Below are 57,671 nucleotides of genomic sequence, written 5' to 3' on the forward strand. Positions count from 1 at the left end.
TTTTTTGCCCGCTGAAGTTCCAGTGTGGGAGCGAGCCTGCTCGCGATGGCGGTGGGTCAGCAGCTTTGAGATTGACTGACACTCCGCTATCGCGAGCAAGCTTTGCTCCCACGGAGGAATCTGGGCCGAACACAATTTTTTTGCCCGCTGAAGTTCCAGTGTGGGAGCGAGCCTGCTCGCGATGGCGGTGGGTCAGCAGCTTTGAGATTGACTGGCACTGCGCCATCGCGAGCAGGCTCGCTCCCACCGGGGGTTGGTGGTGCCCAGTCGTTAAGTGGAAATAAAAAACCCCGCAGCTTTCGGTGCGGGGTTCTGGGTGTAAAGCTCAGCGCTTAGTGATGCTCACGCGTCGCACGGAAGTTCACATCCGGCCAGCGCTCTTCCATCAGCGCCAGGTTGACACGGGTCGGGGCCAGGTAGGTCAGGTGACCGCCGCCATCCAAGGCGAGGTTTTCCACGGCCTTGTTGGAAAACTCTTCGAATTTCTTCTTGTCGCCACATTCGACCCAACGAGCGGAGTACACGGTGATCGGCTCGTAGGAGCACTCGACCTTGTATTCCTCCTTCAAACGGCTGGCGACGACGTCGAACTGCAGCACACCGACAGCGCCGAGGATGATGTCGTTGCTGCGGGTCGGGAAGAACACCTGGGTGGCGCCTTCCTCGGCCAGTTGCTGGAGGCCCTGGCGCAGTTGCTTGGATTTGAGCGGGTCTTTCAGGCGCACGCGGCGGAACAGCTCCGGGGCGAAGTGCGGGATGCCGGTGAAACCCAGGGCTTCGCCCTCAGTGAAGGTGTCGCCGATCTGGATGGTGCCGTGGTTGTGCAGGCCGATGATGTCACCGGCAAAGGCTTCTTCCAGTTGCTCGCGTTCCGAGGAGAAGAACGTCAGGGCATCGCCGATGCGTACGTCCTTGCCGGTGCGCACGTGGCGCATCTTCATGCCTTTTTCGTATTTGCCCGAGCAGATGCGCATGAAGGCGATGCGGTCGCGGTGCTTGGGGTCCATGTTCGCCTGGATCTTGAACACGAAGCCGGTGAACTTCTCTTCCACCGGCTCCACGGTGCGCTCGTTGGCGACGCGGGCCAGCGGGCGCGGTGCCCAATCGACCACGGCGTCGAGCACATGGTCGACACCGAAGTTGCCCAACGCGGTACCGAAGAACACCGGGGTCAGTTGGCCGTCGAGGAATTCCTGCTGGTCGAACTCATGGCAGGCGCCTTGCACCAGCTCCAGCTGCTCGACAAAACGGTCGTACTCGTCGCCCAGGTGGGCGCGGGCCTCGTCGGAGTCGAGCTTCTCGATGATTTTGGTTTCGGTGCGTTCATGACCATGCCCGGCGGTGTAGACGATGATGTAATCGTCGGCCAGGTGGTACACGCCCTTGAAGTCGCGATAGCAGCCGATCGGCCAGGTAATCGGCGCGGCCTTGATCTTCAGGACCGCTTCGATCTCGTCGAGCAGTTCGATCGGGTCGCGGATGTCACGGTCGAGTTTGTTGATGAAGCTGACGATCGGCGTGTCCCGCAGACGGCAGACATCCATCAGGGCGATGGTCCGTGGCTCGACGCCTTTACCGCCGTCGAGGACCATCAGCGCCGAGTCCACCGCCGTGAGGGTGCGGTAGGTGTCTTCGGAGAAGTCTTCGTGGCCCGGGGTGTCGAGCAGGTTGATCATGTGATCGCGATACGGGAACTGCATGACCGACGTGGTAATGGAAATACCCCGCTGTTTTTCCATTTCCATCCAGTCGGAGGTGGCATGGCGGTCGGACTTGCGAGATTTCACCGTGCCGGCCACCGCAATCGCCTTGCCCATCAGCAAGAGCTTTTCGGTGATGGTGGTCTTACCGGCATCGGGGTGGGAAATAATGGCGAAAGTGCGGCGTTTCGCGACTTCGGCGGCCTGTTTGGTCATGGGAAATCGCCTGGCAGGTGATTCAAAAAAGGGCGGCGATTATAGCCCAGAACCCCCTCTATGGACCACCTGCGCAAGAGCAGCCTAACGACTCGCCCCCCCTCGACGGCACACGTCCAACGCAAGAATCAGACATCTTCATCACCGCTGCCCAGCCCCAGAGGTTCAGGATGAGATAGCCTGATCAGCGGGAATAAACTCAAATCTCGCGTCATTTGCGGCCGTTTGGGGAAGCGTAATCTTGATCATGGGGATCCAAATGCCGGTCTGCGTTTTAAAGTCCCGTTGATCATATTGAGCGCCAACCTTACCCGTATCATTGATGTAAAAAACGGCCTCAATCGGAAGGGTCTGACCAATATTCTGAGCCCACTTTCTCACGCGAAATTCATTCTGCGTACCAAATGCGGAGACTGGAAGTTGCCCCTGGGCCTTCACGCCCTCGGTGAACGCGACGGCGCCTCGTTCATCCAGCTCGTCACGAACATCGAAGCCACACAATGCACCGTACATACCTGCGTTAGCGTTGAAATGGGCAATATAGTGCGCGGCTGTGGTAATACCTTGGGATTGGCAAGGTCGGCTGTTGGGGCGATTGGGATATTGACCACAACCTTCGTCAGGTCGATGGTCAGTGGCGCCGTCGACTGGAAAGAAGCACAGCACCGCCAATGCGATCTTTCCTGTCGGTTTAAAAAAATCGGGATAAAGAATAAAGCCGTTATTGTAGCCAAATACTAATTTGCTGAACTTCGCGTCTTTACGCAGCCAGGAAAAAGAGACGCCCGTCGATGCTGGGTTGGGATTCCAAAAATGAAACTGCGTGGAGTGTTGGGTTGCCCGTAGCGTCACCCCTGTGCATAAAAACGACGGCGCCGAGGGGTTGTTGCGACACATGGTCAAGACGTTGTTATAGGCTTCCGTGAGATAGGCCGCTATTTCTGGACCGGTACCTGCGCCTTGGACGCCAACAGCCTGTCCTGACGGCTCATCAATAGTGCTCCTATCCAATTCATGTGTTGCACAGCCAGCCGTCAACAATAAAAACAGCACAATGCAAAATTGTCTTTTCATTTCAGACTCCCATACATGAACAGACAAGGCTCTAAGTAAGCTATGTCTTTTTCAGGCTTTTTCCGTTAACAGTTTTATCTACGCTACAAGAGCGCTCCCCTTCGAACACCTGTCAACTTTCACAGTGCTCAATACTTATTTGAAATAAAAAACCGAGTGTTCCTTCTTAATCCACCAGAGAAGAAGTGATCAGCGAGAGCAATCAGAACAAGGCCCAGGGTTTTGTACGACGCCGCGACTTGCACCGTCAGAACGGCGCCTGCTCGCAGTACCTGAGCGAATGAATCGATGCCGAGTACCTAAGCTCCGGCAAGTCCCGTGGGGTAAGACCAGTATTGTTTCGCCAGCCGAGACAGCGTTGGCCTGACGTTTATAGCTGGACCCGGAGCACTTGGGAAAACAACCACTGCGGGCTGAGTTTGGTAAACACCGAATAATTGATCAGCACCGTTTTTCCCTTGTGTTTCGAGACCCAGGTCGGGTCAAGAACGAAAGAATTGGGCTTACCGGCCGTAACCAGCTGATGGGCCGTATCAAGGAAGGTTTCCCCTATGACACGTACGCGCAGGGTCGAGCCCGACGGAGCTGGAGAGTTGACTGTGACTGTCCCCGAGGCATAACTGGGTGCCGGAAGCACCAGCGCCTGGGGATCGATGGTCAGAAACCGCACCCCAGACTCCAGGGTTTCACCGGCACCGCTTTTCTTGATGGTGTAGCTCACCGGTACGGTGAGCCCGATGCTATCGACGACCTCAGTGCGGGGAATCAGCACCTGTTTGTTCGCGGGAAGCTCGCCGTATGCGACCGGCGGACTGCTGTATGGCACCCGGCCTCCCCACCGAACGCTCAAGATATCGGAGGCGGCAATTGCTTCGGTGGGCAATTGCACGATGAGGTATTCATCCCTATAGATATCCTGAGTGTTCAGACGGTCGCCAGAGACTGTGCTGTAAGCCTTGGGAATGGTGGGTGCAGCAAAAGCGGGCATCGGGATAACCGGGGAGATCGCCTGGTCCGCACTCACATATTGGAAACTGAAATGACCTTGTGGGCTGGGGGGCAATGTGACACGAACGATGGGGACAACAAGACCGTTGGTGCGCTCATGATATTTTTTTTGGTCGATTCGGGAGGCTTCCAGATCGTTTGAGCCGGTGATCCAGAAAAACGCCTGGATGGGCAGCGCAGCCGGATTTTTTTCTGGCCAGGCTTCGATGCGAAGCTCGTTGTGATTCTTGAAATTAAAATCGGCGCCCCCTGCCTCAAGCTCAACAAGTTTTCTGACTTGCAATCCCGCATTGAAGTTAGCCACGGCTTGCTCATTCAACGCATCGTTGAGCATCCACGCGCAACTGGCAGGATTTCCGTAACTGACCCTTCGAAAATGGGTCAGCCAGGCCCTGGCAGTGAAAATATTCTGTTCATTACAGGGTTTACTCAGGGGATAGACGAACTGAGTAATGCTGTCACGGCAACCGCGGGCGCCCGGTTTGCTGCGATAGATCGTCGCGCCATCGTAGGGAAAATAACAGATGATCGAGGGCCTTATTTTTCCCTGCGGAGCCCGGAGGGTGGGATAAAAAATATAGCCATGCCGCGCTTCGTTGTTGCCCCATGGCGCACCACCGAACTTGGCGTCGGCCCTCAGGTAGGAAAATGAAACCGCGCCGCTGGTCCTGGAAAATTCGCTATGGTCCCAAGGATCGAAGTTTCCTGCGTTGGTCGTGCGTGCCACGACACCCGTGCATAAAAAAGCAGGTGCCGTGGCAGCGCCACAGTTGACCGCGGTGTCGTAGTAGTTGCGAGTCAAGGCGGCTGCGGTTGCTTCTCCTGATTGCACGCTCGTGGCCACGAGCGCTTCGCTAAAGGACAGCGGCGAAACACAAAGACTGCCCAGTAGAATCAGCAGCTTTGCTGATTTTTTAAGCGTGAGAGTTGCCATGTTCGTCGCCTTGAGTATCCCGGTCGGGTCAACAGGCTGATCTGACCCTTTCAATGAGGATTACACCGGTTATCACCCGGCAATTTAATAATCACATCATGGGCCACATAGGGACGAGCGGGCTCAAGGCTCCACGTAGGTTTATTCTCGGCGATATCGGGGGAATCAAGATGGCAGGCCAACTGACGGCGCATGCTGCTGCCCATGTTATCGAAATTCCAGTCCTTGCGATTCGGATCAAGGGCAGCAGCCTTGATCGCCAGCTCGGCCAGCACGACATTGGTTTTCCCTACGCCGGCTTTTCTTCCGCAGGCCGTGGGCGTGACCTTAAGCGATGAAATTTTTCCCAATACGGGTTCTACATAATTGTTATCCCACTCGATCTTTTCTATGTAGTTATCGCAGGAACGACTATCCACCGGGGGTTGAACATGCTGATCGGCGGGATAGTAAGCAAATTTCGCGTCCTCAGCGATCGAGTTCGGAAATTGTATTTTTATGATCGGCTTCCACGTATTGTCTTGCTCTACCCATCGGCGCTGATCATCTCGAGCAAGCTCACGGGACGTAAAAGTCTTTGTAGTTCTGTCAATGTAATCAATACCACTCTCATAAATAAAAGCAGCGATAGGGAGCTCCAGGTACGTGGCTTTTGCTGAGTCGCTGTCACTGGCGACAGGCGCATCAAACTTCACCCGTGCCTGACTGCCCCAGTCCCTTTTCCAGTGTTTATTAGGTGGCCAGGTTTCAATTCGCAGCTCCGACTGGGTATGGATCGCATCGTCCTTTTCCTCAGGATCATTGGCCAAAATTTTTCGTGCTTCGACAAACGTATTGAATGCATCAGCCTTGTTGTAGGTACCGAAGTAGTCTCTCGTGGTATCAAAGCCGCATTGAAACTTGTGCGCTTTCGTGGCTTCAGGGTCTCGGGTTTGACGGTCATAGTGCTCCATCCACGCCTTGGCATTGCTGATGCCCAGCTTCTGGCAATAGTCCTCGACAACGCCGAGGGAGTTCCCGTTCTCCTGATAATCGCCGCAGCCGCTGTTGTTTCGATAATTCGTCCAGGAATCAATAGGAAAGGCACACAATACTTTGATTTTGAATTGCGTCTTTTCATTCACAAAATCATTGGGCACCAAGGCAAAACCATTGAACCTGAGCATACCCAGCCCATTGTACTCAACATCTTTTCTTAAATATGAAACCGATGTACCTCCGGCCGCTATACCGGTGCCCCCCGCTTCCAGGCTCTGCGATAACGGACTGGGATCCCACGGCAAATAACTCTGTTTACTGGCGATCCCTCTAAGTATCAATCCAGAGCAATCAGACGCCAACCTGCCACTTCCACAATCCCGTGCGGTCAATCGATACCAGTACTCCATCAATTTGGCCGTATCGGTGCCAGGGCTTGCCTGCAACAGGCTGGAGCCCGATACAAAACCGAGAAACAAAGAAATGTTTAATATCCGTATGACCCGACGCCTGCGCATGACTCTCTCCTAGAGCTTTTCATCGCTCAGCTCAATCAGTTATGCAATCCCGCCTAATAACCTGCGTTCCCGGCATAAACCCAACACCGGTTTTATTCAGCGGCGAGTACAACTGGAGTCTTGAGTATTCGATGATCGCTTCGTCGCGCCCACTGTCGACACTTACAGTTTTTTAGATCTGTTTAAACGATTTCCTCATAACCGGCCGCCAATCAGTCAACAAATGATCTGCCATGAAACGCCCTTCCAAGCTGCCATGTGCAAATGGCCAGCCTGGAGGCCTGTGTCGCATTGCCGAGGAACATCTGACTGTCACACAGGTCGGTTACATCAGGAGCTGTCGCGGGCCGCACGACGAATGAGTGCAAAAACGCGACATTTTTTGTTGATCTCAGGCCCCTCACGCCCTAAAGTTCGCGCCGAACGTCCATGCTGGAAACGATCCATCCGGCTCAAGTACTGACGACGAGACAGCAAGGCCAAGGGAATCAAGCATCCCGTGGCCTTTTTGCTTTCGGCGACATGCCTTGGGAAGTAGGCGAACCAAAGTGGGGATACGGAGGACGTTCACGAGGGCTGCTTGCCCTTACACCCATTGATCCTGATGTTTGCCAGTAGGAGTCCCAAGTATGTCGATCCAGGTCGAAGATTATTTCGCGCGCGAGACCTTTCAGAAAATGAAGGCGTTCGCCGACAAGCAGGAAACCCCGTTCGTGGTGATCGACACCGCGATGATCTCCCAGGCCTACGATGACCTGCGCGCAGGTTTCGAATTCGCCAAGGTCTATTACGCCGTCAAGGCCAACCCGGCAGTGGAAATCATCGACCTGCTCAAGGATAAAGGCTCGAACTTCGACATCGCTTCGATCTATGAGCTGGATAAAGTCATGAGCCGTGGCGTAGGCCCGGATCAGATCAGCTACGGCAACACCATCAAGAAATCCCGGGACATCCGCTACTTCTACGAGAAGGGCGTGCGCCTGTATGCCACCGACTCCGAAGCCGACCTGCGCAACATCGCCAAGGCCGCGCCGGGCTCGAAAGTCTACGTGCGCATTCTTACCGAAGGCTCGACCACCGCTGACTGGCCGCTGTCGCGCAAGTTCGGCTGCCAGACCGACATGGCCATGGACCTGCTGATCCTGGCCCGCGACCTGGGCCTGGTGCCGTACGGCATTTCCTTCCACGTCGGTTCGCAACAGCGTGACATCAGCGTCTGGGACGCGGCCATCGCCAAGGTCAAGGTCATCTTCGAGCGCTTGAAAGAAGAAGACGGCATCGTGTTGAAGCTGATCAACATGGGCGGTGGCTTCCCGGCCAACTACATCACCCGCACCAACAGCCTGGAAACCTACGCAGAGGAAATCATCCGTTTCCTCAAGGAAGACTTCGGCGACGAACTGCCGGAGATCATCCTGGAGCCGGGCCGTTCGCTGATCGCCAACGCCGGCATCCTGGTCAGCGAAGTGGTGCTGGTGGCCCGTAAATCCCGTACCGCCGTCGAGCGCTGGGTGTACACGGACGTGGGCAAGTTCTCCGGCCTGATCGAAACCATGGACGAAGCCATCAAGTTCCCGATCTGGACCGAGAAGAAAGGCGAGATGGAAGAAGTGGTCATCGCCGGCCCTACTTGCGACAGCGCCGACATCATGTACGAAAACTACAAGTACGGTTTACCGCTGAACCTGGCCATCGGTGACCGTCTGTACTGGCTGTCGACCGGTGCCTACACCACCAGCTACAGCGCGGTGGAATTCAATGGCTTCCCGCCGCTGAAGTCGTTCTACGTGTAATTCGCTGGTCGCTGGACCCGAAAGCCCGTGACTGTGTCACGGGCTTTTTTGCAATAGCGCGCAACGCGCCCATCAGCGCAATGCTATTGACTTCAGGCTTGTCTGAATCATGTGGCTTTTATGTGTGTTTATGAATGGTTCTCGATAACATGCGCGCCATGATGAACAGCAATGACTGAAAGGCGAGTGACGTGTTTAAGAAAACCCTGTTCCAGTTGCACTGGTTTTTCGGCATCAGCGCCGGGCTGGTCCTGGCGTTTATGGGCATTACCGGTGCCGCGGTGTCGTTTCAGGACGAAATCCTGCGGGCGTTGAACCCCCAGGTGTTGATGGTCCCGAAACAACCGGAAGGCGTCCTGCCGCCTGCCGAGCTGGTGCAACAGATCGAGGCCGCTTCCGGTAAAACCGTCGCCATGCTTTGGGTCGAGACCGACAGCGGCCACGCCGCACGGGCAATTTTCGCCGCCCCGCCTGGGGAAAAGCGCGGGCCCATGCGCTATTTCAACCCGTACAACGCACAATTCATGGGCGATGTGGTGGGCCAGGATCTCTTCGCTCTGATACTCAGGCTGCATCGCGTCCTGGCCTTGGAGGATGTGGGTCGACAGATTACCGGTGCCTGCACGCTGATCCTGGTGTTTTTCTGCCTGTCCGGGCTGTACCTGCGCTGGCCACGCCAATGGAAAAGCTGGCGTGCCTGGCTGACCCTCGACTGGGCGAAAAAAGGCCGCAGCTTCAACTGGGACCTGCACTCGGTGGCGGGCACCTGGTGCCTGGCGTTCTATCTGCTGGCGGCCCTGACCGGCCTGACCTGGTCCTACGATTGGTACAACAAAGGCGTGACCCACCTGCTCTCCGATTCCCCCGAAGAAGAACGGGTGCGCAACCGCGGCCCAGCGCCGAGCGGCCCGCCGCCGGTGGCCGATTATCGGGCCATGTGGAGCAGCATCTACAGCGCCGCGGGCCCTGGCCTGATCGCCTACAACGTGCGCATGCCGCCGGTGGCCGGGCAACCGGCAACGGTGTTCTACCTGCTGAAAAACTCGCCTCATGACCGGGCGCTGAACCAGCTCATCCTCGACCCGGCCACCGGTGTCATCAGTGGTCACAGCCGCTACAGCGACAAGAGCCTCAAGGCGCAGTTGCTGACCAGCGTCTACGCCTTGCATATCGGCAGCTATTTCGGCCTGATCGGGCGGATCCTGGTGACGGTCGCCGCGCTGACCATGCCGCTGTTCTTCATCACCGGCTGGTTGCTGTACCTGGACCGTCGCCGCAAGAAGCGCCAAATCAAGAATGCCCGCCAGGAGCTGGGTGCCAACCGCAGCGATGCGCCCGCCTGGCTGATCGGGTTCGCCAGCCAGAGCGGTTTCGCCGAGCAACTGGCCTGGCAGACCGCCGGCCAGCTCCAGGCTGCCGGTTTGCCGGTGAAGGTCCAGCCGCTGGCCGGTGTCAGCGAGCAGGAGCTGAGCAATTGCAGCCACGCCTTGTTCGTCGTCAGCACCTTTGGCGACGGCGAAGGACCGGACAGCGCCCGGGGTTTCGAGCGCAACGTGTTGGGTCGGGCCATGAGCCTGGAGCGCCTGCAGTATTCGGTGCTGGGCCTGGGCGATCGGCAATACGAAAACTTCTGCGGCTTCGCCCGACGCCTGCACACCTGGCTGTCGGAGCACGGCGGCAAGACCCTGTTCGCTCCGGTGGAAGTCGACAGTTGCGACCCTTACGCCTTGCGTCACTGGCAACAGCAATTGGCCGAACTGACCGGCCAGGCTCCGCTGGACACTTGGCAGGCGCCCAGTTTCGAGAACTGGACCCTGCACCAGCGCACCTTGCTCAACCCCGAGAGCAGCGGCTCAGGCGTGTATCTGTTGGGCCTCACCGCGCCCGGCCCGAGCAGTTGGCTGGCCGGTGACCTGGTGGAAATCCTGCCGCGCAATGACCTGTCGGCCATCGACCATTTCCTGGAGGGCCTGGGCATCGCCGGCGTTGCTCGCGTGCAGGTCGATGGCTTGCCCCAGCGCCTCGATCAGGCCCTGGCCAACCGCCAACTGCCGGAAAATCGCGCCCATCTGGTGGGCATGCATGCCCAGGCCCTGGTGGATGCCCTGGCGCCACTGGCACTGCGCGAATATTCCATCGCTTCGATTCCCGCCGATGGCCTGCTGGAACTGATTGTGCGCCAGGAACGTCACGCCGACGGCAACCTGGGTATCGGCTCCGGTTGGCTCACCGAACATGCGCCGCTGGGCAGCGCCATCAGCCTGCGGGTACGCCGTAACAGCGGCTTCCATCTGCCGCCTCAAGGCGTGCCCATGATATTGCTGGGTAACGGCACCGGTCTGGCCGGCCTGCGCAGCCTGCTCAAGGCGCGGGTGGCCGAGGGCATGCAGCGCAACTGGCTGCTGTTCGGCGAGCGCCAGCGCGAGCATGATTTCCACTGCCGTGATGAATTACAGGAATGGGTGACCTCCGGCGATCTGGAACGCCTGGACCTGGCGTTTTCCCGGGATCAGGAACAGAAAATCTACGTCCAGGACCGCCTGCGCGAATCCTCGGTCCTGCTCAAGCAATGGCTGGTCGATGGTGCGGCGATCTATGTCTGCGGCAGCTTGCAGGGCATGGCGTCGGGCGTGGATCAGGTGCTCAACGACGTGCTCGGCGCCGCGGCAGTGGAGCGCTTGATCGAACAGGGCCGGTACCGGCGGGATGTCTACTGACAAGCCACCCGCTAAAACACTGCCCTCTGTGGGAGCGAGCCTGCTCGCGATAGCGGAGTATCAGACGGCACTCTTGTCGACTGACACAGCGCATCGCGAGCAGGCTCGCTCCCACATTGATTGGTGGCGTACTTGAAACTCAGACCGGCTGCAACTTCTTCTCGAACACTGCCACGCCCTCCAGATCCCGCAACACCACGCTCATCTCCCCGCTCGACCCATCGATGTTCACCTCGCCAAAGAACTGGTATCCGGCAAACGGCGACGTGTTCTGCGCCGGGGGCGCTTTCTGGAACACCACTTCGGGACCGAACGTCTTGTCCAGAGGATTAGGCCCGAAGCTGCCGGCATTCAACGGCCCGGCGACAAACTCCCAGAAGGGTTCGAAATCCTGGAACGCGGCCTGTTCCGGGTGGTAATGGTGGGCGGCGCAATAGTGCACGTCAGCGGTGAGCCAGACGTAGTTGCGCACCTGATGCTTGCGTAGGTAGCCGAGCAACTCGGCGATCTCCAGTTCACGGCCCTGGGCCGGCCCCGGATCACCGTTGGCGACCGCTTCCCAGCGCGACACGCCGGGGCTGACTTCGCCGTCGGGCACACCCAGGCCGATGGGCATGTCGGCAGCAATGACTTTCCACTGGGCACGGGACTGCTTCAGTTCGCCCTTGAGCCAGTCCAACTGCTCGCGACCGAGAAAGGGTTTGGCCCCGCCGAGGTTGGCGTCGTTGGCTTCGCGGTAGCTGCGCATGTCCAGCACGAACACATCCAGCATCGGCCCGTAAGCGAGCTTGCGGTAGATCCGCCCGCCGCCGTCGGCCTTCTGCAAGCGCATGGGGGCGTATTCCAGCCAGGCCTGCCGCGCACGGCCCACAAGACTGTGGATATCCTTGGTCTGGTAGCGTTCATCCAGTTGCTTGCCCGGCGACCAGTTGTTGACCACCTCATGATCGTCCCATTGCCAGATCTGCGGCACTTCGGCGTTGAAGCGACGCACGTTCTCGTCCATCAGGTTGTAGCGGTAGTTGCCACGATATTCGTCCAGGGTCTCGGCGACCTTGCTCTTGGCTTCAGTGGTGAGGTTGCGCCAGATACGCCCGCCTTCGGTGGTGATCTGCGCCGGCACCGGACCGTCCGCATAGATGGTGTCGCCGCTGTGGATAAAAAAATCCGGCAGGCGCAAACGCATGGCTTCGTAGATGCGCATGCCGCCAATGTCCGGGTTGATCCCGAAGCCCTGGCCGACGGTGTCGCCGCTCCAGACAAAGCGGATGTTGCGCTTGAACTGCGGCACGCTGCGCAGGTGACCGAGCCAGGGCTCACTGGCGACGCCGGTCTGGGCGTCTTCAAAATGCACGCGGTAGAAAATCGCCTGGTCAGGCGGCAGCCCGGTGAGCTCGACCCGAGCGGTAAAATCGCTGCGGCTGTCGACCAGTGGCGAGACGAAACGCCGCGGGTTGGGCAACTGGCTGCGGGTGTCCCATTCCACCACCATCCGGGCCGGGCGGTCGCAGCGGCTCCAGATCATCGCCCGGTCGCCCTGCAAATCGCCAGACTGCACGCCATCGGTGAGCACCGGGCGATCCTTGACTGAGGCAATCACCGCCGGCGCCAGCCCCGGCAACAACAACCCCGCACCCACGGCTTGCATCACACGGCGACGGCCCAGGTCAAATTCGCTCATGGTGTTTCCCCCAAATGGGGAAACTTAAGCATGGCAGTGTTAATCAGGCGTGACAGGGATCTTGTGAACACCCCAAAACCACTGTGGGAGCGAGCCTGCTCGCGATTGCAGAGTATCAGGCAACCCATTGTCGACTGATACACCGCTATCGCGAGCAGGCTCGCTCCCACAGGGAATTTTCATTGTTCAAACTTAAGTGATCAGGCCTTGGCCGGCTCCAACGCCATCTCCACCACTTCCGGCCGCTTGAGCAGCGCATAGGACACCGCCGTCAGCAGGCTCCCCGCCACGATCGCCAGCAAATACAACAACGCATGGTTGATGGCATTGGGGATCAGCATCACGAACAAGCCACCGTGAGGCGCCATCAGTTTGCAGCCGAAGTACATCGACAGCGCACCGGTCAGTGCGCCGCCGGCGATGCTGGCCGGGATCACCCGCAAAGGGTCCTTGGCGGCGAACGGAATCGCCCCTTCGGAGATGAAGCACAGCCCCAGCACCAGCGCCGCTTTACCGGCCTCGCGTTCGGTCTGGGCAAACTTGCGACGGGCGATAAAGGTTGCGATGCCCAGGCCAATCGGCGGCACCATGCCAGCGGCCATGGCCGCCGCCATCGGAGCATAACTTTGCGACGCCAGCAGTCCCACGGAAAACGCATAGGCGGCCTTGTTGATCGGCCCGCCAAGGTCGACACACATCATCGCCCCCAGCAAAACACCCAACAGAATCGCGTTGGTGGTGCCCATGCTGTCGAGGAAATGGGTCAGGCCATCCAGCATGCCCGCCACCGGTTTGCCGACGATGTAGATCATCACCAGACCGGTAAACAGGCTCGCCAGCAGCGGGATGATCAGGATCGGCTTGAGCGCTTCCAGGCTCTGGGGCAGGCGCGCGTAGCGGTTGATCGCCTTGGCCGCGTAACCGGCCAGGAAACCGGCGATGATCCCGCCGATGAACCCCGCGCCCAAGGTGCTTGCGAGCATCCCGCCGATCATGCCGGGCGCCAGGCCGGGACGGTCGGCGATGGAATAGGCGATGTAGCCGGCCAGCAACGGCACCATCAGTTTGAACGCGGTGTCACCGCCGATCTGCATCAGCGCCGCCGCCAGCGTGCCGGGCTCCTTGAACGCGGTAATGCCAAACACGAACGACAAGGCGATCAACAGACCACCGGCCACCACCATCGGCAACATGAACGACACGCCGGTCAGCAGGTGCTTATAGACACCGGTCTTCTCCGTTTTTGCCGCAGCACTGGCACCGCCCGACGCGCTTTCCTGGCGGCCTTCGGCAAGCGCCTTGTTCAGGGTGGCTTCGGCCTGCTTCAAGGCAATGCCGGTGCCGCAGCGATAAATTTTCTTGCCGGCAAAACGCTCGGTGGCGACTTCGATGTCGGTGGCCAGCAGCACCACGTCGGCCTCGGCGATGGCCTCGGGGCTCAACGGATTGCGGGCGCCCACCGAGCCCTGGGTTTCCACCTGCAAGTCGTAACCGAGCTTCTTCGCTGCCTGCTGCAACGCCTCGGCGGCCATGAAGGTATGGGCCACGCCGGTTGGGCAAGCAGTGATGGCGACCAGACGAGGAGCCCGCTCAGCCGAAACCGCAGGTGCCTCTTCCAGCACATCCGACTCGACAAAAACCTTGGCCTCTTCGGCGCCGCGACGCAGCACCGAATCGACATCCTGCAGGGCCTGGGCCGGGGTGCTGCGGAACAGACGTTTGCCGACGAACCGCGACATATCCACCGGGCCGCTGGCTACCAGCAACACCCACTCGGCCGCTTCCAGGGTCGCCGCCGATAACTGGCGCTCCGGATGGGCCGCGTCATGGACTTCCACGCTGGTGCTCCAACCCTGGCGCTGGGCTGCCGCGTCCAGCAGGCGGGCGCACAACACACTGGTGACCATGCCGTTCGGGCAGGCCGTCACAATGGCTAATTTCATTCTTGCGAACCCTCTTATTGTTCGGTCAGGGGGCGCACGCGCACGCCCTGTTCAAGCGACGCCAGCAACGCGGTGTCATGGATGCCAAAACCGATCTGCGTCACGGCCATGGCGGCGATGGCCGTGGCGGTGCGCAGGGTCTGTTGCGGCGTATCGGCGCTGAGCAGGCCATGCAGCATGCCGGCCAGCAGCGAATCGCCGGCCCCCACGGTGCTGGCGACAGTGACGCTGGGCGGCGAGGCATGCAGCGCCGAACCGACACTGAACCAGTTCACACCGTCGGCGCCGTGGGAAATCACCACATGCTCGATGCCTTGGGCGTGCAATCGTTGCGCCGCTTCCGCCTGGGCAAATTCGCTCACCACGTCGCAACCCAGCGCATCGGCCAGTTCCTCGGTGTTTGGCTTGATCAGCCACGGCCCCGCCGCGAGGGCGACGCGCAAGGCTTCGCCGCTGGTGTCGAGGGCCACGTTCAAGCCCAGTGCCTTCAAGCGAATGATCAGCGCCTGCAACCATTGCGGGCTGACGCCCCGGGGCAGGCTGCCCGCCACTACCACGGCATCGTGGCCCGGGGCGATGTGTTCCAGTCGCTCAAGCAGCGCTTGCTGCGCGGCGTCATCAACTACCGGGCCTGGACCGTTGAGGTCTGTGATGCGTCCGTCCTGCTCGGCCAGCTTGATGTTGCTGCGGGTCTCCCCTGGGACGCGAATAAAGGCGTCGACAAAACCGCGCTGGGCGAACAGCGTTTCGAATGCCTGGGCGTTGTCTTCACCGAGAAAGCCGCTGACAGTCACGGTGTGGCCGAGGTCAGCCAGCACCTGGGCCACGTTCACGCCCTTGCCGGCGGCGTGGCTGTGCATGGCATCGCTGCGGTTGACCTGACCGGGTTCCAGGCGCGCCAGTTCCACCGTGAGGTCGAGCGCCGGGTTGAGGGTCAGGGTAAGGATCTTGGCCATTACAGCGCCTCCACTAATGCGCGCACGTCATTGGCGCTGCCCACGGCCAAGGCCTCTTGGGCGAGGATTTTTACCTGCGCCAGGCTCACTTCGCGTACCCGCGCCTTGACCTCGGCAATGCTGCGTGCCGAAACACTCAGCTCGTCTACGCCCAGGCCCACCAGCACCGGCACCGCCAAAGGGTCGGCCGCCAGCTCACCGCACACGCCGACCCACTTGCCATGCGCATGGGCGGCACGCACGGTGATGTCGATCAGTTGCAGCACCGCCGGGTGCAGGCCGTCAGCCTGAGCCGAAAGGGTTGGGTGACCGCGGTCAATGGCCAGGGTGTATTGCGTCAGGTCGTTGGTGCCGACACTGAAGAAGTCGACTTCCTTGGCCAGCACCGGCGCCAGCAATGCCGCGGACGGCACCTCGATCATGATCCCCAGTTGCAGGTCCGCCACCGGGATCTCCAGGCGCAGGCGCTCGGTCATGTCCCGGGCCTGACGCCACTCATCGACGCTGCCCACCATCGGGAACATGATCCGCAACGGACGGTTGTCGGCAGAACGCAACAAGGCGCGCAATTGCGCTTCCATGACCTGCGGACGTTGCAAGGTCAGGCGAATGCCTCGCACGCCGAGAAACGGGTTTTCCTCTTTCGCGATCGGCCAGTACGGCAGCGGTTTGTCGCCGCCCACATCGAGGGTACGCACCACCAGCGGTCGCCCGGCCAGGCCATCGAGCACCTTGCGGTATTCGGCTTCCTGAGTCGCTTCATCGGGAGCCTGGGTATGAGCCATGAAAATCAGTTCGGTGCGCAACAGGCCAATGCCTTCGGCGCCCTGCTCCACCGCACTGGTGACACCGGCGCTCTCGCCAATGTTGGCGAACACTTCCACGGCGTGACCGTCACGGGTCAGCGCCGGTTGATGACGTTGTTCGGCTGCGACCTTGAGACGTTGCTCACGGGTGTCGCGCTCTTCGGTGGCCCGCTGCAGCGTAGGCGCGTCGGGGTCCACGTGCAGGCGACCGCGCTGGCCGTCCAACAACAGTGAAGTGCCCGGCGCCAGCAGCAACACCGCCGCACCGGCCCCCACCAGCGCCGGGATCCCCAGGGCTCGGGCGACGATGGCACTGTGGGCGGTGGCGCCGCCGCGCGCGGTGAGAATCCCCGCTACGCGGGCGGGGTCCAGACGGGCGACGTCGGATGGGCCAACCTCGTCCATCACCAGAATGTAAGGTTGCTCGGGTTCGCTCGGGGTTTCGACGCCGCACAACTGCGCCAGCACACGCCGACCGACGTCCCGCAGGTCGGCGGCACGTTCGGCGAGCAGTGCGTCCTGCAGCGCTTCCTGTTCTTTGGCAGCCGCTTCGATCACGCCCATCCACGCCGCTTGCGCACTCTCGCCCAGCTTCAATCGAGTGTCGACCTCATCGGTCAGCGCCGGGTCGTCGAGCATTTCCTGATGGGTGATAAAGATTTCGCGGATGGCCTTGGCCTTGGCGCGTTCGACCAGACCTTCGATGTCGCGGCGCACTTGGTTCAAGGCGTTTTGCAAGCGCTCACGCTCGATGGCCGCTGATTCGCCGCGCAATGGATACTCGAAGGCCTGCAACACCTGGATGTGGGCCGGGCCGATGGCAATGCCTGGAGCGGCGGCAACGGCCTGGATCAAGCTGCCGGATTCGGGCGCCAGCACGACGGCAGCCACTTCGGCCATGGTGGTTTGCTGAGGCGCACTCGGTGGCGGCAGCGGCTCGACTTCTTCGCCAAGGCCCTCTTCGATGGCGGCCAGCAGCGCCGGCAAGGCGTCAGCGGCGATGCTCGGTTCGGCGATGAACTCCAGGACCTGGCCGCGACGAGCGCCCAGGCTCAGCAATTTGCTCAGGCTCTTGACCGACACGGCGCTGTCCTGGCCGTCGACGATGCGCACGCGGATCTCGCCTTCGAAGCTTTTCGCCAGTTGCGCGAGGATCTTCGCCGGACGCGCGTGCAAACCATGGGCATTGGCTAGGCCGATGCGGGCGCTGGGCCAATCGGCGGGCAGTTCGCCGCCCAACACTTCCAGCACCTTGCGGCTGCTGGTGGCGCGCCCCAGTTCATGGCCGCGGCCTTCGATCAACAACGCGCAGAGCCTTTCGAGCAAAGCCTGGTGAGCCTCGCCGAGGCTGGCGAGACAGAACAGACCGCTCAAGGGCTGACCGAGGTAACGGATGGGCTTGTCCGGCGTGACGAAGGCCAGGCCCGGACGCTTGACCGTCTGTTCGCTGTGCAGCCACCACAGGCCATCGCCCAATGGCAGCGCCTCGACCTGCTGCAACACTCCAGCAAAGCCGTTGCTCACACAGTCTGCCTGGCGCAGCAGACGGGCACCGCGCCAGACCAGCTCTTCGAAATCGTCGGCCGACACGCCGAGGCCGATCATCTGCGCATCCAAGGCCAGTTCCTGTGGCGCGCCTTGCAGCAGCTTCAACAGCGCTTCGGCCGAACCTGCGCGGCGCAGGGCCTGGCCCAGGTCGGTCTCGCCGAGGGCGCGGGTCAGCAGTTGCAAAAGACGCAAGTGTTCGTCGGACTTGGCCGCGATACCGATCGCCAGGTAAACGATCTGACCGTCACCCCAGTCCACACCGTCGGGGAACTGCAACAGACGCACACCGGTGGAGTACACAAGATCGCGGGTTTGCGGGGTGCCGTGGGGGATGGCAATACCTTGGCCAAGAAAGGTCGAGCCCTGGGCCTCGCGAGCCTGCAAGCCGGCCAGGTAACCCTCGGCTACAAGGCCATCGGCCACCAGTTTGTCAGCGAGCAATTGCAGCGCGGCGTCTTTATCCACAGCCGTCTGGGCCATGGATATCTGCTCTAGAGTGAGCTCGAGCATGCTTTCTCCTTTTTGGCGTCGGGTTGGCGCCAGGTATTGTTTTGAATGAATCAGCTTAGCGTTACAGGACGGCATTTGGCGCTATCGCGGCAGACGGGCCAAAAAATCCTGCTAACCTTGAAAATACGCCTGCTGAAACGTTTAATCTAGAAAGATTGGCACGTTACTCGATAATCTCTCATCCTTGAAGTGCAACTTGTCGCCGCCGTCGCGACAGTAACCGTCGTCCTGAATCGGGTAGGATGCCCCTCATTGTCGGGGCAAACTCGAAAAAACAAGGAAAACCGGGTTGAAACTCAGTGATATCGCCCAGTTGGCCGGTGTGTCCGTGACCACCGCCAGCTATGTCATCAATGGCAAGGCCGAACAGCAACGCATCAGCAGCGCCACCGTCGAACGTGTACGCGCCGTGGTCGAGGAGCATGGCTTCACGCCCAACCCCCAGGCTGCCGGGTTGCGCAGCCGGCATACGCGCACGCTGGGTTTCATCCTGCCGGACCTGGAAAACCCCAGTTACGCCCGCATCGCCAAACTGCTGGAACAGGGTGCCCGAGCGCGGGGCTATCAATTGCTGATCGCCAGCTCCGACGATGCGCCCGAGAGCGAACGGCAACTGTTGCAACTGTTCCGCGCCCGACGTTGCGATGCGCTGATTGTCGCCAGTTGCCTGCCTGCCGGGGACGACAGTTATCGCCAGTTACAGGCCAAGGGTATCCCGATCATCGCCATCGACCGGGTGATGGAGCCTGCGCACTTCTGCTCGGTGATCAGCGATGACCGCCAGGCCAGCCTGCAACTGACCCGTAGCCTGCTGGAAACCAATCCCCGCCAGATCGCGCTGATCAGCGCCCGGCCCGAATTGAGCATCAGCCAGGAACGCACCGCCGGGTTCAACGAAGCCCTGGCCGGGTTCGAAGGCCAGGTGCTGATCGAGCACGGCGAGTCGTTCAGCCGTGAATGCGGTCGCCAGTTGATGGACGAATTGCTCGCGCGACTGGGGCACCTGCCTGATGCGTTGATCACCACCTCCTATGTGCTGCTGCAAGGGGTGTTCGACGCCCTGCACGACTTCCCGCTCAAGTCGCGCCCACTACGGTTGGGCACCTTTGGTGATACGCAACTGCTGGACTTCCTGCCGCTGCCGGTCAACGCCATGTCCCAGCAGCACCAACTGATCGCCGACAAAGCCCTGGCGCTGGCCCTGGCCGCCATCGAAAACGATGATTACCAACCCGGTGTGCAGGCCATCCCACGCACGTTCAAGCAGCGCATTCATCAGGGCTGAGCATTCTTCAGGATTGAAGCATGGAACTGATCGATACCCACACCCATCTGGATTTCCCCGACTTCGATGCGGATCGCCCGGCGCTGCTGGCCGAAAGCCGCGCCTTGGGCGTGCGGCAGATGGTGGTGCTGGGGGTGTATCGGGATAACTGGCAACGGGTGTGGGATCTGGTGCAAAGCGACCCGGACCTGCACGCCGCGCTGGGCCTGCATCCAGTGTATCTCGACCAGCATCGCCCCGATGATCTGGGGCAATTGCGCCAATGGCTGATCCGCCTGGCTGGGCATCGGCAGTTGTGTGCGGTGGGGGAAATCGGTCTGGACTACTTCATCCAAACCCTGGATCGGGAGCGCCAGCAGGCATTGTTCGAGGCGCAACTGCAACTGGCGGCGCAATTCCAATTGCCGGCGCTGATCCACGTGCGCCGCAGCCACGCCACCGTGATCGCCACCCTCAAGCGCATTGACCTCAAGCGCGGGGGGATTATCCACGCTTTCGCTGGCAGTTTTGAGGAGGCTCGCGAGTACATCAAGCTCGGCTTCAAGCTCGGCCTTGGTGGCGCCGCCACTTGGCCTCAGGCCCTGCGCATGCATCGGGTACTGGCAAAACTGCCGCTGGACGCGGTGGTGCTGGAAACCGATTCGCCGGACATGGCCCCGGCGATGTTCCCCGGCCAACGCAACAGCCCGGCGCATTTACCGGCCATTTGTGAAGCACTGGCTGGGATCATGACAATCAGCCCTGAGCAGCTGGCAGAGGCCAGCACGGCCAACGCCCGCCAATTGTTCAATTGGTGACCCCCTGTGGGAGCGGGCTTGCTCCCACATTGGATCGGTGGTGAGCACCATCCTTTAACTACACCCGAAACGCATTGATCAACTGCTTGAGCTGCACCACTTGGGCGGACAACTCACGGCTGGCGTCCTCGGTCTGGTGCGCGCCTTCGGCGGTGCGTTCACCGGCGCGATTGATCTCGACGATGTTCTGGTCGATGTCATGGGCCACGGCCGTCTGCTGCTCCACCGCTGCAGCGATCTGCTGGTTCTGGTCGACGATCATGCCGACGGCGCCGAGGATATTTTCCAGCGCCTGCTGGACCTTTTCCGACTGCCCCACCGTGCCACTGGCCATCTCATGGCTGGTGCCCATGGCTTTGACGGCAGCGCCCACGCCGCCGTGCAGGCGGGTGATCATTTCTTCGATTTCTTCGGTCGATTGCTGGGTGCGCTTGGCCAGGGTCCGCACTTCGTCAGCCACCACCGCGAAACCGCGCCCCTGCTCTCCGGCCCGTGCGGCTTCGATCGCGGCGTTGAGCGCCAGCAAGTTGGTCTGTTCGGCGATGCTCTTGATCACGTCCAGCACACGACTGATGGCCTGGCTGTCAGTCGCCAATTGATTGATCACCTGCACCGACTGATCGATCTCGCTGGCCAAACGCACGATGCTGCTCTGCTGTGACTCCACCAGCCCGCGCCCGCTGAGGGTTTCGTCGTTCACGCTGTGGGCGCTACTGACCGCCGCGGCGGCGCTACGAGCCACTTCCTGGGCGGTGGCCGACATCTGGTTCATCGCCGTGGCGACCAGTTCGATCTGACTGCGCTGCCCGGACACGGCCTGGTTGCTCTGGGCCGACACCGCCTCCACCTGCCCGGCCTGGCGCTCGACCTCGGCAACGGTTCGGCCGACCTGTTCGATCAGGTCATGGATCTTCGCCACCGTGCCATTGAACACTTCACCCAACTCCCCCAACTCATCCTTGCTGCGCGCCACGAAGTTGACCGTCATGTCGCCCGCTGCGACCTTGTCCATCATCTCGCCGAGATGTTTGAGGGTGGTGCGGGTCGAGGCGTAGAAGCCGGCGTACAGGTAAAAGATCAGCAGAAATACGGCGACCAGCGCAACGGCTTGCAGCACCATGTGGCTGCGGTTCTGCTCCAGGCGATGCTGCAACTGAACATCCAGAAAACCCAGGGTTACGTCGTTCAGTCGGTAGGTTTGCTCCATCAGACTGCTGACCTGCTCGTAAAACGGCAGCCATGGAGCATCCAGCGTGTCAGCCATCACCACCTGATCTTCGATCAGCTCACCGGCTTTCTTCAAGGTTGCCTTGCTGCCTTCGGCCTGACTGGCAAGCGCCTGCTCGGCCGCCTGGCTGGAACCCAGGGCGTCCTGAAGCTTGAGGTCATATTCACCCTGCAGCTTTTCGATTTGCCCCAGCAACTCGTCGAACCGGGTGCTCGACGCCGAATTGAGAAAGCCCAGGCCCAGGGACGCAGCGCCCAGCGCACGGCCTTCACCGAGGGTTTGGGTCACGTTGGGGGTCACGCTGATGATCAATTCGCTCAGTTGGCGGATGTCGCCCTGGTTGTCGCGGCTCAGGCCAGCCTGGCTGGCGATGATTTGACTGAACATCTGCGCGCTGTTGAGCAGCTTGCCAATCAGTGCGCTTTTGCTTTGCAGGGAGCGCTCGGCCTGCTGGGCCTTGAAAGCGGCAATCATTTCGTCGCGCTTGGCATCGAAGGCGCTGACCTGTTCAGGATCGACGGCCATGGCTTTCAAGCTCTGCAACCGCGCCAGCACCTGCTTTTCAAGGGTGCCGATCTTCGCTTCCACGTCCCCGGCCTTGCCGGACTGACCGAGGCTGGCATTGATCTGCACCAGATTGTTCAGGGTTTCCAGCTCGCGCCGCAGGGTCAGGCTGTTGCCCAGCAGATCGAGGCTTTGCAGCTCCACTTGCGTGCCCTGGAATTCGCGATAGGAATCGCGCACCAAAAAGAAATTGGTCACCAGCATCGGCAGCAGGAACAACACGCTGATCAGGCTGAACTTCATGCCGAAGCTCAGGCGGTTCATCAGCGCGACGGCGGGCCAGAGCAAACTCTTCACAAGGAAGTCTCCCGGTTGTATTTCTTGTTTTTATGGGCAGGCGCACAGAGACAGCAGATAGCCACTATTTGGGCGCTGTCCCTGTATAGCCTAAATCGGCGGGAAGATTTGTAACTTAAGGTTAACGACGAGCCGTGGCACGGTTCTTGTGGCGAGGGGATTTATCCCCGCTGGGGCGCGAAGCGGCCCCTAGCTATCTTAAAGCCCGCAATCAATGGGGCTGCTGCGCATCCCAGCGGGGATAAATCCCCTCGCCACAGAGCGTGCGTATGCCTAAGCCAGCACTGTCCATAGTGCAAACCCGGCATACCAGAGCACCGCCGCACGCAACAACAGCTCCCACAGCCGATCCAGGCTGTTGATGCCGTCCGGGCCCGCGACAGGGTCGGGAATCTCGCCGGCCACCAGCCCGACCTTGCCGATCAGGTCTGCTGCGCTGATATTCCAGTTCAGCAACTCATGCAGCATGACCCGGCTGACTGCCACGAAGTTGCCCACCAGGGCGAAGCTCGCGGTCAGCAACCGCACCGGCACCCAATCGAAGGCATGGCGCAACTGCGTCGCCCGCTCGGCCACGCCGGGGTTCTGACTGTGCTCGGCGGCCAGCGCCAGCAGGCGATAGCTCAGCGCCGCGACCGGCCCCAGCAGGAAATACCAGAAAATCACCGCGAAAAAACTCTGATAGGCCTGCCACAGCAGATGCCCCTGGACCCGCTCCAGCAACTGCTCGCCGCTATCGGCCTCGATATTCAGGTCGCGCTTGGCCACATGGTCGGCCGCCTGCAGGTCTTCCCGTCGCCAGGCGTCACGAAACGGCCCCAGGTCAGCGAGCAGATCCCCTCGACCGAGGCTGTAAATCACCACCAGCAGATGCACCGGTAGTGCCAGCAGACCATAGGCCACCGGCTCCAATACCCACAGTAACAAGGCCAGTAGCGCCACGGGCAGCAGGACCAGCACAACCAGCACCAGCCAGGGCCGGTTGACCCAGTGTGGGTTCGTCTCGAGTTTGTTCAGTTCGCGCAGCCAACCGCCGTCACGCTGGACCCGATGGCGCAACGCCGAGAATTTCTCGATCCAGATCGCCAGCAGCAGCACCAGAAAACTCATTGCCCTTCCCCTTCTATCAAGGCAGCGCGGTAGCGCGCCCAGTCGAATGCCGGTCCCGGATCGGTCTTGCGACCCGGGGCGATGTCGCTGTGCCCGCAGATGCGCTGCAGCGTGATCGCCTTGAACGCCGCCTGCAACTGCCGGGTCAGGCAGACCAATGCGGCATATTGCGCGTCAGTGAAGGGCAGATCGTCGGTGCCTTCCAGCTCGATGCCCAGGGAAAAATCGTTACACGTCTCCCGCCCTTCGAAACACGAAACGCCCGCGTGCCAGGCACGATCCAGACAGGAGACAAACTGGGTAATCGCACCGTCACGCTCGATCAGAAAATGCGCAGACACGCGCAGATCGGCGATACCGGCAAAATAGGGGTGTTGCGTGACATCCAGACGATTCTGGAAAAACTCCTGCACCTTGCCCGTGGAAAACTGTGCCGGCGGCAGGCTGATGTTGTGGATCACCAGCAGTGAAATTTCGCCTTCGGGGCGCGCATTGAAGTTGGGTGATGGGCAATGCCGCACGCCATCGCACCAACCACTGGCGAGGTCCAACTGCATACAGGTTCCTTCGATGACGTCAGTGAATGCCGCCAGTATGCCGCGATCGGCCCTGGCTGTGCGATCACTTGCCGCGATTGAGCTGACGCAGATTGCCCAGCACCGATTCCAGCGCCCGGTCGAACAGCAAGGTGTCGTCCAACAGACGCGCCGTCCCCCGGCGAAATTCCAGGGCCAGGCTGGTGCGGCTGTGCTCCAGCACTTTGAGGCCCGTGCGGTTGACGAAGACGTATTTGCCGGTGGCCTCGATGATCGCCGCCAGTTTGCAACGCAGGCTGTTGTCATCGTCCTCCTGGAACTCAACCCAGCTTCCCAATCGCAACTGATCGACCTGAAGCAGGCCCACATCATCGGCCGGCAAGTGCACCGCCGCACTGTCTTCCGGGGCCTTTTGAGCGGTGCGCAGGACAATTTTCTCCGAGACCTGGACCATGACCGGCGAATTGAACGACTGGGTTTGTTCCGTTGCCTGTCCCATGCGTTCGAGGGCCAGCACGTGGAGGGTTTCCAGCTCGCTGAAAAACTCGCTGGTGGCAAACGGGTCGAACGCCGAACGGCTCAGGCCTTCACGCAAGGCTTTGAGCAGCTGCGGCACTATCGTCAGCAAGCGCAGGCCGGCATCCGGTTCTTCGTGATGCTGGACGCTCCAGATCAGCTGTTCCAGCGTCAAAACGTCGGCCTGCCACTCGGCTGAATATTTGCCGTGCTTGAAGCAGGTCAGCAATAACACCTGGCTCCAGGCGTGCTGCACGAACTCCACCACCGCTTGCGGCAACACTTTGCCCAGCATGACCTGATTCAGCACGCCTTCGACGCGCAGGCGCGCCAGTTCGGCCTTGGCCCGACCTTCTTCGGCGTCACGAATACGCTGTTCGAGCAATTCGCTGCGACGTCTTTCATCGCTGGTGAAGGCCAGGAAATCGGCCAGCAATTCAGAGAAGATCGCCGGGTCATCGACAAAGTCATTCAACAACCGCTGCACCACCTGTTCGATGCGCAGATAGAGGCTGTCGCGCTGATGGTCGTCGCAATCGCCCCAGCCGGTGGCAGCAGCGGCGATTTCATTGAGCAGCCGTCGGGCCGGATGATTGCCCCGACTGAAAAAGCTCTTGTCCTGCACCGCAACCTTGAGCATCGGAATCTGCAGACGGCCGATCAACGCCTTGAAGGAGTCCGGCAGGTTATGGTCGTCGAGGATGAATTCAAACATCATCGAGATCAGGTTGATCACGTCTTCATCGGCGTCGTCGACCACCCGCGACTTGCCGCTTCTGACGCTGACCCGGGTCAGCAGCTGTTCGAGTTGGCTGCGCAGGTCGAACTCATCCTCGATGGCAGGCGCCGGCACGTACTGCTGCAAATGGGAGAGCAGGCGCAGCAAATCACGGGTCGAGATCGGTTGGGCCGGTGCGCTGGCCTCCAGAGTCGGCGCCACGCTGCCACGCACCTGCATCAATAGTTTCTGCAACGCAGCAAATACTTCCTGCACGCTGTCATCGACTTCGGCGGCCTTGGGGCCGGCACTTTCAGTCTTGGTACGCGGGGCCTCATCGGCGCGATCCGACGCTCGTCGCGAGGGTGAAATCTTGAGATCCGGCAGGATGCCCGTAGCGGCCAGCAACTGGTTGGCCTCGGTATACAGTTGATCGCACTCGCTGAGCACATAGCGCTCGAACAATTTGAGCAAGATCAGCTTGACCTTGATCTCCACCCCCAGGTTGCGACCGGCCTGTAGAAAGTTTTCACACAGCAGCGCTGGGCTCAAAGGGTTCTGCTGGTTTGCCAGCGGCCTGGTGAGCAAGACGCTGAGCCGTGCAGTCAGTTGCTCAAGAGCCACGCTATCGCGACTGAGCACACGGGTGACCATGGCCTCCACCGCCAGATGGCGCTCCAGGTCATCATGCGTGCGCTGAACCTGAGGGCCGGAGGCGTGCGCCGGCGCCAAGGTGGCTTGGGTCGGATCGTATTGGGCGAGGCTGACAAAGGCTTCGAAAAACTGCTCGATAAATTCGCGCTCAATGCTTTTGCGCTTGAGGCGCAAGTCCCGCATGGCTTCGAAGAACAGGTTCTGATCGACATCGTTGCGCGCCCGATCGGCCATTTCAAACAGCGTGTCGTCGGCATTGTCGAACAGCCCCTGCAAACCAAGGCGCAACTGCTGGGCGGCCTTGTCGCGCACCTGAAGCAGAATCACAGGCAGGCGGGCGAGCGGCGAACGGTTCGCCTGATCGGTAGAAACCTTGTGCAAGGGCACTACATTCCCGTCGTTGTGCATCCTGGTCTCCTGAAAGGGTGCTCTTGCGCTCGAAACGTCAAAGCCATGACGTCAATCGAAAGGCGGATTATCTGGTAAAAGAACCCGGTCATGCCAGCAGACTCTGTGACCCAGGTCGAAATACTCCGCAATAAGTGACCGGACAATCGGGGAAATGTTGCGAGGATGCGACCAAATGCAGGTTTCGATGCCTGGCGCAGACGTCCGGCGCCGTCACCCATAAGGAACATTGTTTGTGAGACAAGCCACTGGCCCTATAATCGGGCCACTTTGTTTGTGGAGCCCGTTATGCCGAATCTACGTCTCGCCGATCTGACCGCCGAAATCGAGGCCAACGTGCGCCGCGCGTTGCTCGAAGACATCGGCAGCGGCGACATCACCGCGCAACTGATCCCCGCCGAACGCCTGGCCAAAGCCACCATCATTACCCGGGAAGCCGCAGTCATCAGCGGCACGGCCTGGGTCGATGCCGTGTTCCGGCAACTGGATCCGCGCGTCGCCGTGCATTGGCAAGTACGCGATGGCGACCGGGCAAGCCCCGACCAGGCGCTGTTCCACCTCGAAGGCCCGGCCCGCTCGCTGCTGACCGGCGAACGCAGCGCGCTGAACTTTCTGCAGATGCTTTCTGGCGTGGCCACCCGAGCCCGCTACTTGGCCGACTTTGTGGCCGACACCCAGGTCAAGCTGCTGGACACTCGCAAAACCCTCCCAGGGCTGCGCCTGGCCCAGAAGTACGCCGTCACCTGTGGCGGTTGCCATAACCACCGCATCGGCCTCTACGATGCCTTCCTGATCAAGGAAAACCACATCGCAGCCTGCGGCGGCATCGCCCAGGCCATTGCCGCCGCCCACAAGATCGCACCGGGCAAACCGGTGGAAATCGAAGTGGAAAGCCTGACTGAATTGAAAGAAGCGCTGGCGGCCAATGCCGACATCATCATGCTCGACGAACTGAGCCTGGATGACATGCGCGAAGCCGTACGCCTGAACGGCGGCAAGGCGAAGCTGGAGGCCAGCGGCGGGATCAACGAAAGCACGTTGCGCCCGATTGCCGAGACCGGGGTGGACTACATCTCGATCGGGGCAATGACCAAGGATGTGAAAGCGGTGGACCTGTCGATGCGGCTCAGTCTCTGAGCAGCTTCAAGCCCCAAGCTGCAAGCATCAAGCCATTCCGTGCTTGCCCTGCAGCTTGTAGCTTGTAGCTTGTAGCTTGAAGCTGCTTTTAAACTACAAGATTATTCATCTCGCAGTATTCATCCCATTCCACACCCAGTACCTCGGCCGCTTCCTTGTGCAAGGCAAGGCGCTGTTCCTCGAACTCTTCAGGTGTGCTGGTGTACTTGAGCGTCAACTCCCAAGGCTGTAATCCCTGGGCTTCGGCCTCATCCTCGAACGCCCACTGGATCTGGTCTTTTTGATCGTCGGCGCTCAGGTCCTTGATCTCTTCGAGCAACTGGGGCGCATCCAGCACGTACTTCTTCAGTGCTTCTTCGTGTCTGGCTTCCTGGGTGAGTTCTTTAGCAGTCATGTCGTTCTCGCTGATCGGAGGAATGGAAGATGGATCTGGATCATCAAGGATCTCTCTGCCGCAGAAACCGTTACAAGCCCGGTTTTCCTGGCCTTCAGAACCATTCGGGGATCATCTGAAAACTGCTGGGCGATGCTCATGCAACGACGAATATAGGACGTTTTGCCGATGATTTACACGGCTCTTTACATCTATCCCACAAAAAACAGTTGCGCAAGGTGCGCAAGTAGTTGGGAACATATGTCAAAACATCCAGTCATAGCCATGTGCCACATCAGCATTTCACAAGGAACCCAGTGATGCGCATTTTTTCCAAGCTTCCCTCTACCCCCCTTGCGATCGCCACCTTGCTGTTCGGCAGCCTGACAGTGGCCAGCCTTGCTCAAGCCGCTGTCGAAGCCACCTCTGATTTGCCGTTGGCCTCCGACACAATTCCTGCTCTTCGCAACTCATTTGACAAGGACATACTCGTCAAGACCAACATCAGCGTAGGGGCCTTGGAAAGTCTGCCAAAAACGGTGAAGGACAACGCCGCCGAACTGGAAAATCAAAAGCACATCCTCCGCGAGCAAGCTCGCCAGATTGAGGAGCTCAAGCGCAATAGTGGGACCAGTTCCAACTCCAGCAGCAAGGAGATTGAGGATCTCAAACGCACGATCAAGGACCAGGAAAGCGATCTGAAAGACCTTGCCAAGCAAGTGGAAGAACTCAAGCGCAACAGCGGCTCGAACTCGAGCTCGAACAACAGCGAAATTTCGTCCCTGAAACGGGAACTCAGCGATCAGGATCGCGAGATGGATCAGCTCAAACGCACTGTCGATGAACTGAGCAGAAAGATGAAATAGCGAGGGGAAATGGTGCCCGAGACAGGAATCGAACCTGCGACCTTCGCGTTACGAGTGCGCTGCTCTACCGGCTGAGCTACACGGGCGGTGGGCTAAACCTAGCACTGAGCTTATGGCCAGGCAACCTGCGACACGGTGATTTCCCGCGCATAGCAAAACGCCCCGAACCAGTCGGGGCGTTTGCTTGTTCAGCGGCTAAGCGAGGGGGTGATTAAACGCCCGACGCCTTGGCTGCCGCTACGTCCTTGATGGACAGTTTGATACGGCCGCGGTTGTCCACGTCCAGTACCAGCACTTCCACTTCCTGACCTTCTTTGAGGATGTCGGTCACTTTCTCGACGCGAGCATCGCTCAGCATGGAGATGTGAACCAGACCGTCCTTGCCCGGCAGGATGTTGACGAACGCGCCGAAGTCGACGATGCGCTCAACCTTGCCCACGTAGATCTTGCCGATCTCGGCTTCTGCGGTGATGCCCAGGACGCGCTGACGTGCTGCTTCTGCCGCTTCCTTGGTTTCGCCGAAGATCTTGATCGAGCCGTCGTCTTCGATGTCGATCGAAGCCTTGGTTTCTTCACAGATCGCACGGATGGTCGCGCCGCCTTTACCGATGACATCACGGATTTTGTCGGTGTCGATTTTCATCGCGATCATGGTCGGAGCGTTTTCCGACAACTCGGTACGCGACTGACCAATGATCTGGTTCATCTGGCCGAGGATGTTCAGGCGCGCTTCCAGGGCTTGGCCCAGGGCGATTTCCATGATCTCTTCGGTGATGCCCTTGATCTTGATGTCCATCTGCAGTGCGGTCACGCCTTTGGCGGTACCGGCCACTTTGAAGTCCATGTCGCCCAGGTGGTCTTCGTCACCCAGGATGTCGGTCAGGACGGCGAACTTCTCGCCTTCTTTCACCAGACCCATGGCGATACCGGCAACCGGAGCCTTCATCGGCACACCGGCGTCCATCAGGGCCAGGGAAGCGCCGCAGACCGAAGCCATGGAGCTCGAACCGTTGGACTCGGTGATTTCCGATACCACGCGAATGGTGTACGGGAACACGTCAGCGGCTGGCAGCATGGCCTGGACCGAACGACGGGCCAGACGCCCGTGACCGATTTCGCGACGACCGGCGCCACCCATGCGACCACACTCGCCCACCGAGAACGGAGGGAAGTTGTAGTGCAGCATGAACGGGTCTTTTTTCTCGCCTTCCAGGGTGTCCAGCAGTTGCGCGTCACGGGCGGTGCCCAGTGTTGCAACGACCAGGGCCTGGGTTTCGCCACGGGTGAACAGCGCCGAACCGTGGGTCTTTGGCAGAACGCCGACTTCAATGTTCAGCGGACGCACGGTGCGAGTGTCGCGACCGTCAATGCGTGGCTTGCCGTTGACGATGTTTTCGCGAACGGTGCGGTATTCGATTTCACCGAAAGCGGCTTTGACTTCAGCGGCAGTCGGCTGGCCTTCTTCACCGGACAGCTTGGCAACCACCTGGTCTTTCAGCTCGCCCAGGCGCGCATAACGATCGGCCTTGACGGTGATGGTGTAAGCCTGGGAGATCGCTTCGCCGAACTCGGCACGGATCGCGCCCAGCAGTTCGGTGGCTTCGGCTTGTGGAGCCCAGGTCCAGGTTGGCTTGGCGGCTTCGGCGGCCAGTTCCTTGACGGCGTTGATCACCACCTGGAACTCGTCGTGGGCGAACAGTACAGCGCCCAGCATCTGGTCTTCGGTCAGCTCTTTGGCTTCGGATTCAACCATCAGCACGGCTTCGGAAGTACCGGCCACGACCATGTCCAGGCTCGAAGCTTTCAGTTGCTCGTAGGTCGGGTTCAGCAGGTAGCCGGTGCTTTCGTGGAACGCAACACGGGCAGCGCCGATCGGACCATCGAAAGGAATGCCGGAGATCGCCAGCGCGGCCGAAGTACCGATCATCGCAGCGATGTCCGGATCAGTCTTCTTGCTGGTGGAAACGACGGTGCAGACAACCTGCACTTCGTTCATGAAGCCTTCTGGGAACAGCGGACGGATCGGACGGTCGATCAGTCGGGAAGTCAGGGTTTCCTTCTCGGAAGGACGGCCTTCGCGCTTGAAGAAACCGCCAGGGATCTTACCGGCAGCGTAAGTCTTTTCCTGGTAGTGGACAGACAGAGGGAAGAAGCCCTTGCCTGGATCGGCTTGCTTGGCACCGACAACGGTCACCAATACGCTGACGTCGTCGTCAACGGTGACCAGCACTGCGCCGGAGGCCTGACGGGCGATACGGCCAGTCTCGAGGGTAACGGTCGACTGACCGAACTGGAATTTTTTGATTACCGGGTTCACGGTGTCCTACCTTCTTTGTGGCTCTTGGGGAACTTGTCTTCTTGCGAAATTCTTGGGCAGTGCGGGGAATCGGCCCAACGACTGTCCAGATAAAACTTGAGGCTGGGAGCCTGCCGGCTGCCGGCGCAAAACGCAGGCAACAGGCAGACAACCAACCTCATAGCGCAATCGCTGATTAGCGACGCAGACCCAGGCGACCGATCAAGGTGCTGTAACGACTTACGTCCTTACCCTTGAGGTAATCCAGCAGCTTACGACGCTGGTTTACCATGCGGATCAGACCACGACGGGAGTGGTGATCTTTACCGTTGGCCTTGAAGTGACCCTGCAGTTTGTTGATGTTGGCGGTCAGCAGTGCAACTTGCACTTCTGGCGAACCAGTATCACCAACAGCTTGCTGGTAGTCGGTCACGATCTGAGCTTTTTCTTCAACGCTGAGTGCCATGTGGCTTTCCTCTTGTAAGGTACCGTTCCCAAGGAAACCGTACCAACAGGCCAGGGACAAATCCCTGTATTTATAAATGAGTAGTGACCGTGCCTGTTAACAGCCACACTCGCCAACCTGCTGTTACACAGGCTGGTTCCGGTCATTCCGACCGAATCAGTCGACGCGGCGCAATGCGCCCGTCTTCGCTCACTTCACCGATACCGATGAAGCGGCCATTGTGATCCTGTACCCGTACCATGCCGAACTTCGGTGCATCCGGAGCACGTACCGGTTGGCCGTTGAGCCAGTAGAACGCGCTGTGCTCGGAGAACTGCAACAGTGGCCAGTCCAGCAGGCCGCTGTCCGATGGCATCAGGAAACGGTCAACCGCTTCGTTGCCGCCTTCGGCATGTACCGCTTCGAGCTCTTCCAGCGTGACCGTCTGGGCTAGCGTGAAAGGTCCGGCCTGGGTCCGTCGCAGTTCGGCCACGTACGCACCACAGCCGAGCTTTTCACCAATATCCTCCACCAGGGTGCGGATATAGGTGCCTTTGCTGCAATCGACTGCCAGCCGCGCAGTATTACCGTCAAAGGCCAGCAATTCCAAGCGCGCAATAGTAACAGAACGCGGTTCACGCTCCACTACTTCGCCTGCACGGGCCAGTTTGTATAACGGCTGGCCATCACGCTTGAGAGCAGAGTACATCGGCGGTATCTGGCTGATTTGTCCGCGAAAACCCGGCAACACAGCCTCGATATCAGCCTGACCAACGGTCACCGGCCGCTCCAGCAACACCTCACCTTCGGCGTCCGCCGTGGTGGTGGTCTTGCCCAGTTGCGCCAGGGTTTCGTAACCCTTGTCCGAATCGAGCAAATACTGAGAGAACTTGGTCGCCTCGCCAAAACACAGTGGCAACACGCCGGTAGCCAGCGGATCAAGGCTGCCGGTGTGCCCGGCTTTCTCGGCATTGAGCAGCCAGCGAACCTTCTGCAGCGCCGCATTGGAGGTGAATCCCAGCGGTTTGTCGAGCAGGATGATGCCGCTGACGTTGCGGCGGATACGTTTGACCTGAGCCACCGATTACTCCTTGGTGTCTTCGGGTTCAGCCGCAACCGGGTGCTGACTGTCTTCAGCCACGGCGCGCTCGATCAGGGCCGACAGATGCGCGCCCCGCACGACGCTTTCGTCGTAGTGGAAGTGCAACTGTGGAACGCTGCGCAGCTTCATCTCACGGGCCAACTGCATCCGCAGAAAACCGGCAGCCGAGTTGAGCACCTTGATGCTTTGGGCGATTTCTTCGGCGCTGTCCTGCCCCATCACGGTGATGAAAATCTTTGCATGACCGACGTCACGGCTGACTTCCACTGCGGTAATGGTGACCAGGCCGACGCGCGGGTCTTTGACTTCGCGACGGATCAGTTGGGCCAGCTCGCGCTGCATCTGATCGCCGATTCGTTGGGTACGGCTATATTCTTTTGCCATGTCTTGTTACCTGTTACTGCCCCACGGTCAAACCCGTGAGGTCTGAAAGCGGCAAACGCCCGGCCTGACAAAAGCCAGACCGGGCGTTGCGTTTAGAGTCCGCCTGAGAGGCAGCGCATGTTCATGCGACTGCCCGGTGCGGCTCTTGAAGTACGCGAGTCAGAGGCTGCGAGCAACCTGGACCTTCTCGAAGACTTCGATCTTGTCGCCGACCTTGACGTCGTTGTAGCTCTTGACGCCAATACCGCATTCCATGCCAGCGCGGACTTCCGAAGCGTCATCCTTGAAGCGGCGCAGGGATTCCAGCTCGCCTTCGAAGATAACGATGTCTTCACGCAGTACACGGATTGGACGGTTACGGTGAACGACACCTTCGATCACCATGCAACCGGCGATCGCGCCAAACTTCGGCGAACGGAACACGTCACGCACTTCAGCGGTACCCAGGATGTTCTCGCGAACATCGCTGCCCAACATACCGGTCAGGGCTTTCTTGACGTCTTCGATGATGTCGTAGATCACGTTGTAGTAACGCATATCCAGACCTTCCTGCTCGACGATCTTGCGAGCGCCGGCATCGGCACGCACGTTGAAGCCAAACAGTACAGCGTTGGAGGCCAGTGCCAGGTTGGCGTCGGATTCGGTGATACCACCGACACCGCCACCGACCACGCGCACTTGCACTTCGTCGTTACCCAGGCCATTCAAGGCGCCGTTCAACGCTTCCAGCGATCCACGGACGTCGGATTTGAGGACGATGTTGAGCGTCTTCTTCTCTTCCTGACCCATGTTCTCGAAGATGTTTTCCAGCTTGCCGGCGTGAGCACGAGCCAGTTTGACTTCGCGGAACTTGCCTTGACGGAACAGAGCCACTTCACGGGCTTTCTTCTCGTCAGCCACAACGCTCATCTCGTCGCCAGCGTCCGGAGTGCCGTCCAGGCCGAGGATCTCGACCGGGATAGCAGGACCTGCTTCCTTGATGGGCTTGCCGTTCTCGTCGAGCATGGCGCGCACGCGGCCATAGTTCGAACCGACCAGCACCATGTCGCCCTGGCGCAGGGTACCGTCTTGAACCAGAACGGTCGCAACCGGGCCACGGCCCTTGTCGAGACGCGATTCGACGACCACGCCACGGCCAGGAGCCGAAGGTGTAGCGGTCAGTTCCAGAACCTCGGCTTGCAACAGAACGGCTTCGAGCAGCTCGTCAACGCCGGTACCCATCTTCGCGGAGACCGGTACGAATGGAGTGTCGCCACCCCACTCTTCGGAAGTCACGCCGTGAACCGACAGTTCGCTACGGATGCGATCGAGATCGGCGCCCGGCTTGTCGATCTTGTTCACCGCAACCACCAGAGGGACGCCAGCTGCCTTGGCATGCTGAACGGCTTCGATGGTTTGTGGCATCACGCCGTCGTCCGCTGCGACCACCAGGATCACGATGTCGGTCGCTTTGGCACCACGGGCACGCATTGCGGTAAACGCAGCGTGACCCGGGGTGTCGAGGAACGTCACCATGCCGCGGTCGGTTTCAACGTGGTAGGCGCCGATGTGCTGGGTGATACCACCCGCCTCGCCTGCCGCAACCTTCGCACGACGGATATAGTCGAGCAGGGAGGTTTTACCGTGGTCAACGTGGCCCATTACGGTCACGACCGGAGCACGGGAAACCGCCTCGCCTTCAAACTTCAGGGACTCGGCCAGGGAATCTTCCAGGGCCGTGTCGCTGACCAGGGTCACTTTGTGGCCCAGCTCTTCAGCAACCAGTTGGGCAGTTTCCTGATCCAGTACCTGGTTGATGGTGGCCGGCGTACCCAGCTTGAACATGAACTTGATGATTTCAGCAGCCTTGACCGACATCTGCTGGGCCAGATCGCCCACAGTGATGGTCTCGCCGATTTTCACTTCACGCACGACAGGGCCGGTAGGGCTCTGGAAACCGTGGGCGTTGCGTTTCTTCAGCTTGGCCTTGCCGCGACCGCCACGACGGAAGCCATCGCTTTCTTCGTCGGTGGTACGTGGCGCAACGCGTGGTGCTGGCGCCTTTTCCTTGACCGAAGCACGATGAGGAGCGTTTTTGCGCTCGCCATCGCCACTGCCCCGACGGTTGTCGTCGGCACGTGGTTTGTCCGGACGACGCTGTTCGTCGCGCTTGCGGGTATCGGCCGCAGGTGCTGGAGCGGGTGCCGGGACCGGCGCGCTTTCACGCACAGGCTCGGCTGCCGGGGCTGGAGCCGCAACGGCTTCGGCCGGAGCGGATTGCGCAGCAGCAGGCTGGCGACGCGCTTCTTCTTCGGCGCGACGCTTGGCTTCTTCTTCAGCCTTCTGACGTGCAGCATTTTCTACTGCGCGACGTTCTTCCAGTTCGCGTTTGCGCTCGGCTTCGATTTCTTCCGGGCTGCGCTGTACGAAGACTTTCTTCTTGCGTACTTCAACGCTGATGCTTTTGCTACCGGCAACACGCAGGGTGCTGGTGGTTTTACGCTGCAGAGTGATCTTGCGCGGTTCTTCCACTTTCGCCTTGTGACTGCTCTTCAAGTGAGTCAGCAGGGACTGCTTCTCACTGTCGGTCACATGTTCCTCGGCGGCGGTGTGCGGCAGACCTGCCTCACGCATCTGCTGCAACAGGCGCTCTACCGGTGTTTTGACCTCATCGGCCAGTTGTTTCACCGTGACTTGCGTCATGCACTTCTCTCCTCAGGCCGCGCCTAATTACTCGAACCAGTGGGCTCGGGCGGCCATGATCAACTTGCCGGCACGATCATCGTCAATGCCGTCGATGTCGAGCAGATCGTCAATAGACTGCTCGGCCAGGTCTTCGCGGGTAATTACGCCGCGCACCGCCAGTTCCATCGCCAAATCCTTGTCCATGCCCTCAAGCGAGAGCAGGTCTTCGGCCGGATGGGCGTCTGCCAGCTTTTCCTCAGTAGCGATGGCTTTGGTCAACAAACGATCCTTGGCCCGAGCGCGAAGCTCGTTGACGATGTCCTCGTCAAAGCCGTCGATGTTGAGCATTTCCTCCACCGGTACGTAGGCAATCTCTTCCAGGCTGGTAAAGCCTTCATCCACCAGCACCTGCGCCAGTTCTTCATCGACTTCAAGCTCTTCGATGAAGTTGCGCAGGATATCGCCGGTTTCAGCTTGCTGCTTAGCCTGGATGTCCGATTCGGTCATCACGTTCAGTGTCCAGCCAGTCAATTGGCTAGCCAGACGCACGTTCTGACCACCGCGACCGATGGCCTGAGCGAGATTGTCTGCGCCAACGGCGATGTCCATTGCATGGGCATCTTCGTCGACGATAATTGCCGCCACTTCAGCAGGCGACATGGCGTTGATCACGAACTGAGCCGGGTTGTCGTCCCACAGGACGATATCCACACGCTCGCCGCCCAACTCGCCGGATACGGCCTGGACACGCGAACCACGCATGCCAATGCAGGCACCTTGCGGGTCGATGCGCTTGTCCTTGGAGCGGACCGCGATCTTGGCACGCGAACCCGGATCACGGGAGGCGGCCATTACTTCGATCAGGCCTTCAGCAATTTCCGGCACTTCGATGCGGAACAACTCGATCAGCATTTCCGGCGCGGTACGCGACAGGATCAGCTGCGGGCCCCGGTTCTCGGTGCGGATTTCCTTGAGCAGCGCACGCAGTCGCACGCCAACCCGGAAAGTTTCGCGAGAAATGATGTCTTCACGAGCCAGCAACGCTTCAGCGTTGTTGCCCAGGTCGACAATCACGTTGTCGCGGGTGACTTTCTTCACGGTGCCGGAGATGATTTCACCCAGGCGCTCGCGATAAGCATCGACGACTTGCGCACGCTCGGCTTCGCGAACTTTCTGCACAATGACCTGCTTGGCGGTCTGCGCAGCAATACGACCGAACTCGATGGATTCGATCTTCTCTTCGACTACATCACCTACCTTGGCGCCAGGATGCGTTTCTGCAACCTTGCTTGGCCAGGTTTCGATAGCCGGATCGTCCAGGTCGGCTTCTTCGACGACCGTCCAGCGACGGAAAGTCTCATAGGCACCGGTGTGGCGATTGATTTCCACACGCAAATCAACTTCGTCTTCAAACCGCTTCTTGGTAGCAGTGGCCAGAGCCAGCTCCAGCGCTTCAAAAATAACGTTAGCCGGTACGCCCTTTTCATTGGATACCGACTCAACAACCAGCAGTACTTCTTTGCTCATCGTACGCCTCGCCTTTCGCAAGCCATTGGATCCGCGGGATCCGCAGTATCTGGCACGTATCAGTCAAAACTGGGAATAATGTTGGCCTTGTCGATCATATCGATCGGCAACAGGAACTCATGGTCTTCTACCTGCACCACGACATCCTGCTCTTCTACACCGCGCAGAAGGCCTTGAAAGTTGCGTCGACCCTCGAAGGGCGAGCGCAGCTTGATCTTCACTTGTTCACCGGCAAACGAAGCGAACTGTTCAAGGGTGAACAGAGGGCGTTCCATGCCAGGCGAGGAAACTTCAAGGGTGTATTCGGAAGTGATTGGATCTTCGACATCCAATACACCGCTGATCTGACGGCTGACGATGGCGCAGTCATCCACCAATACGCCGCCTTCCTTATCGATATAAACGCGCAACAGTGAGTGGCGACCTTGAGCCGAAAACTCAATACCCCAGCATTCATAGCCAAGGGCCACGACCACCGGGGCCAACAAGGCCTGCAACTGTTCTAGCTTGCTCGACACCTGAACCCCCTCGTGCATGTTTGTGCATGCTGTGCAAATAAAAAAAAATGGGCGAATAGCCCATCCCTGAAACGCCGTTGAACAGCGGCGTTATAAAGTGTCCAGCTAACAAAAAGCCCCTTGGAAGGGGCCCCTGAAACTGGTTGCGGGAGCCGGATTTGAACCGACGACCTTCGGGTTATGAGCCCGACGAGCTACCAGACTGCTCCATCCCGCGACAAAGCTGGGGCGGAAGTATACGACCGATCCCTTACAGGGTCAATGTAACCCTTCCACCTACAAGAAAGCCCGCAATCGCGGGCTCTCCTGATAATTGGTACCGAGAAGGGGACTCGAACCCCTACACCCTATGGGCACAACCACCTCAAGGTTGCGTGTCTACCAATTCCACCACCTCGGCAATACAGCGTTTGAAACCTTCTTACTTCTGCTCTTGAGCTGGAGGCACGTCAGTCGCCGGATTGGCCGACTGTTGCTCTTGAAGCACCGGTACATCATCAGAAGCCGGTTGTTGCTTTGGTACTTCCAACACTGCTGGATTTGGCAAACCTACTTGAGTCAGCTCTTGAGCCTTCTCTTTAGCAAAGTAACCTAACCCCAAGCTGGTTATGAAGAAACCGGCGGCAAGTATAGCAGTAAACTTACTAAGAAAGGTAGAGGAACCTTGGCTTCCGAACACAGTATTTGAAGCACCTGCACCGAAAGACGCACCAGCATCCGCACCTTTACCCTGCTGCAGCAATACCAGGGCAACTACACCCAATGCACCCAGCAGATGAAAAACGACTACGACTGTTTCCAGCATTTTTTCAGTTTCCCGCGGCGCGACAGATCGCACCGAACTCATCTGCATTCAGGGACGCTCCACCAATGAGCCCCCCATCGATATCCGGCATGCCGAACAGTTCGACCGCATTGGCCGCCTTCACGCTGCCGCCGTATAGAAGCCGCACACCTCGTGCCACTTCAGAATTCTCTGCCGCCAACTGCGCGCGGATGGCGGCGTGCACATCCTGCGCCTGTTGCGGCGAAGCAGTCAGCCCGGTGCCAATGGCCCAGACCGGCTCGTAAGCAATGACCGCCTTTGCAAAAGCACCGACACCCAGCTCCTCGATGATGCTGCCCAGCTGACGCTCGACAACTTCAAGGGTCTTACCGGCTTCACGCTGCACAAGGGTTTCACCTATGCACAACACCGGAATCAGACCGCAGGCCTGGGCCGCAGCAAACTTGCGGATCAAGGTCTTGTCCTGCTCGCCCATGATCATGCGGCGCTCGGAATGCCCGACCAAAACCAGGGAACAACCTGCATCCACCAGCTGACTCGGCGCAATTTCACCGGTCAACGCGCCCTGCATGGATTCCACCGCGGAATTCTGCGCACCAACCGCAATCGACTTGCCTTTCAAACCATCAACCACTTGATTGATATACAGGCAAGGCGGGAATACCGCGACGTCAACACCGCTTGACAAGGCCAGATGACGAAGGCCTTTGATCAGCTCAGCGACGCTGGCGCGGGTACCGTGCATCTTCCAGTTACCAGCTACCATAGGGCGACGCATGCTGTACCTCGTCGGTCAAAGTGGGCGCAGATGTTACCCAACCGATTGATGACTGGCAAGCCGAATTCAGGCAGAAACTTCACTAACAAGCTTCGCCAGCTCTTCAGCATAACCGCGGACCTGTGCTTCATCCTCGCCTTCGACCATGACCCGCACCAACGGCTCGGTACCAGACTTGCGCAATAGCACGCGCCCACGCCCGGCCATAGCCTGTGTTACGCGCTCGCTAGCCTGCTTGACCGTCGCATGCTCCAGAGGGTTCGCACCACCGCCGAAACGCACATTAATCAGCACCTGCGGACATTTGCGCAACGCCTGACGCGACTGCGCAAGCCCTTCATTGCGCGCCTTGAGTGCCATCAGCACTTGCAAGGCAGCAATAATCGCATCGCCAGTGGTGGTGTGGTCAAAACAAACAATATGCCCGGAGTTCTCGCCACCGATCACCCAATTGCGCTCCAGCAGCTCCGAGATCACATAGCGATCACCGACGTTGGCCCGCACGAAGGGAATATCCAGGTCCACCAGGGCCAACTCGAGCCCGAGATTGCTCATCAACGTCCCGACCACGCCGCCCCGCAGCTTGCCGCGCCCGTGCAGATCGCGAGCAATGATGAACAGCAGCTCATCACCATCGACGACAGTGCCGGTGTGATCGACCATCAGAACCCGGTCACCGTCACCATCAAAGGCAATCCCGAGATCAGCCTGCTCGGCCAGCACGGCCGCTTGCAGCGCCTCGGTATGAGTGGAGCCGCAGTTGTGGTTGATGTTCAGCCCGTTAGGCTGGGCGGAGAGCACGACAACCTCTGCTCCCAATTCGCGAAATACGCTTGGCGCGACTTTATAGGTCGCACCATGAGCACAATCGACGACGATTTTCAGACCCGAAAAGCTCGTACCGGTGGGCACGCTGCCTTTGCAAAACTCGATATAACGACCTGACGCATCGTTGATCCGCGACACTTTACCGATCTTGCTCGACTCAACCACAGTCATCGGCGCGTCCAGCAGCTCTTCGATCATCAGCTCGATATCATCCGGCAGCTTGGTACCCTGGCCGGAGAAGAACTTGATGCCGTTGTCATCATGCGGGTTGTGCGAAGCACTGATTACGATGCCTGCCTGGGCCTGGAACGTACGCGTCAGGTAGGCAATGGCCGGCGTCGGCATCGGACCGAGCAGCATCACATCGGCGCCCGCCGAAGTCAGGCCGGCCTCGAGCGCCGATTCGAACATGTAGCCGGAAATTCGCGTGTCCTTGCCAACCAGCACTTTGCAGGCGCCCATCTTGCGGAATGCCATACCGGCAGCCCAGCCGAGCTTGAGCATGAAATCAGGGGTAATGGGGTATTCGCCGACCCGACCACGAATACCGTCGGTGCCAAAGTATTTCTTGCTCATAAGTGCTCCGTCATTCTTATTCGGCTGAATCCACTGCTGCGATCATCCGCACAACATCCATCGTTTCGACCACATCATGCACCCGCAATATGCGTGCGCCTTTTGTAATAGCCAGGGCCGCCAGCGCAAGACCGCCGTACAGGCGCTCCCCCACGGGACGACCCAGGGCATTGCCTATCATGCTCTTTCGCGAAACCCCGACCAACAGGGGCCGCCCCAGGGTATGCAAGGCTTCCATATGTTTGAACAGGCTCAGATTGTGAGCCAGCGTCTTGGCAAAGCCGAACCCGGGATCAAGAATGATCCGCTGCGCAGGAATACCTGCGGCGGCACATTGATCCAGGCGCTCCACCAAAAACTCTCCGACTTCCCTGGTCACATCATGATAGTGCGGGTCGTCCTGCATCGTTCCGGGCTCGCCCAGCATATGCATCAGACACACCGGCAACCCCGTAGCCGCTGCGGCATCCAGGGCACCATCGCGCCGCAAGGAGCGAACGTCGTTGATCACCCCCGCTCCAAGCCGTGCAGTCTCACGCATGACCGCGGGCGTGGATGTATCCACCGAGATGATGACATCAAGTTCGCGATGAATGCGCTCGACAATCGGCGCCACCCGCTCCAGCTCTTCGGTGGGCGAGACTGCCCGCGCGCCTGGCCGGGTCGACTCACCGCCGACATCGATCAGCGTTGCGCCGGCGACGACCATCGCCTCGGCATGCCGCAACGCAGCATCAAGCTGACTGAATCGACCGCCATCGGAAAAGGAATCGGGAGTGACATTGAGAATGCCCATGACATGGACATGGGACAAATCAAGAACCCGGTTGCCGCAAGGCAACCGGGTTGAGGACTGAACAGAAGTCATTTCAAGCCTTAAACGTCAGCAGCCGGACCGCCGATCGGTGTCTCCGGACGCTCGCCCTGTACCGCCGGAGGCGTACCGGACGTACCGGTGCCGCCGCCCGACCAGTCACGAGGCTCGCGAGGCTCGCGACCTGCCATGATGTCGTCGATCTGCTCGGCATCAATGGTTTCATACTTCATCAGGGCATCAGCCATGGCGTCGAGCTTGTCACGGTTATCCGTGAGGATCTGCTTGGCGGTGCCATAGCACTGGTCGATGATGCTGCGTACTTCAGAGTCGATCAGCTTTGCCGTCTCGCCAGAGAAGCTTGCGTGCTGGCCACCGCCACCACGACCGAGGAACACTTCACCCTCTTCTTCGGCGTACATCAGTGGGCCCAGTTTTTCGGACAGGCCCCACTTGGTGACCATGTTCCGGGCGATCTGGCTGGCACGCATGATGTCGTTGGACGCGCCGGTGGTTACACCGTCAAAGCCCAGTGTCATTTCTTCGGCAATACGGCCGCCGTAGAGCGAACAGATCTGGCTGATCAGCGCACGCTTGGACAGGCTGTAACGATCTTCTTCCGGCAGGAACATGGTCACACCCAAGGCACGACCGCGCGGGATGATCGAGACCTTGTAGACCGGGTCATGCTCGGGCACCACACGACCAACGATCGCGTGACCCGCCTCGTGATACGCCGTGTTCTGCTTTTCTTTCTCGGACATGACCATGGATTTGCGCTCCGCGCCCATCATGATCTTGTCTTTGGCCAGTTCGAACTCTTTCATCTCAACGACACGCTTGCCGGTACGAGCAGCGAACAGCGACGCCTCGTTGACCAGGTTCGCAAGGTCGGCACCGGAAAAACCCGGTGTACCACGAGCGATCACTGCCGGAGCGACGTCGTCACCCATCGGCACCTTGCGCATATGAACCTTGAGGATCTGTTCGCGACCACGAATGTCCGGCAGCCCCACCACGACCTGGCGGTCGAAACGGCCTGGACGCAACAGCGCAGGATCGAGCACGTCCGGACGGTTGGTGGCGGCAATCACGATGATGCCGTCATTCATTTCGAAACCGTCCATCTCGACCAGCAACTGGTTGAGGGTCTGCTCGCGCTCGTCGTGACCACCACCCATGCCGGCGCCACGATGGCGACCGACAGCGTCGATTTCGTCGATGAAGATGATGCAAGGCGCGTGTTTCTTGGCCTGTTCGAACATGTCACGCACACGACTGGCGCCCACACCGACGAACATTTCCACGAAGTCGGAACCGGAAATCGTGAAGAACGGCACTTTGGCTTCGCCGGCAATCGCTTTGGCCAGCAAGGTTTTACCGGTACCCGGAGGACCAACCATCAGCACGCCGCGCGGGATACGGCCGCCCAGGCGCTGGAACTTGCCCGGATCACGCAGGAATTCAACCAGCTCGCCGACCTCTTCCTTGGCCTCATCGCACCCGGCGACGTCGGCCAGGGTGGTCTTCACCTGGTCTTCAGAGAGCAGTCGGGCCTTGCTTTTGCCGAAACTCATCGGCCCGCCCTTGCCACCGGCACCGCCCTGCATCTGGCGCATGAAGAACATGAACACCGCGATGATCACCAGGATCGGGAAGCTGGCCACCAGAAGCTGGGTCCAGATGCTCTGCTGCTCAGGCTGCTTGCCTTCGACCACGACATGATTGTCCACCAGGTCGCCGATCAGGCCGTTGTCCTGAATCGCCGGACGAATGGTCTTGAAGCTGTCGCCATCGGTGCGCTTGCCGGTAATCACATAACCATCGACGGCAACGCGCTCGACCTTGCCATCCTTGACTTGCTGGATGAAGTCGGAATAGTTGAGGGTCTGCGGCTCGTTAGGGCTGGAGAAGTTGTTCATCACGGTCACAAGGACAGCGGCGATGATCAACCACAGGATCAGATTCTTTGCCATATCGTTCAATTAACTACCCTCTGAAGCAAGCTCCGCTACTGGCGCGCGCTTCGCATGATATTCACCGGCCTAACTTACTACATTACCTACGACTCTGGCAGGCGCCGTCTGTAACCCTTTGTGAAACTCTGACCGCGTAATTTTCGTAACACGGCTCTTGCAAGGCGAGACAAAAAAAACTATCGGCCTTTATCAAAGACGCTCATCACTGGCTGCGCCTTCAATTCCCCGGAAGCCCCGCGCCAGCAGATACTGCTCACGAGAGCGATCGCGCGACGACAATGGCTTGCGCATCTGCACTTTGTCGAACAGCTTGCGCATCCCCTTGTGGTACTCATCAAAACCTTCACCCTGGAAGACCTTGATCAAAAAATCACCACCTGGGCGCAACACCCGCCCGGCAAGATCCAGGGCCAGCTCGCTGAGGAACATTGCTCGAGGCATGTCGACAGCCGCCAATCCACTCATATTGGGGGCCATATCGGAAATCACAAGGTCAACCTGCGTATTTCCGACAGCCTCGAGAATCTGCGCCAGCACGGCGTCTTCGGTGAAATCGCCCTGGATGAAGGTCACGTCGGGGATGCTGTCCATTTCCAGGATGTCGGAAGCAATCAATCGCCCCTGACCGCCGATCAGACGACTGGTCACCTGAGACCACCCCCCCGGCGCGGCGCCAAGGTCGATCACGGTCATGCCAGGGCGGATCAGACGATCCTTTTCCTGGATTTCGAGCAATTTATAGCTGGCACGAGAACGATAGCCGTCTTTTTGCGCCATTTTGACGTACGGATCGTTGAAATGCTCTCTGAGCCAGTTCTGGCTAGTCTTGGAACGGGCCACGGGCCACCTCTAAAAAATAAAACGGGTCGTGATTAACTGGGCGGTCCCGGACTCGCTCGGGTAAACTGGCCGCCGCTTTTTACAAGATCAGACGCAGGGGTCAGATTATGCCGCTCACTCAAGAGCAGAAGAAACAATACAAATCCATTGGCCACCATCTGAAACCGGTTTTGACTGTGGCTGACAACGGTTTGACTGAAGGTGTTCTAGCTGAGCTGGAACGCGCCTTGGGCGATCATGAGCTTATCAAGATCAAGCTCAATATTCTCGATCGCGAAGCCCGCCTGGCTGCCGTTGCCGAACTGTGCAAGACCGGCAAGGCAGACCTGGTGCAGGTCATCGGCAAGATGGCACTGATTTATCGCAAGAATTTCAGCGTCAACAAGCAACTGTCGAACGTTCACCGCTTCAAGTAATGCCAAAGGGTCAAGGGTGTGCTTCGCGCACCCTGCTGCTCCATCCGGGTACCGGTTGCAACACCAGCACCAACCCGGAAAAACCCAGCACCAGGTAGCTGAATACCTGCCACAGGCTCGCATCCGGCCAGCCGAGACGTACAGCAAGAAACATCCCGCACGCATACAACGACATGAGCAGCAACTGCCCACGAATGTCGCGCCATAGACTGTCAAGGCCCTCGGCCTGAACCAGCACCAAAGCCTGAAACACTACGCATGCCGAGGAAAAACCCACCAGAAGCGACGTCAGCATAGCTGCGATTTCATCGATGAGCAGCGGTGCCAGGCCGATTCGACCCAGCACCGGCAGCAAACCGACGTGCAACAACCAGACGCCGCCCACCCACAACATCTGGGTGAGCTGCCAGATCATGGCGCCGGCTCGCAGCGGACGCCTTCGCTCAGATGTGACGGACTTCGACAATCTCATACTCGATGACACCACCCGGCGTCTTCACAACCACTACATCGCCCTCTTCCTTGGCAATCAAGGCACGAGCAATGGGGGAGCCGACGGAAATCTTGCCAAGCTTGATGTCCGCCTCGTCCTCACCAACGATCTGGTAAGTGACGCTTTCATCAGTCTCAACGTTGGCGATTTCCACTGTGGTGCCGAAAATGACCTTGCCAGTGTGCGGGATCGTCGTGACATCGATGATCACGGCATTCTGCATGCGACCTTCGATATCACGGACTCGCGCCTCGACCATACCCTGCTCCTCGCGGGCAGCGTGGTATTCGGCGTTTTCCTTGAGATCGCCCAGCTCACGCGCTTCGCCAATCGCCTGGCTCAAGCGCGGACGCTCGACCTTGGTCAGGAAAGCGTGTTCTTCTTCCAGGGCCTTCGCGCCCTGAACCGTCATCGGGTACTTGGTTATGCTCATGCCTTCAATCCTGCATGTAGATCCTGCAAGCGACGCACGGTCTTCTCGGGACCGAACTTGAGCGCTTCGCAGATAGCTTCGCCCGCAGCAATGGTCGTGGTGCAGTAGATCTTGTGCTGCAGCGCGTTGCGACGAATGGAATACGAATCGGCGATCGACTGGCGACCTTCGGTGGTGTTGATGATCAGCGTGACTTCGTCATTCTTGATCATGTCGACCACGTGCGGACGCCCCTCGGTCACCTTGTTCACGCGGCGCACCTTCAAGCCAGCCGCCTCGATCAGCTTGGCGGTACCGGCTGTGGCGACCACTTCGAAGCCCAAGTTGATCAGATCACGGGCCACGCCTGCAACCAGCGGCTTGTCGTCATCACGCACGCTGATGAACGCCGTGCCGCCAGTTGGCAGAACTTCGCTGGCGCCCATCTGGGCCTTGGCAAAAGCTTCGCCGAAGGTATCGCCCACGCCCATGACTTCGCCGGTGGACTTCATTTCAGGGCCGAGGATCGGGTCCACACCAGGGAACTTGGCGAACGGGAACACCGCTTCTTTGACGCTGTAGAAGTTCGGAATGATTTCCTTGGTGAAGTTCAGCTCTTTCAGGGTCTTACCGGCCATGACCCGTGCAGCGATCATCGCCAGGGACACACCGATGCACTTGGAGACGAACGGTACGGTACGGGACGCGCGCGGGTTGACTTCGATGACGTAGATGTCCTCGCCCTGCAGGGCCAGTTGCACGTTCATCAGGCCGACCACGCCCAGCTCCAGGGCCATTTTCTTGACCTGCTCGCGCATTTCGTCCTGGATGTGGGCCGGCAACGAATAAGGCGGCAGCGAACAAGCGGAGTCACCGGAGTGAACACCGGCCTGCTCGATGTGCTGCATGATCGCGCCGATCACCACGTCCTTGCCGTCACAGACCGCATCCACGTCCATTTCGATGGCGCAGTTGAGGAAGTGGTCCAGCAGCACCGGGCTGTCGTTGGACACCTGAACCGCTTCGCGCAGGTAGCGCTTGAGTTCGTCTTCCTGGTAAACGATTTCCATCGCCCGACCGCCCAGTACATAGGACGGCCGCACCACCAGCGGGTAACCGATCTTGGCGGCGGCGCGAATCGCTTCGTCTTCGCTGCGCACGGTAGCGTTAGGCGGCTGACGCAGGTTCAGACGCTCAACCATCTGCTGGAAGCGCTCACGGTCTTCGGCGCGGTCGATGGCATCCGGGCTGGTCCCGATGATCGGCACACCGGCCGCTTCAAGGGCACGCGCCAGTTTCAGAGGGGTCTGGCCACCGTACTGGACGATCACGCCTTTTGGCTTCTCGACACGGACGATTTCCAGCACGTCTTCCAGGGTCACTGGTTCGAAATACAGGCGATCAGAGGTGTCGTAGTCGGTGGACACGGTTTCCGGGTTGCAGTTGACCATGATGGTCTCGTACCCGTCGTCGCGCAGGGCCAGTGCCGCGTGCACGCAGCAGTAGTCGAACTCGATGCCTTGGCCGATCCGGTTAGGACCGCCACCCAGGATCATGATCTTGTCACGCGTCGACGGCGCGGCTTCACACTCTTCCTCGTACGTGGAGTACAGGTAAGCAGTGTCGGTGGCGAATTCGGCGGCGCAAGTGTCCACGCGCTTGTAGACCGGGAACACTTCAAGCTTGTGACGATGACTGCGCAGGCTCTTCTCGGTCACACCCAGCAGTTTTGCCAGGCGCATGTCGGAGAAGCCCTTGCGCTTGAGGCGGAACATCGTGTCGTGGTCAATGCTGGACATGCCCAGGGTCTTGACCTTCTCTTCTTCCTTGATCAGATCTTCGATCTGCACCAGGAACCAAGGGTCGATCATGTTCATGCCGAAGATCTGCTCGACGGTCATGCCGGCACGGAAGGCGTCCGCCACGTACCAGATCCGCTCGGCGCCCGGCACGGTCAGCTCACGCTTGAGCTCGCTCATGGCGTCCGGGTGGCTCAGGTCCAGCTTCGGATCGAGGCCGCAAACACCTACTTCCAGACCGCGAAGAGCCTTCTGCAGGGATTCCTGGAAGGTCCGGCCGATGGCCATGACTTCACCGACCGACTTCATCTGAGTGGTCAGGCGGGCGTCGGCCTTGGCGAATTTCTCGAAGGCGAAACGTGGCAGCTTGGTGACGACGTAGTCGATGGACGGCTCGAAAGACGCCGGGGTCTTGCCACCGGTGATGTCGTTCGACAGTTCGTCCAGGGTGTAACCCACAGCCAGTTTGGCCGCGACCTTGGCGATCGGGAAGCCGGTGGCTTTCGAGGCCAGGGCCGAGGAACGGGATACCCGCGGGTTCATCTCGATGACCACCATGCGACCGGTGTTCGGGCAGATGCCGAACTGGACGTTGGAGCCGCCGGTTTCCACGCCGATCTCGCGCAGTACCGCCAGGGAGGCGTTACGCAGGATCTGGTATTCCTTGTCAGTCAGCGTCTGGGCGGGTGCGACGGTGATGGAGTCACCGGTGTGCACACCCATCGGGTCGAAGTTTTCGATGGAGCAGACGATGATGCAGTTGTCCTTCTTGTCGCGGACAACTTCCATTTCATATTCTTTCCAGCCGATCAGGGATTCGTCGATCAGCAGCTCTTTGGTCGGCGACAGATCCAGACCACGGGCACAGATTTCTTCGAATTCTTCACGGTTGTAAGCGATGCCGCCACCGGTGCCGCCCATGGTGAAGGACGGACGGATGATGCACGGGAAGCCGAGGCGTTCCAGGACGGCGTTGGCTTCTTCCATGCTGTGGGCGATGCCCGAGCGTGGGCAGTCCAGGCCGATGGATTTCATCGCCTTGTCGAAGCGCGAACGGTCTTCGGCCTTGTCGATGGTGTCGGCGTTGGCGCCAATCATTTCCACACCGAACTTCTCCAGGACGCCTTCACGTTCCAGGTCCAGGGCGCAGTTCAATGCAGTCTGGCCACCCATGGTCGGCAGCAGTGCGTCCGGGCGCTCCTTCTCGATGATCTTGGCAACGGTCTGCCACTTGATCGGCTCGATGTAGGTGGCGTCGGCCATGGCCGGGTCGGTCATGATGGTGGCCGGGTTGGAGTTCACCAGGATGACGCGATAGCCCTCTTCGCGCAGGGCTTTACAGGCCTGGGCGCCGGAGTAGTCGAATTCGCAGGCCTGGCCGATCACGATCGGGCCAGCGCCGAGAATCAGGATGCTTTTTATGTCTGTACGTTTTGGCATGGGTTTGTCACTCAAATCCGCAGGTCAGTCGGCTAGGCCGTCGAACAATCTTTGCAGCGCCCAAGGGGACCACCGGTTTCGGGGCCGCCCTCAGGCTTCACGCGGTCAGCGTCGCTTGGCCATCTCGGTGATGAAGCGATCGAACAGCGGCGCTACATCGTTCGGGCCAGGGCTCGCTTCAGGGTGGCCCTGGAAGCTGAATGCGCTCTTGTCGGTACGCTCGATGCCTTGCAGCGTGCCGTCGAACAGCGACTTGTGGATCGCCCGCACGTTTGCCGGCAGGGTCGCCTCATCCACCGCAAAGCCGTGGTTCTGACTGGTGATCATCACCACGCCAGTATCCAGGTCCTGGACCGGGTGGTTGGCGCCGTGGTGGCCGTGCCCCATTTTCAAGGTCTTGGCGCCCGAAGCGAGGGCCAGCAACTGATGACCGAGGCAGATGCCGAACACCGGGATCTCGGTTTCCAGCACGTCCTTGATCGCCTGGATCGCGTAATCGCAAGGCTCGGGGTCACCCGGGCCGTTGGACAGGAACACGCCGTCAGGATTGAGGGCCAGGACATCTGCCGCCGGAGTTTGCGCCGGCACCACGGTCACGCGGCAACCACGCTCCACGAGCATGCGCAGGATGTTCAGCTTGACGCCGTAGTCGTACGCAACCACGTGGTACGGCAGCTCGGAAGCCTCGATCGTCGCGTGACTGTCGGTTTTCAAGTCCCAGACCGTGGAGCGCCACTCATACTGCTTCTTGGTGCTGACGACTTTCGCCAGATCCATGCCTTTAAGGCCAGGGAAGCCCTGGGCAGCGGCGATGGCGGCTTCTTCGGTGATGTTGTCACCAGCCATGATGCAGCCGTTCTGCGCGCCCTTCTCGCGAAGGATGCGGGTCAGGCGACGGGTGTCGATACCGGCGATTGCCACAACGTTGTTGGCTTTCAGGTAGTCGGACAGGGACATGGTGTTACGCCAGTTGCTCGCTACCAGCGGCAGATCACGGATGACCAGGCCGGCGGACCAGACACGATCGGACTCGGCATCTTGCGGCGTGGTGCCGGTGTTGCCGATGTGCGGGTAAGTCAAAGTAACGATTTGCTGGGCGTAGGAAGGATCGGTAAGAATTTCCTGATAGCCGGTCATTGCGGTGTTAAACACCACCTCACCAACGGTCTGGCCGTCGGCTCCAATGGCTTCGCCGCGAAAAATGCTGCCATCAGCAAGGGCGAGTATGGCTGGCTTAGTCAAGAAGACCTCCCGTAAATAAAGCCTGAAAGGGCGATCGCAGGTTGTAAAAAAGCGGAGTGACGTATGGACACGTCACCCCGCTTGTTCACTGAATTATTCTGCGCGCTTTTAGTGGACACACTAAAGCTGTAGCTTACAGAAAAAGGCTTTTTTGGTCCACCGCTAATGAGCCTTAAAGGCAGGGGAATGCGACAGGTCGTCGCGAGGCGGTGTAAAACGGGGCTCAGTATAACCTGAACCCCGCTTTCTGGCGCTGCGTCTGGCAAAAGGTTTGCCAGACAGCACACCGGAACATCAACGCAGGTCGAGAACATCCTGCATGTCGTACAGACCAGCCTCGCGACCATCCAGCCACAACGCGGCACGCACCGCACCCTTGGCGAAGGTCATGCGGCTTGACGCCTTGTGAGTGATCTCCAGACGCTCGCCCTCTGTGGCGAACAGCACGGTGTGATCCCCCACCACATCCCCACCACGAACCGTGGCGAAACCGATGGTGTCGCGCTCCCGGGCACCGGTATGCCCTTCGCGCCCGTAGACGGCCACCTTCTGCAGATCGCGACCCAAGGTATCGGCAATCACTTCGCCCATGCGCAGGGCCGTGCCCGAAGGCGCGTCGATCTTGTGCCGGTGGTGAGCCTCGATGATTTCGATATCCGCATCGTCACCCAGAACCCGAGCCGTCATCTCCAGCAGCTTCAACGACAGATTCACACCCACGCTGAAGTTCGCCGCAAAAACGATCGGAATATCGTTGCCAGCCTCGGCCAGCAACTGCTTTTGCGCAGCATCCAGCCCGGTCGTGCCAATGACCATGGCCTTGCCATGCTTGCGGCAAATGGCCAGATTTTTCAGCATCACTTGCGGCAGGGTGAAATCGATCAGGACATCGAACTCATCCAAGACCTTTTCCAGGCCACCGGACATCGGCACCCCGATACGCCCCAGGGAGGCCAGCTCGCCCGCATCAGCACCGACCAGCGTACTGTCGGGCCGGACGATAGCGGCTGTCAGGCCCGAGAGCGGCGAGCGTTGCTGCACCGCCTCGACCAACGCCTTGCCCATGCGCCCGGCAGCGCCCATCACAGCTATACGTCGCATGCGAGCTCCTTACAGATCGCCGAAGAAGCGCTTCACGCCTTCGAACCAACCGGTGGTTTTCGGGGAGTGGCTGTTATCGTCCGCCAGCGAGCTGCGGAACTCTTCCAGCAATTCGCGCTGACGCCGACTCAGATTGACCGGAGTCTCCACCGCAACACGGCACATCAGGTCACCCGCACCGCCGCCACGCACCGGCGCAACACCCTTGCCGCGAATCCGGAACTGCTTGCCGGTTTGCGTGCCCTCGGGGATTTTCAGCTTCACGCGACCATCGAGGGTCGGGATTTCAAGCTCACCGCCCAAGGCCGCATCGACGAAACTGATCGGCACCTCGCAGAACAGATGCTTGCCGTCGCGCTGGAAGATCGCGTGCTCACGCACGTTGATGACCACGTACAGGTCGCCAGTCGGACCGCCCTGGGCACCCGCCTCGCCTTCGCCAGACAAACGGATGCGGTCACCGGTATCGACACCGGCCGGCACTTTCACCGACAGCGTCTTGTACTCTTCGACGCGCCCTTCGCCGTGGCAGGAATCGCACGGATCGGAAATGATCTTGCCCTGGCCATGGCAACGTGGACAGGTCTGCTGCACAGAGAAGAAACCCTGTTGCATGCGCACCTGACCGATGCCGCCGCAAGTCGGACAGGTGACGGGCGAGGAGCCCTTCTTGGCGCCCGAACCGTCACACGGCTTGCAATTGACCAGCGTGGGAACGCGGATGTTGACGGTGGTACCGCGCACCGCCTCTTCCAGGTTCAACTCCAGCGTGTAGCGCAAATCGCTGCCACGCTGGGCGCCACCACGAGCACCACCGCGACCACCACCGAAGAAGTCGCTGAACACATCGCCGAAAATATCGGAAAAGTTCTGCCCGCCAAAACCGGCACCGCCGCCGCCCATGCTCGGGTCGACACCGGCATGACCGTACTGGTCGTAAGCCGCACGCTTGCTGGAATCGGACAGTACTTCGTAAGCCTCGTTGGCTTCCTTGAACAACTCTTCCGACGCTTTGTCGTCGGGATTACGGTCCGGGTGGTGCTTCATTGCCAGACGACGGTAGGCCTTTTTCAGGTCCGCGTCGCTTGAACCACGCTCGACACCCAATACTTCGTAATAGTCACGCTTTGCCATTAGTCTTTGCACTCTTATAGGACGTCCGGCAAACCTCTCCTGAACCTTGCCAAACTCGTTGAGCCCCAATACAGGCCCGGACCCAACTCACGTCAATTCAACGATCCTGGTCTTGGGCCTTGTACGAAAAGTGGCTGAGCGACGATTCGTACAAACCCACATCTTTCAGCCAGGGAACCGGCCAAAACGCGGCGTCTCTCGCTCGGAAAGCAGGAGCATTCCCGATCACGCCGCCAGCATCCGAACGCTGTCGCATGCTGTAAAAATTCACTGACTCCAGACACGCCAACGCGGGAGCAAGCTCCCGCGCGGCGACATCCTACCAGTCACCGCACAAATGCAGTCAACCGGCCGACCAACAAGCGATTACTTGTGGTCTTTCACTTCTTCGAACTCGGCATCAACGACATCATCGGCTTTTTCGGCCGACTCGCCTTGCTGCGCTGCGCCTTCAGCCGGCTGAGCCTGCTCGGCGTACATCTTCTGAGCCACTGGAGCGGAGACCTTGGACAGTTCTTCGATCTTCGCCTCGATGGCCGCCTTGTCGTCACCTTTGACAGCCGCTTCAAGAGCAACCACAGCTGCCTCGATGGCAGTTTTCTCTTCAGCGGTCACTTTATCGCCAGCATCAGCGACCATCTTGCGAGTCGAGTGCACCAGGGCATCACCCTGGTTGCGGGCACTGGCCAGCTCTTCGAACTTGCGGTCTTCTTCGGCGTTGACTTCAGCATCGCGAACCATCTGCTGAATTTCTTCCTCGGACAGACCGGAGTTGGCCTTGATCACGATCGACTGGGTCTTGCCGGTGGCCTTGTCTTTCGCACCAACGTGCAGGATGCCGTTGGCGTCGATGTCGAAGGTCACTTCGATTTGTGGCACGCCACGTGGAGCTGGCGGAATCTCGGCCAGGTCGAACTTGCCCAGGGACTTGTTCTGCGCGGCTTGCTTGCGCTCACCCTGCAGCACGTGAATGGTCACGGCGTTCTGGTTGTCATCGGCGGTCGAGAACACTTGGGATTTCTTGGTAGGAATCGTAGTGTTTTTCTCGATCAGCGCAGTCATCACGCCACCCATGGTTTCGATACCCAGGGTCAGCGGGCTGACGTCGAGCAGCAGAACGTCTTTCACGTCACCGGCCAGAACAGCACCCTGGATGGCGGCACCCATGGCAACAGCTTCGTCCGGGTTCACGTCTTTACGCGCTTCTTTACCGAAGAAATCGGTTACCAGCTTCTGAACCAGCGGCATACGGGTCTGGCCGCCGACCAGGATCACGTCGTTGATCGAGCCAACGTCGATACCGGCGTCCTTCATTGCAATGCGGCAAGGTTCGATGGTGCGCTGAACCAGGTCTTCCACCAGCGCTTCGAGCTTGGCGCGGGAGATTTTCACGTTCAGGTGCTTCGGCCCCGTGGCATCTGCAGTGATGTACGGCAGGTTCACGTCGGTCGACTGGCTCGAGGACAGCTCGATCTTGGCTTTTTCGGCAGCTTCTTTCAGACGCTGCATGGCCAGCGGGTCACCCTTGAGGTTCATGCCGCTTTCTTTCTTGAATTCGTCGACGAGGTAGTCGATCAGACGAATGTCGAAGTCCTCACCACCGAGGAAGGTGTCACCGTTGGTGGCCAGTACTTCGAACTGGTGCTCACCATCGACTTCAGCGATCTCGATCACGGAGACGTCGAAGGTACCGCCACCCAGGTCATAAACGATCACGGTGTGATCGCCCTTGGCCTTGTCCATACCGTAAGCCAGAGCGGCCGCGGTTGGTTCGTTGATGATGCGCTTGACGTCCAGGCCCGCGATGCGGCCGGCGTCTTTGGTCGCCTGACGCTGGCTGTCGTTGAAGTAGGCCGGAACAGTGATGACCGCTTCGGTCACCGCTTCGCCGAGATAGTCTTCGGCGGTTTTCTTCATTTTCTTCAGGATTTCCGCCGAGATCTGTGGCGGCGCCATTTTCTGGCCGTTCACTTCAACCCAGGCGTCGCCGTTGTCAGCCTTGGCGATTTTGTAAGGCACCATCTTGATGTCTTTCTGAACGACTTCTTCGTCGAACTTGCGACCGATCAGACGCTTCACCGCGTAGAGGGTGTTATGCGGATTGGTCACTGCCTGACGCTTGGCCGACTGGCCAACCAGAATTTCGCCATCGTTGGCGTACGCGATGATCGACGGCGTAGTACGCGCGCCCTCAGCGTTTTCAATTACTTTGGCCTTGCCGTTTTCCAGCACGGAGACGCACGAGTTGGTGGTCCCCAGGTCGATACCGATAATCTTGCCCATGTTAACTCTCCCGGAACTTGGATTTTGTTGCCGCAGCAGTGGTGGCTAACTGCGGTAGCACTTAAACGCTTGACTTCTAAATGGGGCCGCTGCGCTAAATTTCAAGCCTGCTCATCAATAGAAGGCGAAACCGGCGCCGGCGTCTTGCTGACCACAACCATGGCCGGGCGCAGCAAGCGACCGTTGAGCAGATAGCCCTTCTGGAAAACCTTCAATACGCTGTTGGGCTCGACGTCCGCACTTTCCTGCATCGCCATGGCCTGATGGTGCTCGGCATTGAAGGGCTCGCCATGCGGATCAATGGCTTCAAGCTGATAGCGCTTGAGCGTGTCCTGGAACATCTTCAGGGTCAGCTCGATGCCTTCACGCATCGGACGAATGTTTTCGTCGTCCGGATTGGACAGCTCCAGGCCGCGCTCCAGACTGTCGATGATCGGCAACAGGTCGCCCGCGAACCGCTCCAGGGCGAATTTATGAGCCTTTTCAACATCTTGCTCGGCGCGACGGCGGACATTCTGCAGGTCGGCGGCTACACGCAGCGCCTGATCCTGCGCACCGGCCAGTTGCTCTTCGAGCACTTGTACACGTGCCGCCAGGTCGTCACCCGAATCCTGGGGAGCCTGATTGGCGTCTAGATTTTGCGTGTCCTGCGTCTGTTCGTCAGCCATAGATTTCTCCTTTCAACTTCGTCCGCGAGCTCAACTCGCGCTTCTGCCCCGGTATATGGGGCCGTGTTTTCCAGCTTCAAGGGCGGTCCGACGAATTAACCTTACAAAAAACCCCTGCATATTCATTCCTCCCGGCGCTAAGAAAGTCTTCCACCCAAGCAAATCGAGCTAAGCGAAGGCATTGTCAGGCCGAAACAAAACACTGTATAAATAACCAGACCTAAGCCTGGGAGCGGCCTTTATGCTGGTGCACCTGTCCGTACACAACTACGCCATCGTCGAACACCTCGACCTCGAGCTCGATCGGGGCATGAGCGTGATCACCGGTGAAACCGGTGCCGGCAAATCGATCATGCTCGACGCCCTGGGCCTGACGCTGGGCGATCGCGCCGACAGCGGCGTGGTACGCCCCGGTGCGGACAAGGCCGACATCCTGGCCACCTTCGACCTGATCGACATCCCCGAGGCCAGCGCCTGGCTGGCGGAACGTGACCTGGATACCGACGGCCTGTGCATATTGCGCCGGGTCATCACCGCCGAAGGCCGCTCCCGGGGTTACATCAACGGTACGCCCTGCCCCCTCGGCGACCTCAAGGCCCTGGGCGAGCTGCTGATCGACATTCACAGCCAGCATGAACACCAGTCCCTGCTCAAGACCGAGACCCATCGCCGCCTGCTCGACGAATACGCCGGCGCCACCGACCTGGCCCGCCAGGTTCAACTGGCCGCCCAGCGGTGGCGCCAGACCCGCCAGGAACTGGATCGCCTCTCCAACTCCGGCGACGAACAACGTGCCCGCCACCAGTTGCTGAGTTATCAGCTCGAAGAGCTGGAGAACCTGGCCCTGGGTGAAAACGAGCTGGCGGAACTGGAACAGGAACACAAGAACCTCACCAATGCCGAAACGCTGCTGGGCATTTGCCGGCAAGTGGTCGAGCAATGCAGTGAAAGCGACTCGGGGAACGTGCTCAATGCGCTGACCGCCAGCCTGAACCGGCTGTCCAGCGTCAACAATTCGGTAGGTGCCCTGAGCGAAGCGACCAATCTGCTCACGAGCGCACAGATCCAGGTCGAGGAGGCCGTCGGGGAGCTGAACCGGTTTCTGGATCATTTCGACGCCGACCCGGCGCGCCTGCAATATCTGGAAGAACGCCTGGACACTATCTATACGCTGGCGCGCAAGCACCGCGTTCAGCCAACCGATGTCGCCGAACTGCAGCAACGCCTGCTTGAAGAGCTGGAAACCCTGAACGCCAACGACGAATCCATTGAGCGCCTGGGAGACGAACTGGCGTCCTATGCCCGTCATTATCAGGAAAAAGCCAGGGAGCTCAGTGAGCTGCGTCAGCAGGCCGCGACCGGGCTGGCCAGTGCCGTTGAGCAGGAAATCCAGCGCCTGGGCATGCCCGGCGGGCGCTTCACCATCGAGCTGCACCCCAACGCGGGGGACGAGCTTCAGCCCAACGGGCTGGAGCAGGTGGAGTTGCTGGTCAGCGCCAACCCTGGCCAACCGCTCAAGGCCCTGGCCAAAGTCGCCTCCGGCGGCGAGTTGTCACGCATCAGCCTGGCCATCCAGGTCATCACCGCACAGACCTCGCGTGTGCCGACGCTGGTATTCGACGAAGTGGACGTGGGTATTGGCGGCCCTACGGCGGAAATTGTCGGCCAGTTGCTGCGTCGACTCGGGGAGCGCGGCCAGGTGCTGACAGTGACTCACCTGCCCCAGGTCGCAGCCCAAGGACACCAGCATTTATTTGTGCACAAGGTGCGTGACGAGGACGCCACTCGCACCGCCGTGTCCAAGCTGAACAAGAACGAGCGCGTGGAAGAAGTGGCACGGATGCTGGGCGGCATCGACCTCACCAAGGAGTCCCTGGCTCACGCGAAAAAAATGGTCGTCGCGGCAAAAATCTGAACAGCCCAACGCAAAAAGGCGACCCTGGGGTCGCCTTTTTGCGTTTCAACAGCTTTAAACCGGCTTTCTCTTGCGTACATGCAAGACGAGATGGTGATCGATCAACTCGAAGCCATGCTCTTCAGCAATTTCCTTTTGGCGCTTTTCGATTGCCGGACAAGTGAATTCGACGACCTCACGGGTTTCCACGTCCACCATGTGGTCGTGATGTTCCCCATCGGCCAATTCAAAGACCGCATGACCGCCATCGAAATTGTGACGAGCCACAAGCCCCGCCGCCTCGAACTGAGTCAGGACACGGTAAACCGTGGCCAGACCGACGTCCTCGCCAGCTTCCATAAGCGCCTTGTAGACATCCT

At 59.5% G+C, this 57,671-nt stretch carries 43 protein-coding genes, 3 tRNA genes and 2 pseudogenes (1 of these 48 running past the window's edge); 9 read left to right on the forward strand and 39 right to left on the reverse strand.

All coding sequences use genetic code 11. The annotated features are described in order from the left end of the window. Positions 1 to 332: 332 nt before the first annotated feature. Positions 333 to 1,916 carry a peptide chain release factor 3 gene (locus tag T3A99_RS18500; RefSeq protein WP_047229034.1) on the reverse strand — a complete coding sequence of 528 codons (1,584 nt, stop codon included), beginning with the start codon at positions 1,914 to 1,916 and terminating at the stop codon, positions 333 to 335. Positions 1,917 to 2,081: 165 nt separating this feature from the next. Continuing rightward, positions 2,082 to 2,990: a hypothetical protein gene (locus T3A99_RS18505; RefSeq protein ID WP_288915609.1), complete on the reverse strand. Its 909-nt coding sequence runs from the start codon at positions 2,988 to 2,990 to the stop codon at positions 2,082 to 2,084. 176 nt (positions 2,991 to 3,166) lie between these two features. Here T3A99_RS18505 and T3A99_RS18510 point away from each other — a divergent pair. Continuing rightward, positions 3,167 to 3,357: pseudogene (locus T3A99_RS18510) on the forward strand (glycine/betaine ABC transporter ATP-binding protein); the annotation flags it as partial. Positions 3,358 to 3,360: 3 nt separating this feature from the next. Here the strand turns inward: T3A99_RS18510 and T3A99_RS18515 are convergent. After that, positions 3,361 to 4,932 (reverse strand): hypothetical protein, encoded by a 1,572-nt coding sequence (locus tag T3A99_RS18515; RefSeq protein WP_322834670.1) that lies wholly within the window; start codon positions 4,930 to 4,932, stop codon positions 3,361 to 3,363. Positions 4,933 to 4,982: 50 nt separating this feature from the next. Next, positions 4,983 to 6,428, reverse strand: a complete 1,446-nt coding sequence (locus T3A99_RS18520) for a DUF2599 domain-containing protein (protein WP_047229037.1) — start codon at positions 6,426 to 6,428, stop codon at positions 4,983 to 4,985. 629 nt (positions 6,429 to 7,057) lie between these two features. On the opposite strand from T3A99_RS18520, the gene T3A99_RS18525 reads away from it, so the two are divergent. Next, positions 7,058 to 8,221, forward strand: a complete 1,164-nt coding sequence (locus tag T3A99_RS18525) for a type III PLP-dependent enzyme (RefSeq protein WP_047229038.1) — start codon at positions 7,058 to 7,060, stop codon at positions 8,219 to 8,221. Positions 8,222 to 8,412: 191 nt separating this feature from the next. Beyond that, complete coding sequence (locus tag T3A99_RS18530; RefSeq protein WP_322834671.1) at positions 8,413 to 10,938, forward strand: sulfite reductase flavoprotein subunit alpha; 2,526 nt, start codon at positions 8,413 to 8,415, stop codon at positions 10,936 to 10,938. 139 nt (positions 10,939 to 11,077) lie between these two features. On the opposite strand, the gene T3A99_RS18535 is transcribed toward T3A99_RS18530, so the two are convergent. From T3A99_RS18535 to ptsP, 4 genes are all read right to left on the reverse strand, one after another. Further along, complete coding sequence (locus tag T3A99_RS18535) at positions 11,078 to 12,619, reverse strand: alkaline phosphatase D family protein (RefSeq protein WP_139049125.1); 1,542 nt, start codon at positions 12,617 to 12,619, stop codon at positions 11,078 to 11,080. Positions 12,620 to 12,819: 200 nt separating this feature from the next. Next, positions 12,820 to 14,562, reverse strand: coding sequence for a PTS fructose-like transporter subunit IIB (locus T3A99_RS18540; protein WP_107321866.1), 1,743 nt, complete (start codon positions 14,560 to 14,562; stop codon positions 12,820 to 12,822). A gap of 14 nt (positions 14,563 to 14,576) precedes the next feature. Then, the gene (gene pfkB, locus T3A99_RS18545) at positions 14,577 to 15,518 is read right to left on the reverse strand and encodes a 1-phosphofructokinase (protein ID WP_047229042.1); all 942 of its coding nucleotides are present in this window, start codon (positions 15,516 to 15,518) and stop codon (positions 14,577 to 14,579) included. Next, positions 15,518 to 18,382, reverse strand: coding sequence for a phosphoenolpyruvate--protein phosphotransferase (gene ptsP, locus T3A99_RS18550; protein WP_047229043.1), 2,865 nt, complete (start codon positions 18,380 to 18,382; stop codon positions 15,518 to 15,520). Before ptsP ends, pfkB begins: the two co-directional genes overlap by 1 nt. 289 nt (positions 18,383 to 18,671) lie before the next feature. Between ptsP and cra the strand changes: the two genes are divergently transcribed. Further along, the gene (cra, locus tag T3A99_RS18555; protein WP_047229044.1) at positions 18,672 to 19,667 is read left to right on the forward strand and encodes a catabolite repressor/activator; all 996 of its coding nucleotides are present in this window, start codon (positions 18,672 to 18,674) and stop codon (positions 19,665 to 19,667) included. A gap of 20 nt (positions 19,668 to 19,687) precedes the next feature. Further along, on the forward strand, positions 19,688 to 20,464 hold the full coding sequence (locus T3A99_RS18560; protein WP_322834672.1) for a TatD family hydrolase: 777 nt from the start codon (positions 19,688 to 19,690) through the stop codon (positions 20,462 to 20,464). A 58-nt stretch (positions 20,465 to 20,522) separates the two neighbouring features. On the opposite strand, the gene T3A99_RS27940 is transcribed toward T3A99_RS18560, so the two are convergent. From T3A99_RS27940 to T3A99_RS18580, 5 genes and pseudogenes are all read right to left on the reverse strand, one after another. Beyond that, positions 20,523 to 21,452 carry a methyl-accepting chemotaxis protein gene (locus tag T3A99_RS27940; RefSeq protein WP_370695208.1) on the reverse strand — a complete coding sequence of 310 codons (930 nt, stop codon included), beginning with the start codon at positions 21,450 to 21,452 and terminating at the stop codon, positions 20,523 to 20,525. Beyond that, positions 21,429 to 22,520: pseudogene (locus tag T3A99_RS27945) on the reverse strand (methyl-accepting chemotaxis protein); the annotation flags it as partial. The pseudogene T3A99_RS27945 and the gene T3A99_RS27940, both read right to left, overlap by 24 nt. Before the next feature lie 306 nt (positions 22,521 to 22,826). Beyond that, the gene (ampE, locus tag T3A99_RS18570) at positions 22,827 to 23,663 is read right to left on the reverse strand and encodes a regulatory signaling modulator protein AmpE (RefSeq protein WP_322834674.1); all 837 of its coding nucleotides are present in this window, start codon (positions 23,661 to 23,663) and stop codon (positions 22,827 to 22,829) included. Beyond that, positions 23,660 to 24,220 carry a 1,6-anhydro-N-acetylmuramyl-L-alanine amidase AmpD gene (gene ampD, locus T3A99_RS18575; protein WP_322834675.1) on the reverse strand — a complete coding sequence of 187 codons (561 nt, stop codon included), beginning with the start codon at positions 24,218 to 24,220 and terminating at the stop codon, positions 23,660 to 23,662. Before ampD ends, ampE begins: the two co-directional genes overlap by 4 nt. Before the next feature lie 64 nt (positions 24,221 to 24,284). Beyond that, positions 24,285 to 26,495: a DUF1631 domain-containing protein gene (locus tag T3A99_RS18580; RefSeq protein ID WP_188250995.1), complete on the reverse strand. Its 2,211-nt coding sequence runs from the start codon at positions 26,493 to 26,495 to the stop codon at positions 24,285 to 24,287. A 288-nt stretch (positions 26,496 to 26,783) separates the two neighbouring features. Here T3A99_RS18580 and nadC point away from each other — a divergent pair, with 288 nt between their 5' ends. Beyond that, positions 26,784 to 27,632, forward strand: a complete 849-nt coding sequence (nadC, locus tag T3A99_RS18585; protein WP_047229050.1) for a carboxylating nicotinate-nucleotide diphosphorylase — start codon at positions 26,784 to 26,786, stop codon at positions 27,630 to 27,632. Between the two features lie 88 nt (positions 27,633 to 27,720). Here the strand turns inward: nadC and T3A99_RS18590 are convergent, their stop codons facing one another. Further along, positions 27,721 to 28,026, reverse strand: a complete 306-nt coding sequence (locus tag T3A99_RS18590; protein ID WP_322834676.1) for a DUF6388 family protein — start codon at positions 28,024 to 28,026, stop codon at positions 27,721 to 27,723. 299 nt (positions 28,027 to 28,325) lie between these two features. Here T3A99_RS18590 and T3A99_RS18595 point away from each other — a divergent pair, with 299 nt between their 5' ends. Then, positions 28,326 to 28,871: a hypothetical protein gene (locus T3A99_RS18595; RefSeq protein WP_188250997.1), complete on the forward strand. Its 546-nt coding sequence runs from the start codon at positions 28,326 to 28,328 to the stop codon at positions 28,869 to 28,871. Between the two features lie 10 nt (positions 28,872 to 28,881). Here the strand turns inward: T3A99_RS18595 and T3A99_RS18600 are convergent. The 16 genes from T3A99_RS18600 to rlmE all read right to left on the reverse strand — a co-directional run bounded on the left by T3A99_RS18600 (position 28,882) and on the right by rlmE (position 44,409). Beyond that, a tRNA-Thr gene (locus tag T3A99_RS18600) sits at positions 28,882 to 28,957 on the reverse strand. A gap of 125 nt (positions 28,958 to 29,082) precedes the next feature. Beyond that, complete coding sequence (pnp, locus tag T3A99_RS18605; protein ID WP_047229052.1) at positions 29,083 to 31,188, reverse strand: polyribonucleotide nucleotidyltransferase; 2,106 nt, start codon at positions 31,186 to 31,188, stop codon at positions 29,083 to 29,085. Positions 31,189 to 31,363: 175 nt separating this feature from the next. Next, positions 31,364 to 31,633 carry a 30S ribosomal protein S15 gene (gene rpsO, locus T3A99_RS18610; protein WP_024684882.1) on the reverse strand — a complete coding sequence of 90 codons (270 nt, stop codon included), beginning with the start codon at positions 31,631 to 31,633 and terminating at the stop codon, positions 31,364 to 31,366. Positions 31,634 to 31,775: 142 nt separating this feature from the next. Beyond that, positions 31,776 to 32,693 carry a tRNA pseudouridine(55) synthase TruB gene (truB, locus tag T3A99_RS18615; protein WP_076383530.1) on the reverse strand — a complete coding sequence of 306 codons (918 nt, stop codon included), beginning with the start codon at positions 32,691 to 32,693 and terminating at the stop codon, positions 31,776 to 31,778. A gap of 3 nt (positions 32,694 to 32,696) precedes the next feature. Continuing rightward, the gene (rbfA, locus tag T3A99_RS18620) at positions 32,697 to 33,098 is read right to left on the reverse strand and encodes a 30S ribosome-binding factor RbfA (RefSeq protein WP_003177871.1); all 402 of its coding nucleotides are present in this window, start codon (positions 33,096 to 33,098) and stop codon (positions 32,697 to 32,699) included. 159 nt (positions 33,099 to 33,257) lie between these two features. Further along, positions 33,258 to 35,780: a translation initiation factor IF-2 gene (gene infB / locus T3A99_RS18625; RefSeq protein ID WP_047229053.1), complete on the reverse strand. Its 2,523-nt coding sequence runs from the start codon at positions 35,778 to 35,780 to the stop codon at positions 33,258 to 33,260. A 27-nt stretch (positions 35,781 to 35,807) separates the two neighbouring features. Continuing rightward, entirely contained in the window at positions 35,808 to 37,289 is a 1,482-nt protein-coding gene (gene nusA, locus T3A99_RS18630; RefSeq protein ID WP_047229054.1) for a transcription termination factor NusA, read from the reverse strand. A gap of 59 nt (positions 37,290 to 37,348) precedes the next feature. After that, positions 37,349 to 37,807 (reverse strand): ribosome maturation factor RimP, encoded by a 459-nt coding sequence (gene rimP, locus T3A99_RS18635; protein WP_025211790.1) that lies wholly within the window; start codon positions 37,805 to 37,807, stop codon positions 37,349 to 37,351. A gap of 140 nt (positions 37,808 to 37,947) precedes the next feature. Further along, positions 37,948 to 38,024 (reverse strand) — tRNA-Met (locus tag T3A99_RS18640). Between the two features lie 97 nt (positions 38,025 to 38,121). Then, positions 38,122 to 38,207: transfer RNA gene (locus T3A99_RS18645), tRNA-Leu, on the reverse strand. 21 nt (positions 38,208 to 38,228) lie between these two features. Next, complete coding sequence (gene secG, locus T3A99_RS18650) at positions 38,229 to 38,612, reverse strand: preprotein translocase subunit SecG (RefSeq protein ID WP_047229055.1); 384 nt, start codon at positions 38,610 to 38,612, stop codon at positions 38,229 to 38,231. 4 nt (positions 38,613 to 38,616) lie between these two features. Next, positions 38,617 to 39,372 carry a triose-phosphate isomerase gene (gene tpiA, locus T3A99_RS18655; protein ID WP_047229056.1) on the reverse strand — a complete coding sequence of 252 codons (756 nt, stop codon included), beginning with the start codon at positions 39,370 to 39,372 and terminating at the stop codon, positions 38,617 to 38,619. A 66-nt stretch (positions 39,373 to 39,438) separates the two neighbouring features. Next, positions 39,439 to 40,776 (reverse strand): phosphoglucosamine mutase, encoded by a 1,338-nt coding sequence (glmM, locus tag T3A99_RS18660; protein WP_160893426.1) that lies wholly within the window; start codon positions 40,774 to 40,776, stop codon positions 39,439 to 39,441. A gap of 16 nt (positions 40,777 to 40,792) precedes the next feature. After that, positions 40,793 to 41,644: a dihydropteroate synthase gene (gene folP / locus T3A99_RS18665; protein ID WP_139049105.1), complete on the reverse strand. Its 852-nt coding sequence runs from the start codon at positions 41,642 to 41,644 to the stop codon at positions 40,793 to 40,795. An 8-nt stretch (positions 41,645 to 41,652) separates the two neighbouring features. After that, a complete protein-coding gene (ftsH, locus tag T3A99_RS18670; RefSeq protein WP_047229059.1) occupies positions 41,653 to 43,566 on the reverse strand; it encodes an ATP-dependent zinc metalloprotease FtsH in 1,914 nt (637 codons plus the stop codon). Between the two features lie 192 nt (positions 43,567 to 43,758). After that, positions 43,759 to 44,409 carry a 23S rRNA (uridine(2552)-2'-O)-methyltransferase RlmE gene (rlmE, locus tag T3A99_RS18675; protein WP_047229060.1) on the reverse strand — a complete coding sequence of 217 codons (651 nt, stop codon included), beginning with the start codon at positions 44,407 to 44,409 and terminating at the stop codon, positions 43,759 to 43,761. 107 nt (positions 44,410 to 44,516) lie between these two features. Between rlmE and T3A99_RS18680 the strand changes: the two genes are divergently transcribed. Then, positions 44,517 to 44,825, forward strand: a complete 309-nt coding sequence (locus T3A99_RS18680) for a YhbY family RNA-binding protein (protein WP_003177852.1) — start codon at positions 44,517 to 44,519, stop codon at positions 44,823 to 44,825. Positions 44,826 to 44,835: 10 nt separating this feature from the next. Here the strand turns inward: T3A99_RS18680 and T3A99_RS18685 are convergent, their stop codons facing one another. The 8 genes from T3A99_RS18685 to grpE form a co-directional block, all read right to left on the reverse strand. Beyond that, entirely contained in the window at positions 44,836 to 45,240 is a 405-nt protein-coding gene (locus T3A99_RS18685; RefSeq protein ID WP_047229061.1) for a hypothetical protein, read from the reverse strand. 28 nt (positions 45,241 to 45,268) lie between these two features. Continuing rightward, on the reverse strand, positions 45,269 to 45,745 hold the full coding sequence (gene greA / locus T3A99_RS18690) for a transcription elongation factor GreA (RefSeq protein ID WP_027911987.1): 477 nt from the start codon (positions 45,743 to 45,745) through the stop codon (positions 45,269 to 45,271). Between the two features lie 2 nt (positions 45,746 to 45,747). Beyond that, positions 45,748 to 48,969, reverse strand: coding sequence for a carbamoyl-phosphate synthase large subunit (carB, locus tag T3A99_RS18695; protein ID WP_047229062.1), 3,222 nt, complete (start codon positions 48,967 to 48,969; stop codon positions 45,748 to 45,750). A gap of 105 nt (positions 48,970 to 49,074) precedes the next feature. Then, the gene (carA, locus tag T3A99_RS18700) at positions 49,075 to 50,211 is read right to left on the reverse strand and encodes a glutamine-hydrolyzing carbamoyl-phosphate synthase small subunit (protein WP_047229063.1); all 1,137 of its coding nucleotides are present in this window, start codon (positions 50,209 to 50,211) and stop codon (positions 49,075 to 49,077) included. 294 nt (positions 50,212 to 50,505) lie between these two features. Beyond that, positions 50,506 to 51,312 (reverse strand): 4-hydroxy-tetrahydrodipicolinate reductase, encoded by an 807-nt coding sequence (gene dapB, locus T3A99_RS18705; protein ID WP_047229064.1) that lies wholly within the window; start codon positions 51,310 to 51,312, stop codon positions 50,506 to 50,508. A 9-nt stretch (positions 51,313 to 51,321) separates the two neighbouring features. Further along, positions 51,322 to 52,446, reverse strand: coding sequence for a molecular chaperone DnaJ (gene dnaJ, locus T3A99_RS18710; RefSeq protein ID WP_047229065.1), 1,125 nt, complete (start codon positions 52,444 to 52,446; stop codon positions 51,322 to 51,324). A 366-nt stretch (positions 52,447 to 52,812) separates the two neighbouring features. Further along, a complete protein-coding gene (gene dnaK / locus T3A99_RS18715; RefSeq protein ID WP_047229066.1) occupies positions 52,813 to 54,729 on the reverse strand; it encodes a molecular chaperone DnaK in 1,917 nt (638 codons plus the stop codon). A gap of 101 nt (positions 54,730 to 54,830) precedes the next feature. Next, positions 54,831 to 55,397: a nucleotide exchange factor GrpE gene (gene grpE / locus T3A99_RS18720; protein ID WP_076383527.1), complete on the reverse strand. Its 567-nt coding sequence runs from the start codon at positions 55,395 to 55,397 to the stop codon at positions 54,831 to 54,833. A 241-nt stretch (positions 55,398 to 55,638) separates the two neighbouring features. Here grpE and recN point away from each other — a divergent pair, with 241 nt between their 5' ends. After that, entirely contained in the window at positions 55,639 to 57,312 is a 1,674-nt protein-coding gene (gene recN, locus T3A99_RS18725) for a DNA repair protein RecN (protein ID WP_047229068.1), read from the forward strand. A gap of 54 nt (positions 57,313 to 57,366) precedes the next feature. On the opposite strand, the gene fur is transcribed toward recN, so the two are convergent. After that, positions 57,367 to 57,671: the 3' portion of a ferric iron uptake transcriptional regulator gene (gene fur, locus T3A99_RS18730; protein ID WP_076383526.1), read on the reverse strand. Its footprint extends 106 nt past the window's final position; the window shows 305 of its 411 coding nt (coding positions 107-411); its start codon lies off the right edge, out of view; the stop codon is at positions 57,367 to 57,369.

The organism is Pseudomonas sp. N-137 (genome assembly GCF_034555295.1).
In the GTDB taxonomy this organism is placed as follows: Bacteria; Pseudomonadota; Gammaproteobacteria; order Pseudomonadales; family Pseudomonadaceae; genus Aquipseudomonas; species Aquipseudomonas rhizophila.

What these genes read in the sequence shown, in the direction of transcription:
- infB (WP_047229053.1), bottom strand. Translation starts at nt 35,780, where the DNA reads ATGACGCAAGTCACGGTGAAACAACTGGCCGATGAGGTCAAAACACCG.
- secG (WP_047229055.1), bottom strand. Translation starts at nt 38,612, where the DNA reads ATGCTGGAAACAGTCGTAGTCGTTTTTCATCTGCTGGGTGCATTGGGT.
- T3A99_RS18540 (WP_107321866.1), bottom strand. Translation starts at nt 14,562, where the DNA reads ATGAAATTAGCCATTGTGACGGCCTGCCCGAACGGCATGGTCACCAGT.
- ptsP (WP_047229043.1), bottom strand. Translation starts at nt 18,382, where the DNA reads ATGCTCGAGCTCACTCTAGAGCAGATATCCATGGCCCAGACGGCTGTG.
- T3A99_RS18515 (WP_322834670.1), bottom strand. Translation starts at nt 4,932, where the DNA reads ATGGCAACTCTCACGCTTAAAAAATCAGCAAAGCTGCTGATTCTACTG.
- nadC (WP_047229050.1), top strand. Translation starts at nt 26,784, where the DNA reads ATGCCGAATCTACGTCTCGCCGATCTGACCGCCGAAATCGAGGCCAAC.
- recN (WP_047229068.1), top strand. Translation starts at nt 55,639, where the DNA reads ATGCTGGTGCACCTGTCCGTACACAACTACGCCATCGTCGAACACCTC.
- T3A99_RS18560 (WP_322834672.1), top strand. Translation starts at nt 19,688, where the DNA reads ATGGAACTGATCGATACCCACACCCATCTGGATTTCCCCGACTTCGAT.
- ftsH (WP_047229059.1), bottom strand. Translation starts at nt 43,566, where the DNA reads ATGGCAAAGAATCTGATCCTGTGGTTGATCATCGCCGCTGTCCTTGTG.
- folP (WP_139049105.1), bottom strand. Translation starts at nt 41,644, where the DNA reads ATGACTTCTGTTCAGTCCTCAACCCGGTTGCCTTGCGGCAACCGGGTT.
- tpiA (WP_047229056.1), bottom strand. Translation starts at nt 39,372, where the DNA reads ATGCGTCGCCCTATGGTAGCTGGTAACTGGAAGATGCACGGTACCCGC.
- T3A99_RS27940 (WP_370695208.1), bottom strand. Translation starts at nt 21,452, where the DNA reads ATGACGGTCAACTTCGTGGCGCGCAGCAAGGATGAGTTGGGGGAGTTG.
- rpsO (WP_024684882.1), bottom strand. Translation starts at nt 31,633, where the DNA reads ATGGCACTCAGCGTTGAAGAAAAAGCTCAGATCGTGACCGACTACCAG.
- carB (WP_047229062.1), bottom strand. Translation starts at nt 48,969, where the DNA reads ATGCCAAAACGTACAGACATAAAAAGCATCCTGATTCTCGGCGCTGGC.
- grpE (WP_076383527.1), bottom strand. Translation starts at nt 55,397, where the DNA reads ATGGCTGACGAACAGACGCAGGACACGCAAAATCTAGACGCCAATCAG.
- pfkB (WP_047229042.1), bottom strand. Translation starts at nt 15,518, where the DNA reads ATGGCCAAGATCCTTACCCTGACCCTCAACCCGGCGCTCGACCTCACG.
- dnaK (WP_047229066.1), bottom strand. Translation starts at nt 54,729, where the DNA reads ATGGGCAAGATTATCGGTATCGACCTGGGGACCACCAACTCGTGCGTC.
- T3A99_RS18505 (WP_288915609.1), bottom strand. Translation starts at nt 2,990, where the DNA reads ATGAAAAGACAATTTTGCATTGTGCTGTTTTTATTGTTGACGGCTGGC.
- dnaJ (WP_047229065.1), bottom strand. Translation starts at nt 52,446, where the DNA reads ATGGCAAAGCGTGACTATTACGAAGTATTGGGTGTCGAGCGTGGTTCA.
- T3A99_RS18580 (WP_188250995.1), bottom strand. Translation starts at nt 26,495, where the DNA reads ATGCACAACGACGGGAATGTAGTGCCCTTGCACAAGGTTTCTACCGAT.
- T3A99_RS18685 (WP_047229061.1), bottom strand. Translation starts at nt 45,240, where the DNA reads ATGATCTGGCAGCTCACCCAGATGTTGTGGGTGGGCGGCGTCTGGTTG.
- T3A99_RS18590 (WP_322834676.1), bottom strand. Translation starts at nt 28,026, where the DNA reads ATGACTGCTAAAGAACTCACCCAGGAAGCCAGACACGAAGAAGCACTG.
- T3A99_RS18500 (WP_047229034.1), bottom strand. Translation starts at nt 1,916, where the DNA reads ATGACCAAACAGGCCGCCGAAGTCGCGAAACGCCGCACTTTCGCCATT.
- glmM (WP_160893426.1), bottom strand. Translation starts at nt 40,776, where the DNA reads ATGAGCAAGAAATACTTTGGCACCGACGGTATTCGTGGTCGGGTCGGC.
- T3A99_RS18680 (WP_003177852.1), top strand. Translation starts at nt 44,517, where the DNA reads ATGCCGCTCACTCAAGAGCAGAAGAAACAATACAAATCCATTGGCCAC.
- rbfA (WP_003177871.1), bottom strand. Translation starts at nt 33,098, where the DNA reads ATGGCAAAAGAATATAGCCGTACCCAACGAATCGGCGATCAGATGCAG.
- T3A99_RS18525 (WP_047229038.1), top strand. Translation starts at nt 7,058, where the DNA reads ATGTCGATCCAGGTCGAAGATTATTTCGCGCGCGAGACCTTTCAGAAA.
- ampE (WP_322834674.1), bottom strand. Translation starts at nt 23,663, where the DNA reads ATGAGTTTTCTGGTGCTGCTGCTGGCGATCTGGATCGAGAAATTCTCG.
- T3A99_RS18535 (WP_139049125.1), bottom strand. Translation starts at nt 12,619, where the DNA reads ATGAGCGAATTTGACCTGGGCCGTCGCCGTGTGATGCAAGCCGTGGGT.
- nusA (WP_047229054.1), bottom strand. Translation starts at nt 37,289, where the DNA reads ATGAGCAAAGAAGTACTGCTGGTTGTTGAGTCGGTATCCAATGAAAAG.
- T3A99_RS18595 (WP_188250997.1), top strand. Translation starts at nt 28,326, where the DNA reads ATGCGCATTTTTTCCAAGCTTCCCTCTACCCCCCTTGCGATCGCCACC.
- T3A99_RS18520 (WP_047229037.1), bottom strand. Translation starts at nt 6,428, where the DNA reads ATGCGCAGGCGTCGGGTCATACGGATATTAAACATTTCTTTGTTTCTC.
- dapB (WP_047229064.1), bottom strand. Translation starts at nt 51,312, where the DNA reads ATGCGACGTATAGCTGTGATGGGCGCTGCCGGGCGCATGGGCAAGGCG.
- ampD (WP_322834675.1), bottom strand. Translation starts at nt 24,220, where the DNA reads ATGCAGTTGGACCTCGCCAGTGGTTGGTGCGATGGCGTGCGGCATTGC.